The organism is Halococcus sp. PRR34 (assembly GCF_028617175.1).
GTDB classification, from domain to species: domain Archaea; phylum Halobacteriota; class Halobacteria; order Halobacteriales; family Halococcaceae; genus Halococcus; species Halococcus salifodinae.
Genome location: NZ_JAQJDA010000022.1, coordinates 1 through 55,431, shown reverse-complemented (window position 1 = coordinate 55,431; position 55,431 = coordinate 1). Strand labels below are relative to the sequence as shown.

Sequence of the window (55,431 nt, the reverse complement as noted above, 5' to 3'; positions counted from 1 at the left end):
GTATCCCCACCTAATTTTTGTGTTTGTGGTGTTCTTTGTTTATTTCCGCTGTGCCCCTTCGGCGGCCCCGCGCTGGTGGTATACTCCGGGTCCCCGGGTGGGGGGCGCCCCCACCGCGGCCGCCGACGACTACCACTTCTACATCACGAACCTGCCGCGAAAGTGGTTCTTGCCGGCGGATATAGCGACGATCTACCGCTATCGGTGGGCGGTGGAATTGCTGTTTCGGGAGCTGAAGACGCTGTACGACCTCGACGAGTTCGACACGTCCAGCCCTGCGGTTGTAGAGATTCTGTTGTATGCAGCGATTCTGACGTTGGTGGTGAGCCGTGCGCTGCTGGATTTGGTAATCGAATACGCAGAGGAGGATGCGGTGTTCCCGCCGGAACGCTGGGCGGCGACCCTTCGGTCGCACGCCCAGCGCATCCTCAAACGACTCAGCAACTACCTCGACTACTCTCCGCCTCCGTTGTTAGAGCGAATGGCAGCGGACGCCCAGAAAATTCACCAAGAGCGTCCAATCCTTCAGGAACGGCTCGCTACCGCTGCTCAATCAACCGCTGGAGTTAGCTAAAGACGGATGGTAATGACGACGAACGTGTCCTGACGTCTCCGAGCAGCACCTGCCGACGTGACTCGCGGCGGTGCCGAGCTTTTTGACCGATGACGGAACCATCCCGGACCGATGCACCCTCAGGACCGACTGATCATCGCGGAGGCGCTGGTTCGCTTCGCTGGCGACGCGCGGGATCTCGACGCACGCGAGAAACGAGCGTGGGAGCTTGCCGAGGCGATCACGGCTGAGGAGGGCCTCGCGTTCACCGAGTTCGTCTTCCAGATCGACGATGACTGGCAGGCCTCCGTCGAGTCAGAGTGATTCGCAGGCTTCGCCATCGCCATCACTATCCAGTCCCAAGACGTCGCTGTCGGGATCGAAGACGGCCTCAACCTGAGCGCGCGTGTCGAAATCGGAGCAGTCGTAGGGATCCGACGCCGGGCCGCTCGGGGTCGGCGTCACAACACCGCCGCCGTTCCCGCTCACGGTTTCCCCGTCGGAGCGAGGGGTTGCGGTGGCTGTCGCCGCCGCTCCGTCGAAGTCCCAGAGACCGACGTTACTCGACTGGGCTTGTGCCTCAGTGCTGGCGAACTCGTCGCGGCGGACGAATTCGCTGTCGTACATGCGAGCGTAGCCCTGTCGGAGGAGTTCGAGGTTGAAGTTCGTGCCGCCGTCGTAGACGACGTACGCGAGCAATCGGCCATAGCTGCCGCGCTCGTCGGACTCGGGATCCATCACGACGCGGACCTGCTGGCCGGCGAGTTGATCGCTGGCGAACTGGCTGGCTTGCTGCCCCCAGTTGTAGAGGTGGTCGCGCCCCGCAGCCGTATCAGGAATGCCCTCGAACTCCGGCGGGTCGGTCCGCGAGAGCGTTGTCTCGGGGGTATCGACGCCGAGCAGGCGGATCGTGTCGGTGGTGCCGTCAGCGAATTCAACTTCGACCGTATCGCCATCGACGACGCGAGTGACCGTCGCCCGTCGTCCCTGACCGTCGCTGGGAGCGGGTTGCGTCGAGGCGGCTGGTAATGTCGTCTGGCCCGACGTTGAGAGTGCGGTCGTGGCTGCGCTTTCGGTGGCGGTTGCTGTCGAGGTCGGTGTTCGGGTTCGTGTGGCTGTCCGTCTCTCTGAGGGTGTTTCCGACGTGGTCGTCGCGGCCGCAGTGGGTGTTGTGGCGTCCCCTGAGAGCGTGCTTGTCCCAGGATCGCCGATCAGAGTGTCCATGCTGGTGGCTGGAGTGGTGTTCGTGGTTCCCTCGCTACAGCCGGCGAGGACCAGGAGAGCGATGAGCGCGACGAGAAGCAGCGACCGTTTCACGCCTCGAAGTGTTTCCCGCCGTTCGTTTAAGTCTACGGAGGCCTTGGTAGTAGATATGGCCAGAGGGGATCAGACCATCGATCGCACTCCCGAGAAACCGCCGCGGAGAGAGGGCGGGACTGGCGACGAGCCCGGATCCGTCTGGCTGGATCGGCTCCTCACTCGCCTCGTACTGGGTACGTCGACCACGAACGAAGACCGCGACGGTTCGCCGCCCGATGGTGCTATCGATCGCGATCCGGAGAAACCACCACCCGAGGAAAGCGGTGCGTGGAACAAACGTGGCTTCCGGAGCGTGGATCGGTTGGTCAACTGGCTCGTCACGGGCGATCCGGACATGCCATAGCGTCCGTTTCTGCATCTGTCATCGCAGAGTAGTAAATCAGATCACCGTCTCGTTCCCGGCGGACACCTACACGAATTCGCACTGATTTTCAGAGTTCTCACATCCCAGGTTGTTGTTCTGTTGAAATCGACGTGCGAGATACAGAGGTTGGATTCAGCAACAGGTGCGGTGAGACTCACTGCCTACACGCCGCGCTGCTCCGGTACGGCATTCGACGTTATGAAGAGACGATTCCTCTCAACGACGATTGAAGATACTGGCTTCTCGGCGGGTGTCACAATGAGCTAGTAGTGGATTTACGTCTTTCACTCGCCATTTGTGCTGAGTGGCGTGAGATATTTCTAATACGAAGCGTCTATTGCTGATTGGATGACTAAGCGGAGTAGCAATCAGGAAGTCGATGAGGTAGGCGAAGGACAGCTCGCTGTCCAACTACGTCCATACGCTGTCGAGAAATACAACAACGACTATGGCATCGACTTCATCATTAATCTCACCGACGAACCAGACGATGGAGAGGACGAGAAGTCCCAGAGTGTTCTCAGCGAGCATTTTTTCATCCAGCTAAAATCGACCACCCGGTTCGATCCGGAGATTGACACCGTACACGAAGATATGGAAGTTCGTCATCTTGAGCAATATATTGACCAGCCAATCCCAGTCTTACTGGCTATCTATGACGATAACACCGAAGAAATCTACTGGCGTGTTATCCAAGAGTACATCTGGGACGATCTTAACACGGAAAAGCCCAACTGGCGCAGTCAACAAACCGTTCGGATCAAGATTTCACGAAACCAGGTCATCACCGACTACGAGCGTCTTGAGCAGGCCGTTAATCGCACACAGAGCCGGATCACACGTCGACAGCAACAAGGACTGAATATTGGGGAAGGAATTGCTTTCACGCCCGACGATTTCGTGGAGCTCCGAGAACACGCCAAACACGAGCGACTTAGCTACCGTGGTCACACCCTTCTCATTGCACAGCAGAACCTGAAAAAAGGCGATGAGGAAGAAGCCCGAGAATCAATCGGCGAGATTTTAGATGTTGGTTACGATGATGAAGCTACTGTTAAGGCACTCTTCGTTCAGTACTTCCTGCGCAACCCACAAAAAGGTGAAGAAGCCGTTGAAATGGCCGAATTCGCGCACAAAGCTGCTGAACTTGCTTCTGAGCTCGATTTGGAAGTGGACCGACGCTTGGCTACCATCTTTCAGCATGTTGCTGGGCTTTTCGTCTTTGCTGAAAAGCGACGCGAAAAGCTCGCTACCGACCGAATACAATCAGTTGACGGGTTCGGAGCGCCAGAATTCGACTATGCGAGAAACGAAGCTTTTGCGGAGTTGTTACAAAACGAATTGGGGGCGATGGCGGGGATCAGTCATGAATTAGCTTTTCTTCTCGAAAATGAAAAATACTATGCTTACGCTGTTGCACTCGCCGAAGTCATCGACTATTTAGCGGCTCGGCGGCAGCTGCAACTGCTTGGAGAACTTGATCCCACTGCTGACGGTGTGAAATTTGAAGGCGATTCAATAGATGATGGGGAATTCGAAGAAGTAGATATACACCCACTCGTCGAGCAGGCCGAACAACTCGCCGATTTCGTCCCAGAGCTCGAGACCGAAGCCAACCTCCGGAAAGGTATCGGCCTTTATTACTATTACAACCGCAACCCGGATACTGCAGTTGAATATCTCTCTGAAGCACGGGATGTAGCCGCTGATAACGGTGATACAGCTTTTGAAGCCCATTTGAGTGACGACATTCAACGTGTGCACGAGGTTTCGGATCCATACGACAATTCTCAGTACCCTGATAAAGAGGAAGAACAGGACCGACAAGAAATGACCAAGACAATCCTTGATATGCAGGGGATCGATGTCGACCTTGAGAACCCGCCTGATCCAAGAGAGAGTGATTCTATGACTGTCATGGCGCACCGCGCAGTGGAAGACGCTGACGCAGAAACATATTATAAACATTGTGAGCACTTACACGTAGGATACAAGCCAAGTCCGGTAGGGAGAATGATTGGAGTAGGATCATTTGGGATGAAGCATTTGTGGTGTCAATATGGAGGATTCATGTCTGGCGTGAGTTTGACTAATACTTTTGAGCGGTTCAAAACAGACTATTGTGAGGGTTGCGAGCACCATTGCCCTCGGCCAGACGATTGGGAACTGACTGAAGAATATGCTCAGAAGCACGCTGAAGACCCAGATTTCAAAGAAGCAGTCAAGACCTATGAATCTGCGTTGGGAGGACAGTCGGTCCCTCCTTTTGATGAGAGAAACGAATAGGGTGAGTCGGAGATCTCAACGCCGTCATCGACGACGATAATCGGAGCGATGTCGTTCATCGGCTCTCCTCCGTGTTCGGACAGGTGACATCATGTAGGATGCAGAACCTACCGTCCGGGTTTTACCCGCCCCTCGGGGTCGTGCGCAGAGAAAAGCGCTATCCTAATTTGCACATCAGATCTCGCAATTACGCAGGCGATGTGCAAAATCAGCACTGAACTTCCGACTTCGCATCTACAAACCGAAACCAGCCAGACTAACGCATGACGAACGGCGAACAGACGCCGATTTAGTCACCCGAGAAAACACCTTTCCGACCCAATATGCAAGATACGCGCCCTGTATCTTGCACGCTGTATCTCCCAACTGCTGGGAAGCACTCGCACAAAATTACGGATTGTTCCAATGATCCCTATTAGTGAAATCGGCGCTCTCCTTGATCTCCAAAGGCTTCTGATCTGCACGTAGAACGGTTGTGCTACCGAATTGTGGTGTGTGATGGGCGTAAGGATGATACAGCGCCAGCCCTCATATGCCATATGCGAACACACGTGACCTTCGTTCTCGACTCGTCGGGGTCGATGGATACGATCAGGGACGACACCATCGGGGGGTTCAACACGTTTCTGGAGGACCAGCATGGCGAACCCGGCGAGGCGACCGTCACGCTCTACGATTTCAACGATAGCGTCGAGTGCATCTATGAGGGTAAGTCACTCGACAGTGCGCCGCAGCTCGACGAGGAGACGTACACACCGGGTGGACGGACCGCACTCCACGACGCCATTGCGACCGCGATCACCGACACCGAGCGTCGGATCGAGAAGCTGCCAGCAGGTGTGCGTCCGGAGAACGTCATCGTGGTGGCCCTGACCGACGGCAAGGAGAACGCCTCCGAGACGCCACAGGAGCGCGTCCGTGAACTCGTCGAGGACCACCGCGAAGAGCACGACTGGGAGTTTCTGTTCATCGGCGCGAACCAGGACGCAGCCCTCACTGCGACCAAGATGGGGATGGATGCCGACAGCTCGCTCGACATGGCGCATAGCGGCGAGGGCTCCCATCGAGCCCATCAGGCTACGTCAAGAAGCGTCAGTCGTGCTCGCCGCGAGGGAGACACCGGTGGGTACGACGATGAAGCCCGTCGACGGCAGGCAGACGCAGACGATTCGTGATCCGTCCCGAGCCGCCTACGTGCTATCAACCATCGAGCCGATCGAACCCAACCTGATACCGAAGCCATCCGGACGCTTGATGGTACTGACGAGATGACGATCAATATCCACCAGTGACCACCGGACCCAGCGGTCAAGAACAAACACAGGGACGCCACGAACTCGCCCGGCGTGGTCGGTGTCCCGAGTGCGACGACGAGTACGAGCGACTCGCGGGTCACTGGAAGGGGTCGTGCGGGCCGCCGACACTCGACCGTCGCCAGCGCACGCTCCTCGCAGGGCTCCTGCTCGGCGACGGCCATGTTGGTGGGAACGGCGAGACCAAGCACTTCCAACTCTCGACGCGGTGGCGGCCGTTCGCGCGATGGGTATTTGCGGAACTCGACTGGCTCGCGGCAAGGGTGGTCCGGATCACGGACGCTCGGGACGAACGCCGCTCACCAGCACAGCGGTACGTCGTCCGCACGCACGCCCATCCCGGCCTCTCGCACCTTCGTGAGTGGTATCACTCCTCCGAGGCTGGAAGTGACGCAGCTGCTGGCGAATCATCCGATACGAAGCGGTTGCCTGCCCCCGCCGATCTTCCCGGCGGCGGGCTCACGTCTCGAATAGGGCGAGCGTGGCACGCCACCGCCGGGTCGCTGGCGTGGTCGGCCCCGGAGTACGCGACGACGCGTCAAGCATCGTTCTCCGCTGAAGCTGACGCTCGTGCCGAGCGGGTCATGGCGTTGCTCGAAAGCGTGGGTTTAGAGCCGACGCGTGCCGGCAAGCGTGTACAACTCCCGCCGAAACAGACGACGGGGTGGCTCGAGTGGATCGGCACCGACCCGGTGCCGGGTGTTGCGTACAAGTGGGCCGCCGACCACGAGGAGTATCAGACCGCGAAGCGCGATGCCGAAGCGCTCCGAGCGCGACTCTGGTACGAGCGAGCGATGGGGACGGGTGGGAGTGATGGCTCGTAGTCCATGACTGACAGTCCGCTCCCTCCACGCGCGAGCCGGTACATCGTCGAGCATCACGACGCAACACCCGACGAGTTACTCCGAGAGACCGGCCTCCCCGAGTCCCGTCGCGATCAGGTCGAACACCTGTGTGCGGTCTCGCGCTATGCCTATTTCGGTGATCGTGAGGAGAACGACGACGAGGGACTCCAGTTCAACGATGTCGAGTGGAATGATGTCGCCGACTGGAACGTGTCTTCGGAGGAGTAAGCCGAGAGCGATCTCTAATCCCGGTAGTGTGGCCCGTCTACGAACTCGTGGGCTCGTTTTCCGTCTCTGTGAACCTTATGTAACGCGTTCCATCGTCTGGGCGGAGAGTCGTTACATAAGGTAGATAGAGCACTGCGAACGCAGAACGGCGAGGAGCGAAAACAGGGCCCGCCTTGAATTCGAGATGGGTGTCGTAGCTACACTGGAGCGTCGTTAACGAGTTGTTCGAGACGATCTCGGTACGGACCGTCGCCTTCGACTACCTCGTCGGTGGAGAGTCGATACGTCTCACCCAGTTTTTCGACGATAACCGTCCTGTCATCGATTTCGGATCGGACGCCGTTGTCTCTGAGATAGTCTCGGAGTTCGTGCAAGTCGGGTTCGGCACCGTTGTCTGTCGCGTTGGATTCCTCGTTGTCTTCGCGAGTGGTTGCAGGTTCGCCGTCGTCAAGCTCATCGGTGTCGCCGGCGGTTTCGCCCTCGCTGTTGGTCCCGGTCGTCTCCTGATCCTCTCCCGCGTGGCGTTCGGCCAGTGAGGTGTCTTCGGCAGGTTGGAGTCGATCGACCGGAAACGCATAGTCCTTGACGTCGTACTCGTGGAGTTCGCTCAACGGGATAGGCGATTCAGGCCAGAGCAACTCCTCGGCGCGTTCAGCGAGATCATCGTAGAAGGCGACGACAACGATGGGTGACTCGTCGGGATACTCGGGGTTGTCCTCGGCAACGGTGGTGTCGGTGTAGGCCGTCCACTCGTTGGCGTGCTTGGGTGGCAGGTTCACCACCACTGCTGGACTGGGCGACTCCTGATGGGTATCGAGGGCGACGTCGCCGACGGTGAACTGGTGATCGCGGCTCATGGTGTGGAGGAGATCCTCTCCGGGATCTGCTGGTTTTCTGTACGCCTCGGTATAAACGTTCACCGTGTCGGGCTGAATGGGTTTACGGCGATATCAGAGGCCGTGTGTTTTCATGCGTCCACACGAGAGGGATGGATATGGCTGCGCCGTTCGGTGCGACGTGGGGGACGCTGATCGAGCGCTGTGAGGACCTCCCAGAGGATGCCACACTGATCACACCACTGTCGACCAGGCGCTTCCGGGTTACTGACGTCCAACAGCAGCGGATCATCATCGGGGATACGGATACTGGTCACTCTCAACCGCTCCAGCGCGAGCAGTTCGAAGCGCTCGTCGAGCACACCCGTGATTCGGCTGGCGAGGGTTATGATCTCGAACGGCTGCCAGCGAAGGCCGAACCCTACGCAGCGGTCCTCGCGCTCCATCCACGGTACGTGCTTGATCAAGAAGACGGGCGGATCATCGAACTCGAGGAGGCTGACGAGAGCGCGGTCCTCAACGAGACGCCGCATCTCTCGACCACGACTGACGACGAGCAGGCCGACGAGCGTGCGGAACCGGACGTCTCGGTGTATTCAGACGCGTTACTGTTGATTGACGCGCTCGAACGCGAGGACCTGACCGAGCTCGAGGAAGTCGACACACCCGAGCTCGTTAATCTCTATACGCTCCTCTCGGATGTTCAGCGCAACGCGAACGACCTGCGGAAGGATGTGACCGATGTCCTGCTCGACCGGGTGCAACACGACCGCCCGGCCCACGGCCAGTACGGCTCGGTCCAGCGGACGACGCGCCACCAGCGCTCGCTCAAAGACGACGAGGCGGTGCTCGACGTGTTCGAGGAGACTGGGATCAACCGCGAGCAGGTGCTGGGTGTCGACCGCGAGAAGGTCGACGAGGCACTCGATGTGGTGTCCGTCCCTGAGTCAGCAGTCTACGACATCACCGAAAGTGAGTATGTGCGGAAGGCCGACGTCGATGAGGAACGCAAAGAAACCCGGCTCCAAGGGCTCAAAGACCGGCTGGCGGTGAGCGACGATCCAGAGGCCGAGGTACTGCGTCAGGAGGTCGACCGCTTGGAAGAGGAGATTGAGGAGCTGACGGAGTTCTCGCCGGGGAGTGCGTTCGCCGCCGGAGACGAAGAATCGTAGTCCCGTGGAAGAGAGCGAGCGGGAGCTCGGAGATTACTGGTCCGAGTCTTCTCCGGAGTTCGCTGTCGTTCCGAGGTGGAGATGCTCTTTGAGCCATCGTCCGAATTGGCGAAAGCCCTCAACGGCGGAGCCACCTGTAGTGCCCGAGTCGTCGCGGGGGAACGTGTCGGTGTCGGTGTCGGTGGAATCGTCCATGAAGTACTGGATGATCGCCCGTTAGCTGAGGGGATTGTTCTCAGGATGGCCGCGGCATCGCCTCGATCTCACGGATCTCCGGCGTGCGTTCCATCTGCTCGTACACTTCGCGCCACGTCTCGACCTCTTCGTAGAGATTCGCTTGCTTCAGGAGTCGCTCGCCCTTCTCGGTGACTCGGAAGAACGTCGAAGGGAGGTCGCGCGTCCGCTCGCCTTTGGGCAGTTTCACTTTCTCGATGATGTCCGCGTCCCCGAGCTTTCGGAGATGATACTGGACCGTACTCGTTTCCATGCTCGGGTTCCGATAGTCGAGTTCGGGAGCGCTCGGCATCCGCTGTGGATGGGCGAGTATCTGCAGGAGCAACTTCGCGCGCGAGTTTTGGAGTATCAGTCGAAGCGACTCCCACTCGTCGCTCCCTTCGGTGTCGATCTCACCAACCGTCTCGCCCCTGTTGCTCATCGAGGACTCCTCCTATCTCCCACTACGGGCCGCACGCGCATTAACCATTTCGGGAAATACTGATTCAGTTGCTATAACTACTGTCGCTATATCAGTAACTACATCAGTAAGCTCTTGTACGAGCCTGCTGTAGCGACGAGCAACCGATGGCTGGTCGTGAAACCGATCCGAAGCGCCTCATCGAGGACTCCGAAGCGTATCTCGACGACGAACTCACGCCCGAGGCGATCGAGCGCCTCATGGACGCCGCTCTGACCGATGGGTTGCTCCGCGACTTCGGCTATAGCGACGTCGCGTACCTCGTGATCGGGAATTTTGACGAGCCACAGAAGGCCCGCCTCCGCTCGGTGCGAAACGAACTGGCCGATCGAGGGGCGTCGCATTTCGCGTTTCTCCTTGACGAGATCGGCGAGCAGGTCTGGGAGAACTTCGTGGTGAAGTTCAAGATTTTCGCCGACCGCGCCGATTTCGTCGTCGGAGTCTTCGAGGACAACGAGGGCGGCCACGAACTCGAACTCGCGGAACTCGACCGGGAGCGATACCAGCGGAAGACGCGCGTGTTCAAGCAGGACTACCTGACGATAGAGGAAGAACGCGACGCCTACGATGCAATGCTTGCCCACCTTTTCGAGATCATGGACAACCGAGGACAGCTGCATCGATGGGAGACCGAAGAGGAACTTCTCGAACTGGTTGCCGAGCACGTCCCGTCATCTCGGCCCACGTAGCCAGTCAGTTGTGCTCGGGTTTGATATGGCGCACCAGAACCTCAGTCGTGAGAGGACTGGGACGAGTGGGTCGCGTCCGAGCCGTCGAGCGTCTCCATCGCGGCGTCGTAGAACGGGTGCTCCTCGTCGAACGCATCGATGATGTCCTCGGCGTACTTTCGCTCGGTCATTTCGAACTCGTCGGTCGGTCGCCAGACGAACGTCCGATCGCGCCGCTCGAACTGCTGGGTGCGCCACGTCTCGAAGCCCTTCTGCTGGATGAGCAGTGCTGCAGCCTGCGCTGACGACGCCTGAACGGTCGAGAGGCCGAGTCCGTCCGCTCGTCGGAGCAACGCTTCTCGATGACCACTCTCGAATGCAGCGGCTGAGTCGTAGCTGTCAGCGTCGATGCTGTCGGTGTTCTCGCGGAGATACTGCCAGATCCGGACCACGTATACGAGGACGCAATCCCGGTAGTGGTAGCCACCCAGGCCGATGAAATCCGGGAGTTCGATTTCCTCGCGGCGGAGGAGATCGGACGGCGTCTCGATTGGGTCCGACATGGCCCCAATACGAGGTGCCAGTAGATAATAACGTGGGCTGGTGAGCCTTATGCTGGGAGGCTGGTGTCGCGTGCTTCGGCGTAGGCGCGGTCCGGCGGAGCCGGCACCGTATCGTAGCCGCAGTCGTCGCAGCTCCACCATGTAGAGCCGGCTGGGCCGGAGAGCTCGACGTTGACATCGCCACTGCCACAGCCCGGACAATGGAACCACTCGGAATGCATCTCTGTGCGGTCAGTCTCGGCCTGTGCTCGCTCGTCGCAGGCCCGACACGCCAGCGTCAGATTGGTATCGTCAAGATCACTGACGAGGACGAGTTCCTCACTACTGCATGCTGGACACGTCGCCCAGTGACCGGCGTCGCTCCAGTGATGGGGTCGTAATGTGACGATCTCCTCAGCAATCGGGAGGTCCTCGTCGCGGGCGAGGGCACTCGCTTGCGACAGCGCGTTCTCGCGCCCATATGGCCCCTCCAACACGGAAACGGCGCTTTTCGGCGAGTGGTCGACGATTTCGACGGGCTCTCGAACGAGAACTTCGTGCGCCTCGCCCGCCGCCAGTGCCTCGTTATCGACGATATCCCGTTCATGGCGGTCGTCCGGAACGTGGACGATCTGTATTCGTCGGACATCGTTGGTGCCCGTGAGGGATACATTTGACAGGTCGGCGTCATAGACCTCAGTGTAGTCTCTCACTGGGACGCGTCGTGTGCGTTTGTATCCCATAGTTCCGTGAGAGGGTTGCTGCGGGATGACTGTTGTGCCGGTTCTCACGTCGGGTGATGAGTACTCGGAGTCGTCGAGCACCCACCATTGCGGAATCGGAGAACGGAGGCACCCAGTCGTCGTCGGACGCCTATCCATCGATGACGGTGACGGACACGCGGCGGGTTTGCGGGCCGTCACACTCGACGAACAGCACAGACTGCCACCTCCCGAGATCCAGCTCTCCCTCGACAACAGGAACAGTTACGCTCTCGCCGAGGACCGTCGCCTGTAGATGTGCGACGGCGTTGTCATCGATAGCGTCGTGTTCGTAGTCCTCGTCGGCTGGGACGAGGCTTTCGACTGCTCGGGTGATATCGTTCAGTAACCCGCGTTCGTTCTCGTTGAGGACCACACCCGCCGTCGTGTGCTGGACGAACACCAGACACATTCCATCATCGATGTCTGCGGGGACCGCTTCGGCAACCTCGCTGGTGATATCCACGATATCGATACGTTCGGTGGTCGATACCTCGATGGCCATGTGAGAGGTGCTCGGGGAGAGCGCTAAGTCTTTCCGGGCTCTGTCACTATTCGATTAGCGTGCAATCGGTCGTTGCTGTTGCGCCTCGGGTTCTGAAGGGGCTTATTCGGCGTTTTCAGGCATCGAGCGCGTGTACCACCACGCCCAGAGCATCAGAACGCCTTGGAGCGGGAGTCGGAGCCACAGCACCGCTCGAGTGATGCTCTCGGCCCAGTCGGGGGCTGCATCAGTTGCTACGTTGTTGGTCGCCATGTGGACGTTCGTCGGGAACACGGCGATCAAGAGCGCGATGATTCCCCACGCGGACTGCTGACGCGTCCGCCGGATCAAGACGCCAATCCCCAGAACGATTTCCGCGATGCCGGAGAGATACACGAGTGCAACCGGCCGGGGAAACTGTGGTGGTACGACCCGAGCGTAGACCTTCGGCGCGACGAAATGCATCACCCCTGCGGCGGCGTAGAAGACTCCCATCACGTAGAGCAGTGGTCGTTTGAGCCGGCTCAGGGTACCGTCGGTATCGGTGCGCATATGCTTTGCTAAGAGAACGCTGGATGAAGACAGTATCCCATTCGCGCGATACGACATATTCTCAGCTACGTGCTGTCGAGCAGTCGGTCCAACAGCATGGTGGCGAGGTCCTTGTCGAGTGGGTCGTTTGCGTTCCCGCAGTGCGGTGACTGAACGCAGGCCGGACATCCTCCAGTACACGAGCAGTTCTCGATTATCTCCTGCGTCCGGCGCATCAGCGTCTCGACGTCGTCGTAGCCCGCTTTCGTAAGCCCGACACCGCCAGGATAGCCATCGTAGATGAAGATCGTGCTCTGATTCGTGTGTGGGTGTAGCGGCGTCGAGAGCCCGCCGATGTCGCGGCGATCACACAGCAATTCGAACGGGAACATGGCGATCATGGCGTGCTCGGCGGCGTGGATCCCGCCGTTGAAGTCGCCCTCGGCTTCGCGCATGGCGGTCTCGACCGGTTCGGGCACCGTGAAGTACAGCGCTCGCGTCCGAAGCGAGGTCTCGGGCAGATCCAGCGAAAAGCGCCCGAGTGAGTCACCGGTGGCCCGGTCGCGGCGTTCGTAGCCCGTGATCTGCTTGCGCATCGTCACCTCGGCGAACCGGACCGTGACGTCCTCGCGTGTTGGGAGTGTGACCGCATCGAGATCCTCCTCGACGGTGATCTGCTTGTCGTGGAGCACCTGAGTATAGTAGTCCGCCCACGAGGATTCGAGCCCGGCGATGTCGTGGGAGAGGTCGAGCTCCGCGACTTCGTAGGTCCGGCCCTGGTGGTGATAGATCGCGCCGGGATGCGCGTCGCGAAGACCGTCGCCAAAGGGGAGTTGCCCGACCGTCTCGTCGCGTTGGCGATCCCGGAGCTGGATGGTCCGGTCGTCGATGGTCCGCAGACTCATCTCGTGCTGTGGGCTGCCGTCACCGTCGTAGGTCCATCGGACGCCGCCGTTAGTGGTACGGCGGTCGAGATCGCCTCGATCTTCGAGGTCGGCGACCAGCGGCGGGAACTCCTCGCCGAAGTGCTCGCGGTCGTCGGGCGCAAGCCACGACTCTCGGGCGGCACTCAGCACGTGATCGGGCATGAGTTGGTCGTTCGCGGGGTTGACGACCGCTTGCTCTGGATCGCCGTCGAAGAAGTCTGCAGGGTTGTCCATCAGGTACTGGTCGAGCTGGTCCTCGCCGGCGACGAGCACGACCAGACTCGGATCGTCGCCCCGCCCCGCTCGCCCTGCACGCTGGTGAGTCGCCATCCGCGTGCCCGGATACCCGTCGAGCAAGACTACATCGAGTTCGCCGATGTCGACACCGAGTTCGAGCGCGTTCGTACTCCAGACACCGCGGATCGACCCATCGTGGAGACCGTCCTCGATGACGTTACGGCGGGACTGCGGGAGCGCCGCTTGGTAGGCGGTAACGCTGCTGGCGAGGTCACCGTGTCCGCGATCACGGAGGGCGTCGGCGCTCTCGGAGGCGTAGCGTTCGGCAGCTTGACGGGCGCTCGTGAACGCTACGGTCTGGAAGCCGCGACTCACGAGATCGGCGAACAGACGCTTGGTTTCGGTGTGGCTCGATCGTCGTCGTCCGCTGCTGTCGGATTGGCCCTGCTGGGAGTCGTCGTCGTACTCGGGCGGGTTCCAGAACAGCCAGTGGGTCGGGCCGGTCGTACTCGTGTCCTCGTCCACCAGTGCGAACGACTCCCTGGGCTGGCCGGTAACGGCACTCGCGTGTTCGGTCGGATTGCCGATGGTGGCCGAACAGCATACAAATTGAGGATCGGCGTCGAACTCCTCACAAACGCGTGCGAGGCGACGGAGTACGAGCGAAACATGGCTGCCGAACACGCCGCGATACTCGTGGACCTCGTCAATCACCACGGTGTCGAGGCGCTCGACGAACCAGTCCCAGAGCCGGCGAGCGTGCGGCAGGATGCCGTAATGGAGCATATCCGGCGTCGTGAGAAGGACGGTTGGCTGGCGGTCGCGAACGTCGCGTTTCTCGGATTTGGAGAGGCGGCCGGTGTACTGGTCGACACGAACACGGCTGCCGAAGCCGAGGCCATGAGCGAGGTCGGAGAGGGTATCGGCCTGATCGTTGATGAGCGCGACCTGTGGCGCGATGTAGAGCGTACAGCGGTTGTCGGCGAGTGCGCGCTCAAGGGCAGGAATGGTGTAGGCGAGGCTCTTGCCGCTCGCGGTTCGGGTCGCGAGGACGGTGTTCCGGCCGTCGCGGACGGCCTCGATCGCGGCGGCTTGGTGGTCATAGAACTGCTCGATTCCGTCATCGGCGAGGACGCTCGCCAGTCGAGACTCGACATCGACATCTTGGAAAGTAGCGGACCGGCCGGAGAGTTGCTGGTGGAGTTGCACCTGTCCATCGTAATACGGCCGGTCCCGGAGCCATGCGACGGTATCCTCCACAGAAGCAGTACTCAGTCCGCAAGGCTAACGGTTCCGATACCGGCCTTACTCCTCTGCCTGATCCGGTGGGATCTCTAGTCGCGGGCCCGTCTCAGGGTTCCCGACGAAGATGGTCCGACTCAGTTCAACCATCTTGTCGAGTGCCTCACTCGTTTCGGTGTCGCGTTGGTACACTGATACAACATCGTCGTCATAATCGATGAGGTACTCACCACCGCGGTTCCCACGCAGGTAGAGGTGGTGTGAGTCCGCGCCGATGTACGTGCCGTCGCCTGTCACGGGCAGTGGCCGATCCTCGGGAGCTCGCTCACCGGTAGGACATACGTGGACCACTTCGACAGGTGTTCGCCAGCGATAGATCTTCATGTAATCACCACGCTGAAACCACAACGGGTCACGATCCCAGCCGTAGACACGCAATCGTCCTTGCCCGCGATCAGGGTCAGCATAGGCTTCGGTGACGAAATCGCGGGCTTCCAAGCCGTCTTCGAGTGTCGTGCGCGCACCTGAAACGAGCTTGAAATACCGCTCTTCGCCGCCCCGGGTCTCTTTGATATCTGCCTCTGCCTTTGTTGGGACTTGGATGGTTGCGTCGGCCGCAGTTTCGTGGACAAACAGAGTGTCCTGTCGGAACAGTAGGTCCGGATACCAGTTATCTTGCCCGATCTCCACGACGCGGGTATCCTCGATGAGTTGATCGATGACGGAGGTGCTTGCCTCCACCAAGTCGGTGTGGACCGTCTCTTTGTCACTGGTCATGGGTCTTCGATGGACTGTGCGTATGTTCTTGCATATTTCTTATCGCTGGGGAGTAGACGTAACGGTTGCTCCATTCTCATCGCGGGTCTCGATCTGCCACGAGCCACAGTCTCGACACCATGTTTCTCCCCGAACCACCCGTCGAACGGTTTTGCACATCTGCCTGCGGCCTCCGATGAGCCCACAGTTGGCACAATAGAAGCGATAGCGAAGATTGTCTTCATCGATGCTCGAATCAGTTCGCCACTTGGGTACCTCGTCAAGGGAGCCGCGTGGTCCCTCAACACGAAGTTCTCCATCGCACTCCCCGCAGACCTGTGTACCACGGATAGCGCGGCGGACGGCCACACTCCAGCGATGGCGTCCACCAATGAAACCGCAGCCCTGGGTACAGTAGAACTGATACTTGTAGTCTTCAGGCTGGGTTTCGTAGTGCGTACTACACCGTCCCGAGAGGGCTAACGGATCGACCCATTGCTTGAATGATTCGCCGTGTCCTGGTTCAACACCGTCGGTCTGGTGTTGATAGCAGTGGACGAGTTCGTGTCGGATCGTCTGTTTCATCGCCGCGAAGCCCGCTCGGTCGTGGGTCTGCTCGGAGAGTCGGATCGTGCAGTGGCCGTCTCCGTCGGAGGAGCACACGCCATGCTGTCGTTTCATCCGGGTGCTGGTTTCGAAGGTTACACAGTCGAGATCGACAAGAGGGGACGCTAGGGGCCACTCCCCGCCGTCGATGACGGTGTTTGCATACTGTCGCGCGCGCTCTGAGAGTTCGTGAGAATCGCCGAGGTCGCCAGCCACCGCCATACGCCACCCAAAGCGGTCAGGAATCAAAGTCGCCTCGGTTATGTCGCGTATACCTGTCTGACAGCAACCGAGTCAGTGGGAAAATCTAAGCTGACCATTCTGCATCGAGCAGGGTCTGCTGGACGGCTTCCTCGCCGACGGCGTCGGCGAGTGCTTCGAAACCGGCGCGCTCGCTCCGATCGCTTGCGTTCGCTACCAACCGAGAGACGATGAACTCCGGCGTCGACCGGCCGACGGTCCCGAACTGCGGCTGGTAATCCACGTCCAGCGTCAGGTCGTCGCGTAACCCCCGCGCAAAGATGCCGTCAGTCCGTGCCCGGTCGGGCAGGGGTTCGAGATCGTCCGCGAGGTGGGTCACGTAGACACCGACAGCGCCCGCATCGACGGCGAGACGCACTAACCCGTACAGCAGGTCAGCGGCACTCCCCGGTTCGGTGATGGCTTCGAATTCGTCGACCAGCATCAGCGTCCGGTTGCTTTCCGTCAGCGGCGGAACGATCGTCTGGAGGGTGGATTCGAGCACGCCCGCGTTGAAACTCGCGTGCCGGCGGTGGAACACGATCGCATCGACCCGACTCACCTCTGCGGCCTCTGCGGGGACGGGCAGACCCATGTGAGCGAGGACGACCACCTGACAGAGGGTCTCCAAGAGGGTCGTCTTTCCCCCGCTGTTCGCCCCGGTGAGCACCGTGACCTGATCCCCAGTCGGCACCTCCTCCGCACACTCGTGGTCGCCGACGGCGTACGTGACTGGCTGCACCTCGTCGTCAGCCGCCGCCACGAGTGAGAGGTTGCGCGCGTTCACAGCCGCCACACAGCCCGATTCGACGAACGTGGGACGGGTCAGATCGTAGGCGTGAACGAACCGAGCGAGTGAGAGCTGGAAGGCTGTCTCGCTCACCGCGGTCACAGCAGCTTCAATCTCATCGCGGCTGTCGTTGAGCGCGGCCTCCAGTTCGTTCGCGACCGCTTCCTCACGCGTCTCGACTGATTCACGGAGTGCAGCGAGCAGATCGCGGAGGCCCTGCGTCACGAAGTCCGCAGCATCGGCGGCTTCGGTCGGGGTTGCTTCCCGGACACGCGGTGCCGGGAGTGGCGTCTCGTTCGCCACATGGCTGATGAACGCTTCACGGAACTCCTCGGATGAGCGAACGCCGTCGGATTGGATGGCCTCGATAACGTCGATGCCCTGCGCCTCGAGGTGTTCAATCGCCGCGAGTTGGTCGCGGGCCGTATCGAGTTCGTCGTCAACGTCCTCACGGACGGTGATTTCCTCCCCCTCGGTGTCGAGTGAACCGAGTGCTTCGCGGGCGTCGTCGAGCGCGTCGGGATCAATCGCGTCGATCGAGGCGAACACACCGGTGTCCACACCGACGTCTTGGAGCGCGAGCACGGTCTCGACCGCGGCTCGATCGCCACCACCCATTTCATCGAAGCTGGTGAAGACATCGAGCACCGCCTCGCGGGTGGAGTCGTCGAGATCGGCCCAGGTGTCCGTTGCGAGGGTCACCTCGTCGAGACGCTCGTCCATCGCGTCGACCGACGTCAGTGGGGTCAGTACGCGGATCCGATCGCCAGCGTGGTCAGTGACAGCGTACGCTTGTGCTCGTGCGAGGAGATCCTTGTAGACGGTGCGGGCGTCCGGTGTTGTGAGAATGCCCATCCCCTGTTCGCCGTGGGCGTGTCGGAGGATTCGAGTGGCTCGCCCGCGGGCGAGTCCAGTATCGACGAGGGCACCGATGTCCATCGATTCGACCGCCCGAATCGCCCGTTCAGTGCCGAGTCCATCTTCGAGTTGGGAAGCTGTCTTCGGGCCGATTCCCCAGTAGTCTTGGAGGCGCATAGGCATCCGTTCCACGGCGAGCATCCAAATAGGTGAACCACTCACCGAGACAGCTTTAGAACCAGCCAGCTGGCAGGTGAACGTCCCGGCCACCACTGATGAGCCTCAGTTGATGTCGACGTGTCGCCACCGGCTCGAACCGGGATTCGGCCCAGCGGCGGTTGCGGCCTCTCGAACGCGCTCGACGCGCTCGTCAGTCGGTGGATGGCTCGCGAACGCTCGCTCCAACCGTGTGCGTTCAGTACGCTGGCGATTCGGGAGCAACCACGAGAACAGCCCCCAGCCGGGCTCGTTCGCGCGCTGGATTTTCTCGAGCGCACGCGCCAGCGCAAGTGGGTCGTCCAAGACTGCTACGGCCCGGTCGTCAGCCGCGTACTCCCGACGGCGAGCGTAGGCTTGAAGCGCCAGCGTTGGCGCGACGAGTAGGCTCATCACCAGCCGGTGCAGCCCGCGTCGCAGGCTACTGCCAACACTGTCGGGACCCCGCACCGGGCGGCCCACAACCAGCGAGAGTCCCCAACAGGCCATCGAGACGACTACTACGAACGGGACGAGCACGACCAGGAGGAGAGCGGTCACGGTCCGTAGCAGGCTCGTCGCCAGCGTCCGCAGGAGGCTATCGTAGCCTTCGAGATGCGCGAGTTCGTGTGCGAGCACTCCCTCGAGTTCCGCTGGCGTGAGCAACCGGGTGAGCGATTGATCGATTACGAGCGTCCCGCTACCGAGCGCGAACGCGTTGGGCTGGCCGATCCGCGCGGTATAGACGTCAGGACGGTCGATGCTCATGCGGTTGGTCAGGCGATCGACGCCCGCGTGAATCCCTGGAGCACGGGCTTGCGAGAGCGGGGCCACGTCGAGATGCGAGAGGAGACGCTTGGTGTTGAACCGATAGCTCAGGTAGCCGAAGACGAGCGCAAGCACGCCCGTGAAGAGCAACACTGACCAGAGGCTCCTCCCTTTAAGGATCGTCCCGACCACTTGAGAGCCAACGAGGAGACCGATCCCAGCGAGAGCGAGTAACCACACGCCAGTCAGAATGGCGAGGCCGCGTGGACGACGAGATGAGACTGTCATACCCTCTTGTAGGGGTTGCGAACGCAAAACGGTTGTTGCGAGTCATTTCGATGGGATCGACCCCCGGTCGACTGACTGGGTGAATCTTCGTCGACCAGCGAGCAGCACAGCCATAGCGGGAGGTGGATTCGAACCACCGATCTGCGGGATATGAACCCGCTGGAATGTCTGGCTATCCCATCCCGCTACCGCTTCGTCGGTCTCGAACGCCAGTAAGAGTAGCGAAACTCACCCTACGATCTGATGGAGCGGGCACTCCGCCTCATCGCTCCGTGGCCTTCGGTTCTTTAAGTGGTTCTGGCGACAAGGTGAAGATACGAGAGAGGCCTGCCGGGTTCTGCGGAGGACAGAATTCTGCACAGACGCATCTTTCAACACCCAGCGCCAAGTACCACCTGAGTCATGACCGACGGTGGGAGTCCTCCACGTCCGGTTTCCTCGCCACCCGAGGAAGAGGAGTTCGTCCAGCTGAGTCGGCGTCCTGGCGATAGTACTGTCGCACGGGCCGATCTGCAGCGCGACGAAACCGTCCGCCGGTGGGGGCTGGTCACGCCGAGTGCGACGCGTATCGGCCGGGCGGATTCGCCCGATGGCGACCTCAACGAGAACGTGCGTCGGCTTCACGAGGAGCGTCACCCCGCGATGGAGGGCTACAGCGAGCGGGCGCACCGTCTTGAGAAACTCCGCCTCACACATGCGCTGTGCAGCAATCTCGGCCTAACGCCGTGGCAGCGTGACCGCGCGATCGGTACCATGGTTGATCTCGATCTCACCGCGTTCGGCAGCCAGCGCGCCATCCCGAAGGTCGCACTGGTCGTGATCCGCCACGTCGTCGACCGCGAGCGCGAACACCACCTCGGGCTTCACGATGAGGAGTGGATCGCCGAGCAACCGCCCGACCGCCTCGCGGACCTCTACGAGCAGTTTCACTCGATCACCGACGACGATCAGTTCACGGCGCTCTGCGAGCAGTACGACCTCGACGTGACGAACCTCAATCGACTCCGCCGAACCCTGATCAACCAACTCGATGAGCAGGACCTCCACGATGCGGTCTACGGCCGGAATCCCTACCGCGATCCGAGTCTGCCGGATCTCGGTGTCGGTTCCTCGGCCTGACTGACGGTGCGTAGTCGCCGATCGTTCTTTAAGTGGTTCTGGCGACAAGATGAAGATACGAGAGAGGTTCGCTGGCTTCTGCGCAGAATAACATTCGACAGCGACGCGTCCTTCAACTCCCAACTTCCAGGACGGTCCGAGTCGTGACCCCCAGTGAAATCTCGGGACTGAAGCCTTCGATGAGCGTGTTGCCCGCTCCCGAGGCCATCCCTAGCAGGTATCTGGCTGGAAAATGGGCCGGCCGGTTTGACCCCCGGCCCATGGTTCGCGTATACTCCTACGCACGGTGTTCCCGTGTTGACCGCACGTAGCACAGGCAAACACGCCTGCACGTCACGATATGGGTAGCTATGGCTTAGATCTTGTTGCCATTTGGCATGATTTTCCTCATACACATCGGCTTCCCGATTACGGCTGTGACCGAGACGTACTCGATTCGCCGAACGAGAGTGACGGCCTATTCGCTGCCCTATCCCAGCCAAATCGGTTAGTGACTCCGCGTCAGTTCTCTTCGTGTATGCCACCGACCTATGAGCCGGTCGAGTCACCGGACGAGACGACGATCTTCCCGTATCACGATCTCACACCGCCGACCACTGCGGATATCTACCGCGCCCGGCAGATCGTCAGCCAGCACCTTCCACGGACGCCGCTTGTCCGGAGCGACGCCCTCTCCGCCGAGTTCGATGCTGACGTCTATCTGAAACGCGAGGACACACTCCCAACGGGCGCATTCAAAGTCCGCGGCGGGATGACGCTCGTCTCTCGATTGGATGCCGAGTTTCACGATCCAGGACTGGTTGCCGCCAGTACGGGCAATCATGGCCAGTCAATCGCGTATGCTGGCCGCACGTTCGACGTGCCGGTCACAATTGTCGTTCCCAAAGAAGCGAATCCGTCGAAAGTGACGGCGATGGAACGGCTCGGTGCAGAGGTGCTCTCTCACGGCTCGACCTTCGATGACGCCCGCGAGCACGCCGAGTCGTTGGCTGCTGAAGACGGCTATCGGTACGTCCACTCGGCGAACGAATCCGCTCTCGTTGCTGGCGTCGGCACGGCTGGTCTCGAAATCATTGAAGACTTGCCCGAGATCGACTACCTGTTCTGTCCGATCGGCGGCGGTTCAAGCGCCGCCGGATACTGTCTCACAGCCGGCACATTCGCGGATGCAGCGGTGGTCGGAGCGCAGTCCGAGGCCGCGCCAGCGATGTATCGTGCGTGGTCGGAGGGGCATCTCGACCCGGACGAGCGGATGGAAACGTTCGCTGAAGGAGTAGCAACACAGGTTCCGTTCGCACTCACGATGGACGTGCTTCGGGACCACCTCGACGACTTCCGGCTGGTGAGCGAGGAGGCGATCAAACATGGGGTACAGGACCTCTTCACAGATGAGCGAATCACTGCGGAGGGAGCCTGTACGACGAGTCTCGCGGCCATGCGACAACATCGCGATGAACTCCAGGGTCAGACGGTAGTCCTTCCAATCTCGGGGCGAAACATCTCTTCTGAGGCTCTGGAGCAGATTCTCAGCGATGCGAGCGTCGAGCGATAGCTTCGCAGCCTCCCCCTGAACCGATCACCGGCCCGCACCTCGGATCGAACGCTGAAATCACACGCTACTTCGCTCTGCAGCAGCGATCCTCAGCATGGACCGGATCTGTGTCTACTGTGGATCGAGTGAGGGCGCTCGCCCGGCCTATCGGGATGCGGCCGAGCGCCTCGGACGGACGCTCGCTGACCGGGACCTCGGACTCGTCTATGGCGGTGGCGATGTCGGGTTGATGGGGTCGGTTGCGGACGCGACGCTTGCGGCGGGCGGCGAAGCCTACGGCATCATTCCTGACGCACTCCGCGAACGCGAGATCGCTCACGATGGACTCACCGACCTCGAAATCGTCGACTCGATGCACGACCGCAAACAGCGCATGGTCGATCAGTCCGACGGATTCATCGCACTCCCCGGCGGGTTCGGCACGCTCGAAGAGTTCATGGAAGTGCTCACGTGGACCCAGCTCGGCCTCCACAAGCGTCCCTGTGGACTCCTGAACGTCGCGGACTACTACGCGGACCTCGCCGCGTTTTTCGACCACCAACGCGATGAAGCGTTCGTGAGTGCTCACCATCGAGAGATCATCGTGATTGAGGACGATCCTGACGATTTGCTCGACCAGTTTGCCGACTACGACGCCCCTCCATTGAAGAACGTCCTGCAAAGTGCAGACGAGACGTAGCTCTGTCTCTTTAAGTGGTTCTGGCGACAAGGTGAAGATACGAGAGAGGTCCGCCGGGTTCTGCGTGGAATAGAATTCTATACAGACGCATCTCTCAACTTCCAGCGGCCAGTATCGCCCCCTCATTTGAGATTCGGGTTGTTCGTTCGAGGACGTTCTGCCCGCCGGTGGCGATGACAGTCTCGCCGAGCATCGCCATGCTGGCGGCACCACCGTCTTGTTCGACGCGCTGTACTTCCTCGATGACTCGATCGGTTGCGAAGCCACTTCGTTGCACGAACTTCCAGGACAGGTCGAGGAGCTCTCGGAGCGATATCTCAGGGGAGAAGCGTGACAGGCTTTCCTGTCCGCACTCACGCACTCGTTCAACTGTCTGCTCGTCGTCGAGGACGGTACTGGTAGCGATCCCATCGACCGCGGTGTACTCGAGATCGGCCGACAACTCCGAGCGCTGGAGACCGTCACCAGTGTTCCAGACGAGGCCACCGCGATCCTGGATGAAGACATCGCCAAGACCGGTCCCGGCTTCGACCTCGGCGCGGTGGGCCGCTTCGAGGAGTTCCTCGCGGCTCCGCCCGAGGTCGAACGCTTCGTTGGCAGCAAGCGCAGTCGCAAGGGTCGCAGCACCGCTGGCACCGAACCCATACCCAACCGGAACCGACGCAGTCAGCGACACTGCTGCTGAGACATCAAGTTGCCGAAGGACACCCTCGACGGGTTCGAAGGTAGTGGGCTCTTCATCGAGACTGACGGATGTGTCGGTACTGGGCTCAACTACAGCGTCGACGCCGTCCTCAATGGCGAAACTCACCCCAAGCGAGCCGTCTTGTGGAGATTGCGGTGGGACGAAGATCGGCGTCACACTACCAGGGGCAGATGCAGTTATCGACGAGGGGCCTCTCGTAGCCATTAGTTGCCACCAGTAGTCGATCGTATACAAGACCTTGGTGAGGACCCTGTCGGAGTGCAGAGCCCTCGAGATTTCGATGGTGGGCTCTACGAGTCGAAGAACCGGTTGATTCGGTGGAGATCGACGGCGTGGTCGGTATCGCCAGCAGTAACGAAATCTGCGAGAATCTCGCCGACAACGGCGGTGAACTTGAACCCGTGGCCGGTGAATCCAGCTGCGATGTGGACGCTGTTGTAGTCGGGATGGCTGCCGAGCACGAAGTGGCCGTCGGATGATTCGGTGATCACGCAGGTGCGCAGCCGCATCGTCGATCCCGCTCCATTTGGAAAGTACGCCTCGGCGAACTCGCGGTGGCGTTCCTCCTCAATGGTCGTCGGCTCTCGGGGCATTTCGTCGGGATCGACGACGTTCGGCAGCGACGGCTCGCGACCGAATTTGAACCCCGGTACGTCGTGGATCGGAAAGCCGTATCCGTCGCCGTGCTCGCCGGTGAGACTGAACACCGGGAACGTCTCCGGCTGGAACTGCTCGGGCTCGTCGGGCTGGAGCCACGCCATGATCCGACGACATGGGGTGAGTTCCGACGCGAGATCGGGAAAGAACTCGCTGGCCCACGCGCCAGCGGTCACCACCAGGTTGTCTGACTCATAGCGACCCTTGTCGGTTTTCACTCGGACGCCGTCGCCGGTTTCGCGCCAGTCGAGGACGCACTCGCGGGCCCTGACGGTGGCTCCCTCGGCATGTGCTGCTTCGACGTGGGCGATCACGGCCTGCTCGCAGTCGACGAAGCCGCCGTCAGGCTGGTAGATCGCTCGATGGTCCGGCGGGAGGTCGTATCCCGGAAAGCGCTCGTTGACCTCCGTCCCGGTGAGCACCTCGTGGTCGACATCGTGGGCTTCGACCGAGCGGCGGGCGTCGGCGAACAGGTCCGCGTCGGCGGGGCTGGCGTGAATCGAGCCGGTGGTGGTGAGGAGGTCGCGGCCAGTCTTGGCTTCGAGGTCGCGCCAGTTTTCGAAGGTCGCGCGTGCGAGCGGGACGTAGGAGGGGTCTTCGGGCTGTGTGAGCCGGACGATACGGGTACTCCCGTGGCTCGACCCGCGGGCGTGCGGGACGTCGAAGCGCTCGATGCCGAGAACGTCGAGACCGCGTTCGGCGAGTCGATAGACAGCAGCGCTGCCCATCCCGCCGACACCGACGACGATCGCATCGTGCTGCTCGCGGGAGGCGTTCATACCCCAACGCCAGCGGGGCAGGGAGAAGTGTATTGCTGCGGCCGTGGTGATCGCTAGCAAAAGGCTTTACGCTCGGGATGAGTACCGCTGCCCAACCAGCACAGAACGCCGAGAATCCTCGGAATCAGAGTGCCGTTCAACTCATGCCCACGTTCGATGCCGACACAACGGCGATCAACGCGTTCAAGGTCGAAGACGCCGACTTGTACGTCTTCAGCCAGTACTTCGACCAGGAGGAGATCTTCGAGGAGTTGCGCGAGTGGTATGACAGCGAGGAGTATCGCTTCGAAGTGCCCACCGACGAGATGGACCGGATAGAGTCGTTCCTGGACGAGTATTTCTATGAGGTCACTCGCGTGGCACCTAACGATATTGAGCCGTTCTGCGTGGTGAAGAAGAAGTACACCGACCACGCGGACATCCTCCGGAACTCGGTGTATCACACGAGCCAAGGGAGCAGTACCGTCTTCGTGATGCAGGACCGGTTGTCGGCCGAGCAGGCGGTCGAACAGGGCGCGGCACCGCTTGCCGACTCAGACACGAACTTTCGATTGTAGCTGGACGGTGCCAGAGTGGATCGAGCGAACCATTCGGCCGTCCTACTGCTGTGTTCAGAAATCATATCATCGTTACTCGGGCTTAGAGAGCAAAGCACGAGTAAAGCAGTGATCTCCTCTGCTACTACCACTGTGTCAAGCAGATATATGGGTACTGAGAGCGCGTTCGACATCCCAACGCGTGGAACGAAACGCCTCAATGGACTATCTAGTTGCCAGCCTTTATCGCCCTCATCCTTGTTCCATACTCCAGAGATTAGCAGGCATGCACACCATCAGTACCCAACTGTCAAAATCTCTGCCATGAATCACAAAAATAACGCCTCTCAGGATCGAATACCGCTGTCGCGATTATTCTGTGAGTCCGACACCTCCTGCGATGATCTGGTCCGCGGCGGTGATGGATACCGATGAGATGTCAGGTGACACCAGCGCTCGCTGCGTCGTGTTCGATGCGTTGACCGACAGCGGATGCGTCGCGATCTCCTGGAGACTCGACACCGAGTACTGGTACTCACCTGACGCGTCGTCCGCGACACTGTAGGTGAACGTCAGCGTCTGGCTCTCTCCGCCCGCAAGCGTCACCGGCTGGGGGGCGGCTGCGGGATGGAAGAGGTTGAGCATCTGTTCGGTGCCGAACTCGCCGATGTCGTAGGTCGTCATCCTCGTACTGTCTTCGAGGAACGGATAGATCGTCTGTGTCGCCTGTTCGTCGCCGGTGTTGGTGACGGTGACCTCGGCCGTGAACTCCTCACCCGGTGCGGCCTCCGAAGGCCCGGTCACGTTCGACAGCGCGAAGTACGCTGGCTGAGGTTCACTCGATTCGACCGTGATGGTCGTCGAGACCACGTTGTCCGCCGACACTCCGTGCTGGTGTTCACCCGGCGTTCGGTTCGCTTCGACCGTGTAGGTGAACGTCACGGTGGTGCTCTCGCCACCATCGAGCGTGACCTCCTTGAACAGGTTCGAGTCCAGACTCCGCATGTCGGAGCCGAAATCGGTTCCCGGTGGGAGGTAGAACACGGTTCGGGTGGCCTGCTGGTTGCCGTTGTTGGTCACCGTTGCGCTCACGTTGATCGTCTCACCTTGATCCGCGTTCGCCGGCGCACTCAGGTTCGAGGCCTCGAAGAACGATCCCAGCGTGAAGTTCTGAGTGGTCGTCTCGTTGGCCTTGACGTCCACGAACCGGATGTCCGAGGTGCCGTAGTCGTCCGTCTTCGCCCGGAGTGCGTAGGTGCTCTCTGTGAGGTTCCCGATCTCGTAGTGGCCCGCCTCGTCGGTCGAGACGTTGAACGCGTCACCGTCGGCATCGACCACGTGAGCGCCCTCGATCGGAGTGCCCGCACCGTTGGTGATCGTGCCTTCGATGGATCCCGTTGGCGGGTTCGTCGGCTCGACCGTGAAGTCGATGCCCGTCACGGCTTCGCCCGGACCGACCGTGATGATGGTTTGGGCCTCGTAGCCCGCGGGCGTGTCCGCGACGTTGACCGAGTACGTTCCCGGTGGAACGTCGATCGTGTAGGTGCCGTTGTCGTCAGTGGTGGCGTTGTAGACGGTGCCGTCACCGTCTTCGGCGGCCACCGTGACGTTGGCGACGGGGTCGCCGGCGTCGCTCGCGGTCACCGTCCCCGAGATCGATCCGTTCTCCGGCGCGAGCGTGAAGTCCGCGGTCGCAGTGCCGTTGGCGGGCACGTCCACGGTCTGCGTCGCGCTGGAATAGTTGTCCGCCGAGGCCGTGATGTCGTGGGTACCCGTGGGTACGTCCTCGATGGTGTAGGTGCCGTCGTCGCCGGTCGTCGCGGTGTAGTTGCCGTCCGAGGCGTTTGCGGTCACGGTGGCACCTGCGATGGGCGCACCACTCTCGTCAGTCACGGTTCCGGTGATCGCTCCACGTGCGATGTCGATGTCCACAGGTTGCTCGGCCTCATCGTCCTCGGAAGTGACGACGTGGAGCCAGTCCTGCGAGATATCGACATCGTCGGGCACCGTGTTGGTGAACTCGACGCTCGTGGAGTCGCCCGGATCGAGCGTGACGTTCTCGCTCGTGTCGTCCTGCGTACCCGCGTCTGCACTCACGTCACCAACCGGATCGTTTCCGCTGGCGTAGGCCACCGAGTTGGCGAGGATAGTGTTCGCCGCGTCGGTGAACGCCGGGTTTTCGGTGTATTGCTCCCGACCGAGCGAGGATGCCAGTACCGTCGAAGTGTCCGACTCAACGGCGAGTGCCGCCCCGTCCGAACTGTTCTGGATGCCAACGTTGGCGATGGTCTCGCCGCCGTAACCGCTAAACCAACTCCGGTCGGCGTCGTCATCGGTATGGATCGGCACCGTGTCGCCGGGTTCACCAACGCCGTCGAGGATCGGACTCGAGTTGGTGATGTAGTACTGGACCGGCTGCTGGTCGAAATCGAACCCACTGCCGGTGCTCGCGGGGTTGTCAGTCGCCTCTGACAACTCCGAGATGGCGTCGCTGTTCGAACTCCACTGTTCGAGCCAGACCACGCCAGTGTCCTCGTCGCTGGTCGCATTGACGAACGCCTGTACGTCGAGGTCCGCTGGATCGAGGTCCTGCATCACAAACGTATCGTAGGCATCGAGGTGGTCCATCACGCTCTGATCTTGGACCACCGTGACGTTGTATCGATCCGTCGTCGCGTTCCGGAGTGCCGCGGCGGTCTCGTCACCGTAGCCTTCGTCGGAATCCACGACTGCGACGTTCGTCACAGCGGGTTCGAGTTCGTACTCGACGGACTGCTGATCGGTGGCGTTGCCGGTGTTCTCGACCTGAGCAGTAACGTTGTAGGTTTCGCCGGGCGCGAGTTCATCGGGTGCCTCGGAGATGTTGACGTCGAAGACTCCCTCGTTGACCGTGAGGGTCGCCGTCTCCGAGTCGTCGTCCGTGGCGACGCCGTACTGGTAGCCGCCACCGCTCACGCCTGCAGTGTCGATGTCTTCGAACGTCAGTTCGGTGGACTCACCTGCATCGAGCGTGACGTTCGTCGTCCGCTGGGTCATTCCTCTGAACTGGAATTCCACGGTTTGGGTGTCGATCTGATTCCCCGTGTTCGTCACCGTGGCGTTCACGTCGAAGGAGTCACCTTGATCGACCTCTTCGGGCCCCGAGAGGTCGGACACCTCGAAGTTCGACCCGAGGATTGTGAGTTCGTCGGTTGCGGAGTCGTTCTCGCTCGCCACCTCGATCGTGTAGTCGCCCGCACTACCTATCTCCGAGGCGGCGACCTCGAAGCTCACCGTGGTCTGGTGCGGCTCGCCAACGGGATCATCGACGCCCTCGGGAGCCATGTCCACGGTTTCGGTGGCAACCGGTTCGCCGTCGCCGACCGAACTGTTGTTCGAGGCATACAATGCGATCTCCTGGATTGCCCCTTCATCGCCCGTGTTCTCGAGATCCGCGGTCACGTTCACCGCTTCAGTGTCGTTGACCGTATCCGGCGCATCGAGGTTCGATATTTCGATAGCGCCCTCATCGAGGATATCGAGTACCTTCTTCTGGAGCAATCGGAGATCGTCGGTGGTGACTTCCCCGTCGCGGTTCATGTCTGCAAGATCCTCGCTGAAGGTTTCGGGATCGTCACCGTAGATGAACTGCTGGGTGAGTTTGATATCCTGGACGGTGAGGTTGCCACTCTCGTCGACGTCACCAAGGGTGTACTCGGGCGCAGCCCCACCGAGCATCGAGCTCGCGTTGTAGACGTCGATGATCCCCATCCCGTACCGGGAGTCTTTCGGTCCGTATCGGGTGTCACGCTCGTGGTCGGCGTCCGTGGGGTTGGCGGGCCGCCACGCGGTTTTGTTCAGCGCCTGCTGGATCTCGGAGACCGACGCGTCGGGGTTCACCGAGTGGAGCAGTGCCACCGCCCCTGCGACGTGTGGCGCTGCCATCGACGTCCCCGAGAGCTGTCCGTACTCGCCGCCCGGGACCGAACTCTTGACGTCGACGCCCGGTCCGGAGACGTTGGGTTTGATATACGTGTCGGGCCAGTCGGCGGGCGGGTCGTCCCAGTTGCTCTTCTCAACGAGATCGCCCGACGAGAAGTCCGCAATCCCGCCGTCCACGTTCGACGCACCGATCGAGAACGAGTGGAAGTCGTTGCCCGGCGAGCCGACACAGTCGCCGCCATTACCGGCGGAGTTGACGAACGCCGTGCCCGAGGCTTTCGCGTTCTCGATCACAGGGATCCACGCTTGGGAGTAGACCTCGCCGCCGAAGAGGCCACATCCTGCACCGACACTCAGGCTCGTCACGTCCGCACCCTCGCCGACCGCCCACTGGACGCCCGCGATGACCTGCGTGGTGGAGCCGGAGCCACCGGGGATCACCAGCCCGTGCATCAGCTTGACGTTGGGTGCGACGCCGATGTACTCGCCGCTGGCGTCGCCACCCGAGACCGTGCCGCTGGTGTGGGTACCGTGTTCAGCCGTGTCGTGGGGCTCCGATCCGGGAACCTGGTTGCCGTTTTCGTCGAACTCCGCCCACCCACCGGGGTAGGTCTCGTTCGACGGATCCTCGGAGTACAGATCGATGTCGGGATGGCCGACATCGACGCCGGTGTCGATCACTGCGACCTTCGATTCCCCGCCCATGGTGCCGTAGTCGTCCCAGACGTCGGTAGCGTTGATTTGGTCCAGCCCGTAGGTGGTGTTGTAGCCGTCCGCTTGGGTCTGGGCTTGGGCACCCATATCACCGGACAGGTCGTTTGCAGGCTGGGATTGGCTGCCCTTGGTCGAGTTGGGGATCGACAGCGTGCGATCCTTGACGACGGTCTTCACGCCGTCGATCGTCGCGAGTTTGTTGACGGCCGCGCGATCGGTGTCGACCTTGACCGAGACGATGTTGGCGACCCAGAAGCGATTGACCACCTCCACGCCCTGGAGGCGTTTTGCGGAGGCCATCACGGATGGCTGGATGGAATCAGCCTTTTGCTTCAGGGTTTGGATCGCCGCAGCGCGACTGGCGTCGGTATCTACCGACGCCTGGTCGAGCACTAACAGCGCGCGTACCGTGCCGTTCGATGCCTTCAGTGCGGGATCAAGCGTTGCTGTCCCACTTTCGTCGGCGGTACTCTCGCCGGAATCGGACGCGGCGAGTGTTTCCGTATCGACACTTGGTTGGTCCGCGTGTGTTCCCGCGGTTGCCGTGCCCAAAACGGGCGCACCGGCCGAAATGACGAGACCGAACGCGAACGCAATCACCATGAGTTGTCTGCCTCGTTTATATGTCATGTGTGCTTTTTCGCGCACATAATACACTGAAACGATTTCCTGTTTCAATGGTTCTGTGCGTGCGCTCATCCTCAAACTCAGTAATTATAAATGTATTTCAAGAATATTAACACGCCAATGATGTGATTGGATGAATAGAAATGGTCAATGGTGGCCGAGATTCACACAAGAGCAAAGACAGTTATTGAAGAGTGAAGAAGCATGCTTGACCAGAGCCAAGTGATCGTTAGCCCTGCTGGTCGGCCTCTTCAAAGGAACTGGTCATCTGGTCAGCGAGTTCGCCGGCTTCGATATGCGAGTAGTGCTCGCGCACGACCTCCTCGGAGTTGTCGAGGGCTCGGGCGGCAGCCGCGTGGCCGGACGTGCGGACGAGAACCTCACCGGCACCGCGGCGAGCGCCGTGGGGCATCAGGTATTCCTCGTCGTCATCGAGTTCGATGCCTGCCTCCTCACAGAGACGCTTGAGGACGTGCCGTCCTGCATCGGTTGTGATCGAAGGCGGTTCAACATCGTACTCAACACAGACTTCGATCAGCGAGCAGTCAGTACGCATCTCTTCGATCTCCGTTGTGATGTACCCGCGGGCGGTCAGCTCGTCGGTCACACGCTCCGAGAGCGTCGGGCGATGAAACGAGGGGAACACCGGCCAGCTCTCGCTCGGCGGGTCGAGGATCTTCCCGTACATCTGTAGCGGATGGAGTACTGGCTCGGGAAGCCCTCGATCGTCGAGACGCTGTTTTTTCGCGAACACGGTCACATAGCGGTCGTCGAGATGGACGTCCTCCCACCGAAGCCCCTGGCGTCGCTCGTCGCTCCGGTCGCGGAGGACTTCCGCGCCCCGGACACCGGAGTACGACAGGAGATACACCAGCGCGCGGTCGCGGCAGGCTTTGATCGTTGCCTCTCGATCCTCGCCGATCTCATCGATCGCCGGGTGTGCTTGCTCGTCGACGAACGTGGTGAGCTGTTGGCGATCCTCGGCGGACCACGCCTGTTGGTCGCCACTCTTGTGACCGCCGTCGTCGGGAATGGGTTCGGTCGCGTTGCGCCGCTGGGCGACGTTCTCAGGGAGGAGACCTTCGCGAACTCCCCAGGCACAGAACGCCGAGATGTACGCGTAGTACGTGCGCACCGTCCCTGCGGTCCAGCCCTGGCGAGTAAGGTAGCGCGCGTACTCGCGGAGGTGGCCCGAGTCAAGCTCCTCGAATGTCGTCACGACATCCTCGTGCGCGGTGAGAAAGTCGACGAACCGACCGAGCTCTCGACCCGCATCCTGGCGGTAGTTCCCGCTCTCGCCGTGCTGGCCTTTCCCCTTGTCCGTCAGGAAGTCCTCGACGACGGCGTCGATGCGGACCACGCTACGAGCCTCCGGGACGTTCGTCGCGCTGATCACCTGCTTCAGGGCGAGTAACCCGGGTTCTGGGTTGTTGCATCTGGTTCGCTGTGGGAGAGGGCGGGGAGGTCCAAAAAGTTACTCGTCCTTATTCGATTAAGCACGAGTAACAACCGACCCGAGCTAATATGCCGAAATCAGGCGTTTCGCGCCTCTCAGAGCCCAAATCTTTCTAAATAAACTGCATATCGATATATCGATTAGCCGCCATGGAAGTTGAGACTACGGCGGGTTTAGCGGGGCTGTAATGCGTGGTTTCGGGCGAATTTGTGAGTGGAAACTGCTTCAGAACGCTCTCTAAACGGCCATTCTTGTTGAATTTCTTACTATCTGGACGATTTTCTGCAACTTTCGGTAGCGTTGCCACTCAGGCGACGCTCTATCACGGGTAGAGCACCGTGCTACCCGATTCCGGTCTCCTTCTTCAACAGCGTGAGCGTATTATCGGCCGTCACAATGGGGGAGTGCTCGTATTCACCGGTCAACTCGACTTGGACGAGCAAATCGACCGCTCGCCAAATCGAGTACAACAAACAGGCGAACGCGAAGTAGAAGAATCGCAGCCCGAAATCCGTCGACGTCGTCGCAGCCATGAATCGCTTGATCGACCGATAACCGCTCTCAATCTCCCAGCGATACCCATACTCGCTGAGGAATCCACCGCCACGGTTGGACATGAACACCGAGTACTGTCGATGGTCGTCATGCTCAGAATCGTCTTTCCGGCGGTAGATCAGCGTCGTCTCGTGCCACTCGTTCTTCCCGAGATGGAGTTTCCGATCGGTCTCGTACCGGTCTTGATCGCGCTGGAGGAGTCGCTTGGCCTGGGCTTTCTCGCTCGTCTGCATCCGCTTCGGGACGACGTAGGAGAGCCCACGCTGGCTGATCATCTCCAGGATATGCTGGCTGTCGAACCCCCGATCCATCAGCACGTTATCGACGTGAACGAGATCCTCGGCAGAGTTGAGCAGATCCTCGACGATCTCCTTGCGTGACTCGCCTTTCCGTACCGGGCGCGCGTCCAGCACGAGTGGAACAGCGTTGCCGACCAACTGGACTGTCGCCCACTGGTAGGCGTATTCGTCGTTTTGCTCCTTCGTCCCGATGATTTCGTCCTCATGGCCGGTGCGGTCGCCCGTAAAGGGGTCGTCCTCAGTAATGTCGATGGCAACGATTCCGGCTCGGTAGAACTCCTCTGTCTCCGCGAGCTCGTTGATGAGCTGTCGGAGTGCCTGTCGGGACATCTCGCGAATCTGCTCGATAGGGAGATCGCGAATCTGGTCGCGATGACCATGCCCAAGTGGTGTTCGATCACGCGTCGACTCGTGGATGAAACTGCGAGCGCCATCGTTAGCCGCTAGGTTCTCACGGAGTCCTAAGTAGGTCTGTAAGTCCCAGTAGGCGTTCTCAGGAATTTCACAGCCCTCGCCACGGTCCAGCGAGAACGCGGGGTATACGACGCGACTGATGTGGTCGGTGATCTTCCCAGCCTTGTCGAGGATGGCTTGGTCGTTTGGGTCCGATTCAGTAGCGTCGTCGCCTCGATCCGGAAGGTTTCGTTCTGGTTCACGTGGTACCGCGACACCTGCGTTCTGTGCTTTGATGAGGATCGTTCGAGCCGCTTTCTGGATCGTTTCCCGAATATTTCCCGTGAAACGCTTGTTCCAAGTACGCCAGAGCGTCGACTGATCAGGCACTGTTTCCAACTCTAGGCGTTCGCAGAGTCCGGGGTGGCTATTGAGGTACTCGACGAGAGATGTTTCGTGCTGCCATCCGTGGAGTTCTTTCAGTATGAACACGCGAAAGAGAATATCCATCTCGTAGCGTGTCGACCTTCCGTAGCAGTCGTGGGCCTCAAAGCGGAAGTAGGCCAGAGGGATCGAGCAGACGAACTGTTCGAGTGAGTTATGATTTGGGTGCGTGAACCAGACACTCGAGACGACTCGAACGTCCGATTCTAACCCACCGAGTGAGGAGCGATCGTACAGCGGTGTCGAGTCATATGCGGGCCACTCGACGCGCTGCTGGTGTGCGATTCGTCGAAAGACGCTGCGCCGAGACTCGCGAGTCGCAACCACTACAGAAGAATAGCCCGGAGACGCTCAAGAGTCCGTCCAACCGACCAGTATAGAGAGTTCTGTGGCTCTGTTGGATCCCTCAATCACGAATAGGAGTGATACAGCTCATCGTTAGATGTAGGTATGCATCTATTGATCTAGACCGCGTGTAGTAATATATCTGTTAGGTGTGAGCGGAAATTATTGAATAGATCAGAATAATAAGCCTCCAAAGAACAGAAGACTGGAACACAGGACTGTTATCAATATAGATTCGTTGGATTTGTACGTGGTTCGTAATGAGGTTGATCCGGAATGTGCGTACCACTGTGACGCCTTAGCAGCAGAGTTTCCCACTGCCGAAGAGATCGATGTTGGCAGGTGAGCGTATTTCCCTCGACGACGTGGGCGGCGTCGTCCTGACCGGCAGCACGGCTGCCGTCTACGAATCTGACAGTCGTTTATGGATATCCGAACAAGAGGCGCTCGTCCGCGAACTCGTCGATCGAGAGATTCCAACCCTTGGCGTCTGTTTCGGCCATCAAGTAGTCAACTCGGCGCTCGGTGGCACCGTCAAGGAAGTCGGGACGACTGCGACACTTGTCGAGGCGACTCTGGCCGACGATCCGCTGTTCGACGGCGTCGACCCAATTGTTGTTTCCCTCCACAGTGACGTCGTGACGGAACCGGGGGCAGATATGGAGGTCATCGCGTCAGCCGATCACGCTCGCGTGTTCGGGACCCGGCACAACAGCGCACCGTTGTGGACGGTTCAGTTCCATCCGGGGATTACAGCCGCACACCGTGAGAACCTCGTCACCGACTTTGGCTGGGAATCAGAGCAGTTCTCGTTCGAAGACGTCTCCGAAGGGCGAGTCTTTGAGAATTTTGTGAGGCTCGCCGCCGGGGAGACTACTTAGATTCCCAGAATGATCGGAATGAGAACAGTCGTAGCTACCGCCAGTACGAGACCGTTAATGAGTGCTGGAATCACAAACTGCTCACCGGAAACACGCTGAATCAACGGAAGCGTTACGTCCATTGTCGTTGCGCCACCCGGCGCGATACTTGTTACCCCACCGAAGTACTTGGCGACGACTGGCAGCACGAAGAAGGTGACAATCTCCCGGAGGAGGTTCGCAAGAAACGCAATCGCACCCAGTTGCACGCCCCCGAGATCAAACACGACGACCCCCGCATAACTGTACCACCCAAACCCTGCTGCGACTGCTGCGGCGTGGGTAACTGGAATATCGATCACTGCTCCAAACAGCACGCCACCGAGAATGCTCCCGACAGCCACCGCGAATGGAATCAGGAGTACACCCCACCCGAAATGCACGATCTGGCCCAAGGCCTCAGTATCGCTGCCAACTGTGACGCCGACGCCGAATAACAGCGCTAACAGGGCAAAATCAGAGAGAGCGACAACACCCGTGACGAAGTGCTCTGGAAGTCCGCTGGTTGAGAGCCCAAGCCCAACGACGAGCGAGATGAAAATGAGCAGAATGATCTTCCAATCAAAGCCATCATCGCCGACTTCCGGTGGTGGGCCTTGACGATCGATTGTGTTCTCTTCGGACGAGGCGAGTGACGGATTGACACTCGACGTGATCCTGGTGAGCAGGTAGACACACAGGATACTCCCGATGAGACTCCCCACACACAGCACGAATGCAGACCCACCAATCGTATTCACATTCTGAAGGATTTGGTCATCACCACCGAGTTGTACACCGATCGATATGAGGAGGATGCCGAGACCAGTGAAGATGATGCCATCACCGATCTCCTGGATTCGATAAAACGGGGAGTAATAGCCAAGCAGACTACCGATCAACAACGAGCCAAGTAGCGTCCCGATACTCATGCTCCACTAGGAGACGCTGCGGTATAACGCAATTCCATCATTACTATGTATCGAGATATGTACTCGCTACTCGCTACTGGTTCGCTGTTCAACGTATTCGCGCGTTTCGCCCCGCAACACGTATTCCGCCTGTTGAAGGTCTTCGATCGAACCAGAACCAGTGACAAACATGGCTGTCTGCAGCTCGGCAATTAGATCCTCAACTCGTTCGGTAACAGCGTCTGGCCCATCTGTAGCCGGTTTCAGGAACGGTTTCGCCAACCCACCGGCATGGGCACCTAACGCGATCGCTTTTGCCACGTCTAATCCCGTTCGCACTCCGCCACTCGCAATCACGCAGTTGTGTTCGGCTACACACTCGATCGTGCTTGCAGCGGTTGGGATTCCCCACTCTCGGAACAGGGTACCGATTCGTTGTTGGCGTGGTGCGTTCGCGGCGGCTGCACGGTAGGCTTCGATCCCGGACCACGTTGTGCCGCCTTTTCCAGCGACATCGACCGCATCAACCCCTGCCGCGGCCAGCTTTCTGGCAGTCTCTCCAGAAATCCCGTTACCCGTTTCTTTGACAATAATCGGAACCGAGAGATCCTTAGCTACTCGTTCGATCGCAGCTAGGCAGTTCTGTCCATTAACGTCGCCTTCAGGTTGCACGGCTTCTTGGAGGAAGTTCAAGTGAACTGCAAGCGCGTCTGCCTCGATCATCTCAACTGCGCGCTCAACCATTCCGATGTCGTACTCCCGAAGCTGTGCAGCACCAAGGTTCCCATAGATGAACGCATCGGGCGCAGCATCACGGACGACAGTATACGATTTGAGGACGCTGTCATCATCGAGTTCAAGGCCGGCGCGCTGGCTTCCGAGCCCCATAGCGATGCCCGTCTCGCCGGCAGCGCGGGCCAGTGCTCGATTGATTTCCGTGGTGTTGGCGTGACCACCAGTCATGCTCTCGATGAAGATTGGGGCAGATAACTCGTGTCCCAAGAACTCGATGGACGGATCAATAGCATCGTAATCGAGTTCCGGAAGTGCTTCGTGAACGAGCTGTACGTCTTCGAAGCCCGTGCCTGTGGTTTCAACGTCCCGCTCCTGCACGATCTGGATATGGTCGTCTTTCCGGTCTTCAGTCTCCGACGAATCCTGCTCCGTCATTAGTCGAACTTGAAATAGAGGCGGCAAAAGGGTACTGTTATTTTGCTTCACCCTGTCCTGGGTATCCCTGTAATGGAGCGTCTGTCCCCGCTATGTTCGGAGTCCTGATTACCGGACGTTTCTGGCAGTAGAACCTCGAATTATACGCAATCCTACGACACCGTTGTCAAGGAGCAAACTAAGTACAGCACGGACACGTACCGCCAAAATTAGCCGTCAGGATAGTGATCCATCCAAGGTCGCGCTCGTTCAAGCGCTGCGGCGACACTCAGTATATCAGTCTCAGCAAACCGTTTCCCGACAATCTGTAGCCCAACGGGGAGGCCGTCATCGGTGAATCCAGCAGGTACTGACGCCGCAGGATGCCCAGTAAGGTTGAATAGCCACGTCAGCATCATATCGGTCGGGACGCCCCCCACTGACTGTCCGTCGATCTCTGTCGGATAGCCGTCGGCAAGGTGCTTGCTATACGGGGGCACAGTAAGAGTGGGAGTTACAAGGACATCAGAACCTTCGAGGGCGTCTTCGATGCCGTCGTACGCAGCAGTCCGGGGGCCGTTTTGCAGTCGCTCAGCAGTCGCATCGATCCCAGCTTCTAGTTCAATAGTCGCCCGGACTGTCTCCTCAACGTCCGCCGTTTCGAAGTCGATCTGATACTCCGCTGCGATTTGCCGAGCGAACGTGCGGAAAAAGACACCAACCTGCTGGATATACGCCTTCGAAAGTTCCCCGTAGGGCGGGAGCGACACGTCCGTGGTATCGACGGTCGCACCGGCAGCCGCGAGGTCATCAACGGCGGCGGTGACTGTCTCTCGCACCGCCGGTGCGATTGGTTGGAGATCCAGATTCGGACTGTATGCTACCGATAGATCGTCTGTTGGCCGGTCAATCGCGCCCACGTAGTCCATATTAGGGGCAGGGACGCTATACGGGTCTCGGCTGTCGTGCCCCGCGAGAACGTCAAGGAACACGGCGATGTCCTCCGTAGTTCGGGCCATCGGACCGCCGACAAAAAACGGAGAATGAGGGCTGAACCCATCATTCGGGACTCGCTCTGGAACGAGACCAAATGTCGGCTTCAAGCCGATAACGTTGCAGCAGGAGGCCGGAACTCGAAGCGACCCGCCAATATCCGACCCGGTCGCTAATTGTACTGTTCCTGCCGCAAGTGCGGCTGCCGATCCACCGGAGGATCCTCCAGCGGACCGGTTGTGGTCGAACGGGGTGGGTGTTGCTCCAACGAGGCGGTTCTCCGTCTTGATGGTATGGCCGAGTGCTGGTGTATTGGTGGTACCGACGATGACTGCGCCAGCAGCCTCCAACCGTTCGACTACGATGGAGTCCTCATCAGCAATATTGTTCGCAAGCGGTGCAAGTCCCATCGTATTTCGAACGCCAGCTTTCCGACTCCGAAGATCCTTGATAGCAACCGGGACACCGTGAAGCGGACCGAGATTTTCGTCACGACTGGCTGCCTGGTCGGCCTGACGAGCGCGCTCACGGGCCGAGTCCGCGACGACCGTAATGAATGCGTTCAACGCTGCGGTCGCTTCGATTCGTTCCAGCGCCGCCTCGACGAGTTCCAAAGAGGACACTGTTCCGTGACGAACCGCTTCTGCGAGTTCGCGGGTCGACTGTCCTCTGAAATCAGACACACCTCCTTAAGACCACGTATTGGGAAATAAAGGCTTGGTCAGTGCCCGCCAGCCCAGCCGGTAGGGTACGCAACGGTTCGGACAATTCGTCCGAGCAATACGCAACTCTATCTGACAGCGGTTCCATCTTAATCAATAGCTGATAAATCAGATACCGGAAGAGACAATCGGAACTGTGTGCATTAAGACAGCCAGTCTCAACTACTGGCCGCCATCGGCGTCCCAGAGATTCGGAGGATGGATTGCTACAAACCACCTATTTGCTAACAGGTTGAGAGAGCGGGCTGGTGTCTCAGAAACCCCCCTTTCTGAGACACCGCCATTAGCACTAAGTACCGTACTGAATATAGTACGAACCACCGATGCCGACAACAGCCATCAGCAAATCCGGCGATCGCCACTACAAGACCACTGTCCCGCTCGGGTTCGTCGAAGGCTTCGACCTCGACGGCAAACGGTTCGAGTGGTCGGTCAAATCAGGCAACACCTTCGAACTCCGTGTGGTCAACGATGCCGACAGAGACTGAGACTGAAACCGAGACCGCCGTCGGCTACATCCGCCTCTCCCAGGACGGAAAATCCCTCGCTCGGCAGCGCCGGGACGTAGAGGATTACGCGACCGAGCACGGGGCCGAACTGGTCACCGTCCACGACGAGGGCAAACGGAGCTCTGGATTCGATACCGACCGGCCGGAGTACACCGCGCTTCGTGAGCACGTCGCTGACGGCAGCGTGGATTCCGTTATCGTTCCGAACCTCTCACGCCTCTCGCGCGACCGCAAGGAACGCCTCCGACTCTTGCTTGATGTCGATACCGCTGACGTCGCGGTTCACTCAGTCGAACTCGGCCGCGCGGTCGATCTCGACGACGACTGGGCGCTCGTTCACCAGTCGATCCGGGCGACCACCGACGACGTCGAGAAGCGCAAGGAGATCGCGCGCTCGAAGCGTGCGACACAGGAACGCATCGAGAATGGCTACGATCACGGCCGTCCGCCGTTCGGCCTGACCTACAACGAGGACGGCCACTACTGGGTTCCTGACCGTGACACTGCTGAATACCGAGCAGCGCTCGCGTGTATTAGACTCCGCGAGGACGGCCACTCATGGCGAGAGATCGAATGCGAAACCAGCGTAAGCAAGGACACCGCCCGGCGGATCTACACCCGCCGCGATCGGTATCTTCCCGCGAATGTGAACACAAAGGAACGCAGCCCGCCGTCACAGCCGAGACAACCGACCAGCTCGTCGCGGTAGGAGTTGATCGGACGGTCTCAGTTTATTCTTATCCCGCCAGCGCCGACGGCCCCGCAGGGGCCGTGAGGGTCGTTGCAGTGCAGGAGCGAATACCGGAGCGCTACTGTGTAGCGAGGAGAGCGGCGTACAACAGAACTATGCTTGCTTGTTACACACTATTCTTCTTGATGGCAGACTACGTCGACTTAACCCACGAGTTTCGAGACGGGATGCCGGGCTTCAGGCTCCAGAACGAGGACGGGAGTCATACTGAATTCACCGCAGAGATTCAGCCGTTTCTCACACACGAGCAGACTCGCCCGAAATTTGATGGTCGTGCTTCATTCGAGATCACCGAGATGAACTTTCAAACCTCAATTGGGACGTATCTTGATGCTCCCGGTCATCGCTTCCCTGAAGCACGCGACATTTCTGAACTCGACTTGAGCGAACTCATCGCCGATGGTGTCGTCGTCAATGCCCGCGAACGGGACCCATACGAAGCGGTCGACGAAACAGTGCTCCCGTGCGATGTCGACCTCTCTGGAAAGGCAGTATTGTTTGAGTTCGGATGGGACTCTCACTGGGGTTCTGATCAGTACCGAGAGTACCCATACATCTCGGAGTCAGTAATTGATCGCTTGGTTGCCGCGGATGTTTCGGTGGTCGGGGTCGATACCATCAATATCGACGACGATCGGAACCCTGACCGTCCTGCCCACACGACCCTTCTCAAAGAAGACATTTTCATCGTGGAGAATCTGCGTGGGCTGAAAACTCTCCGAAATCGACAGTTTCGGTTCCACGCGATTCCCATCAAAGCCGCCGAGGCCGTCGCAATGCCTGTTCGGGCATTTGCCGAAATGACGTAGCGAACAGCCAGCAGTACGGTGGCTCACCTCACCGCGAACAGTTTGTGACTCACTGTCGGATCAAAGAAATCCTTTCTCGGCCACCCTGTCAATAGCCACTTGGTTGCTGACAGGGTGGAGCAACCACTCTCCGAGCTATGAGAAAGTGTGATCGCGCACCTACTAACTAATTCTTAATCAAACGCAATGATTTCTCTAGTGAAGCACTCCCTTTGTGACAGGGCAAGCGATGCTGAGTCTTTTCAGACTATACTGACGCACAATTGGTTGATTGGTGGCCAGCGTAGAGTCCGAGGAGCGCACAGGCAGTTCCGACAATCACTCCAAGTACCCCCCACATGGCTCCATCGCTACTGCCAGCTAGCATCCAGACAGTCGAAATGCCGATGACGAATATCATCCAAGCAGTGCCTGCTGTCTGTTTCGTAGGCTTTGACACCATACTGCTAGTGGTCGTGCTAGTAGCTTATACCTACCTCTGCCCTGCAAGCAGCCACTCCCTTCATTGCAGGGTGCAACGAACCTCGAACCTTCATATAGATAGAGGGGTGCAACGAGGGGAGTGGCTATTGACAGGGGTGGCAACCCGAACATAGGTGCGTTAGCTACACTAATAATTGGGCCATAACGAACTCACGAGGCGGAAGAACCCGAGAAGCGCGACTCCAGCACCAAGAATACGTGTGACTACTATGTTCCAGTCCGTCGGTTCGACTTCAAACGAAGAACGCGTGCTGCCGATTGCGTCAATCTGTTCACCTACCCGAGTGATTCGTTGTGCATAAATGACCATACCGAGGCCGATAAGGAGAAGTGCTACACCGAGAAGGCTCACCATGTGTCTGTATTTAGCTTCTTTAGATATTAGTTTGTTCGCCGGTCCTCACTCTTACGACCGCCACCAGCGTGGCTAGCTCCAAAGAGGTGACGACCATACTGCAACGTTCCTCACGGCCCACAGGGGGCCGGAGGGCTGGCAGGATACGTATGAGCGCCTAGCACTCATGACGGGGAATGCGGATGGAATAGGTTTTAATACACTATAATACGTTGTAGTACATGACTATGCCGATCACTGTCGATGACTTCGATCACCTTCCGGAGACAGCGCTCGATCTCACCGAAGGATCGAACGCCCAGCGCGTACTGAGGTTTCTGTCTGAACACCCCGGTACGGCGTTTCGCCAGAATGAGATAATCGAGGGAACCGACGTGAAGGCTGGGAGTATCGGCCCGGTACTGTCACGACTTGAAGAGCGTGGACTGGTGAGGCACAAGGGGAAATACTGGACTCTCGGGGAAGACGACCGGCTGGCGTCATATGCAGCGATGTCGCAGACGTTCGCAACCGCTGAGGAGCGATTCCCGGAGGAGGAGATGGACGACTGGCTGGAACACGCGGAAAATCCGTATGAGGACGACCAGAGCGAGGACGCATGACCTACCAGCGCGGGGATGTGGTCTGGGCAGTTGATCCGTACCGAAGTGGATCGAATCCCCGACCGTGGGTACTCATTAGCAACACCTCGTTGCCGTACGCGGACTCGGAATACATCGGGATGATCCTCACGACGAAATCACATCCCGGTGGGCGTCAGCTGACAGCGAGTGATTGGGAGTACGGCCAACCACCGCGGATGAGCTATATCTCTCCCTGGACAGTCGGGACGATCAAACATGATCAGACGAGAAACGTTCAGGGACGGCTCAGGCCGAGCGTGGTTGACGAAGTGGTTGACGATCTCGAATCGTATATTGAGGCTGCTCAGCTTTGCACGTTAAGTAGCGCCACCATGTAGGTAGGAGTAACGGGCGATGCTGCCAATCACAGATCTCCTGTCGTGTACGGAACCAATCGACGAGTTCGAATCACTGTCGCCCGAGCAGCAGCACCACGCGAAAACCTACACCACCGGTCTTGTTGCCGCTAATGATCAAGATAACTTTTGAAGATCGAGGAACTCCTCACACCAAGATTGTGCGTATCTGTTTAGCGGAACGGCTAACTCGAAATCGTAGCTCTCAGGGAAGAGCAAGACGAACAGCCGCTAATCGTGCTTTCCGGGCCTGACGGATCGCCGAGGTCGAACGACCCGGCGATCCGTTCTGTGGGTCGGACGATCCTTCCCCAGCGAGATCTCGCTCTTCTCGCTGAGAACGCGTTTCTTCGCCAGCAAAACGCTGCCCAGAACGAACGAATCGAAGAGCTCGAAAACCGCCTCAAGAAGTACGAAAACGCCCACACACCGTCCAGCAAGAAGGGCGGTGCTGGACAACAGCCACAGAACTCCGATTCGGAGCAAGACGACGAGAACGACGAAGCTGGCGGCGACCCCGACGCCGCCAGCGACTCCTCACCCGGACGCAACCCCGGCCATGATGGAACGACCCGACCACCACCCGACCCGGACAGGACCGTCCGGGTCGGGAAGACGTACTGTCCCGAGTGCGACCGCGTTCTCACCGATCCTGACGAGTATGTCACCCGCGTCATCGTCGATATTCCGCTCCCCGTTCCAACCGAGGTCACGAAATACGAGCTCGGAAAGCAGGAGTGCTCCTGTGGCAACGAGGTCGTCGCCGAACATCCTGACTGTCCGGAAAACGGGCGGTTTGGGCCACACCTGCTGGCCCAAACCGCCCTCCTCCGCTATCACGGCCGTCTTCCGCACCGGAAACAAGCTGAACTCTTCGACTGGCAGCTCGATCATCCAGTCTCACCAGGGACGATCTACAACATGATCGAGCGGGTCGCAGACCGGCTGCGACCCGCGTACGAGGACGTTCGAACCAGCGTCCGTGACAGCGACGTGATCTACTGCGACGAAACCGGCTTTCCGGTCGATGGGGACCAGCACTGGGTCTGGACGTTCGTGACCGACGAGGACGTCTTCTATACGATCAACGAGAGCCGTGGAAGTCAGGTACTGGAGGACGTCCTCGGCGACGAACTCGCCGAGGACGCCACCCTGAGTTGTGACGGCTGGTCGGCGGATCCGAGCTATCACGGGAAACTTCAGCGTTGCTGGGCGCATCTGCTCCGGGAAGCGAAGTACGTAGCTGAACGGCACGAAGAGGCTGAGCCGGTCTCGGAGGTACTGCACGACCTCCACGAGGATTTGACCGCGTTCGACGAGGAGGACCCGCCCGCCTCCGCCCGCGAGCGGAGGCGGGCGCAGGCCTCGCTGTGTCTGGAGGAATTGATCAGAGCGGACTACGAGGCCGAGGAAGTGACGCAGTTAGCCGAGAAGATCAGGAACGGACTGGGCTGTTGGCTGACGTTCGTCACAGAACCAGACGTTGATTCAACGAACAACCGCGCAGAGCGCGCTCTGCGCGAGCAGGTCGTGATGCGGAAAATCTTCGGCGGACTCCGGTCAGAAACCGGAGTCCGCATCCACGAAATCCTCTCGACGATGGTAGCGACGTGGGAACGCCAGGGACTCGACCCACCCGATCAGCTGACGTCAGTACTGGGAGGAAAGCGGCCAGATTCGCAAGCAGAGGCATCTACGACGGAACTACGCTAAACAGGTACGATTGTGCGTAGCTAATCCGTCGAGTTATTTGCTTGAAAACATTCTTGACGAGCTCTTTGAATTCCTCTTCATTCGCGACGATTATTGGGCACATTGTCCATTTGAGATAATCCCATACTTTCTCGATTGGATTGAGATGCGGCGATCCTGATGGTAAGAAAATCAGGTCGATCCCAAGCTGATGCGCGCGCCTGCGCGTGTATTCACAGATATGAGAGCCATGCTTGTCCAAGACGAGCAGAATCCGCTTGCCCGGATTCTGCTCACGAACCATCTCTAACACCTCGCAAATCCGCTCTTTCGTCTCGTCTTCGGTGAACGTCACGAGACTTTCTCCGTTGAGCGCGTAGAACCCTACCGCAGAATCCTCCGTCTTGACTAACGGCCGTTCGACGTGTGGATCGTCGACGTACCAGACACGTCGTGAGTTATCGTACGGCTGTGGGTGTGAAGCATCAAAAAATCCGATCACGGTGCCGCCATCAGTGCAGACATCCTCGTCGACGATCCATCCTTCTTCGTCATCACCCATGCGTTTGTTGTGTGGCTGCTCATCCTCACTTTCGTCGAGCGCGTCGTCGACGCGCTCGTCGAGAACTTCGTCTGGGTTCTCCGGCTGATTGGGACGCTTTGGTCGGGGTTTCGCGTACGAGAGACCGAGGTCGCGGAGGAACGTTCCGAGATAATCTGGGTGATACTCAACATCGAACTCATCCATCAGAAGGTGTTGAACCTCCTGTGATTTCCACGGTTGACCGTCACGAAGGAGTTCGATAAGCTCGTCTTGTTCGTCCTCACCGAGCTTCGGGGGCCTTCCGCCCCCGAAGTTCGGGGTCAGACGACCGAGTCCACCTTTGTTCCATCGTCGTACCCAGCGAGTCGCGGTTGCAGAGGACCTGCCGACGTCGTCGGCAGCGTCCTCAAGCGTTGCGCCTTTGTAGAGCCGCTTGACGAACGTCAGCCGCTTGCTTATTTTGTCATCGTCAGTCTCGTCGAGCAGCCGATCGAGATCGTCTTCGCTGAGATGGCGGACGATCTCTTTGTGACGATCTCCAGCCATAACGTTCGCTGTCCTACGTCATCTTCATAACTTTTCTGGGTCATTACAGCAACAAGACCGTGGCAGGGATCGAACGTGAGGTCCTTCCCGCACAGGGCAAACGAGCAGTCAACAAGTTCCTCACCGAGTACGACTGGGACGAAGACCAGGTCAACCACGAACGGCTCGAAGAGCTACAGAAACACGGTGAGACGCGGTGGTCACAGGATGGCTACGTCATCCTCGACGACTCGGTCACCGACAAAACCGGGAAGGAACTTCCCGGTGTCGGCACGTTCTACGATCACGCCGAAGGCGAGACTGTCTGGGGACAGAACCTCGTCTACGCGTTCTACGCTGACGACAAAACCGCCTACCCGCTCGCCTTTCGCCTCTACGATGATGACAACGATCGCTCGAAGTACGATCTTGCCCGAGAGATTGTCACAGAACTCGAAGAAGAGGTAGGTGTCCCGGCGGACACCTACCTCATGGACGCGTGGTTCACGCACGATTCAAATCTCATCGAGCACATCGAATCATACGATAAGGACTGGGTCGGCCCGCTTCGCAGCAATCGGCAAGTGACCTACGGTGGCGAGGAGATCCGCGTCGATGCGCTGGAAGAGCGCATCGACAAAACTGAGCGAGAAATCGATGATGAAACCTACAAAATCTGGACGCAGAAGCGGTCTATCTCGAAGTTGGGCGAGGTCCGACTCCTCATCGCGGAGAAAGTCACCGACGAGGAGGACGAAGAGAATCCGGTGAGGTATTTCGCCTCGAACAAGATCGATGCGCCGTCTGAACATCTGATCCGGTCATACTCATTCAGGTGGCCGGTAGAGGTGTTCTTCGAGGATTCGAAGCAGGATCTGGGCTTTGGAGACTGCGAGGTCCGGGATGAAGAAGGTGCCAGTCGACACTGCCACCTGCAGATGCTGGCCTACAGTCTGCTGCGGCTTGGTCCGGAATCGAACGCCTCGGGAACGCTGTGCTCGAAAGCGTCATCGATCCAAGTCCAGCTGGAATACGCTCTGAAGGAAGTCGTGTATAACCTGTTCTCATGGGTTCGAGACCACCCAAAACAGGCGCTCGACGAGTTGATGGAGGAAATCGAGCATCTCTTCCTTCATTCGGACGGCTCAGACGGTTCTAAAGGGTGGTATCTCTGAACGTGCAAAGCTGAGGAGGATATCAGTCTCATACTGTCGGACAGAACTCTCCCGGAAACGCAGCCGGAATATCCAGTTGCTGTCCGGCGTCTCCGCCGCTCGATATTCACGTGTTTCCGTCCGACAGTATCAGTTTCGACCGATGGGATGAACCGTACACGCGTGGACCGGGGCTCTATATTGCCATCGTTTCCGGACCCTCCCTTCGTGACTACGCCGATGCAATGGGGGGACAACCATTGGCCCATCGAGAAATCACGACACGTTCTCGACGATATCACGGATTTCTACGAAATCGCGAAAGAGGTCGCCTCATCACAGGATGGTGCTGTGGTCATCAGTGTCGACGGCGTGGTTCAGCGTCAGATGGTCCGATTCAGAGACCTATCGACTGATCACTCACGCGAACAGCGAGAGAACACGTCACTGGAATACGCGGAGTGGAGGGATCACGCCATATGAGTGCGCTTGATACATCCATCCGGTCGGCCGTCGTGACGACGATTACTCTGAGTGCGGAAAATGGACGAGTAACGATCTTTCGAAACGGGAAGTTCACCACGCAGACCCGTGATGAGTTGAGCGCGGAGTGGCGTGTACACGCCGATAATTGAGAAACGGACGCCTGTATACGAGTCTATCATCAGTACCTCACGGTGATGTCTGGAACAGGAGTGAAGATCGAGATGCAGGAATCGTCCATAGTAACTCGACTTTGTACATTCATAAATATACCCGAATTATACTGTCTCAGGCTCCACAAAGCAGTATCTATCCGATAGTCTGTGACTTGACGGGCCTGCTGTGGAGGCGAGTACGGGCCAGATCGGGTCAAATTTGATGATCACCGGCTGGTTGATCACCGATCTACGAGCACTCACGGAGCGAAATGGACACATTTACGTTATTTAATCCGTGCTCATAAGATCCATTATAAACGTACAAAGCTGGGATAGTAATACAAATCCAGAGCGTCCTCCATCGCTTCTGTAGTCAAATTTGACCAGTCGAGAACAAAACATTCACCCAAGAACTCTGCACCACCCTAGCAGCGCCCCCGACACTATTATAATCCTCGCTCAAGAAAGTCTGACAGAGCGCGGGGGCTTGTACCATGGCGATCATTCTTCCGCGCTCACTTCTTGATCTAGGGACGAGGGAATCTAAGATTTCTTTAGGCTCTGGATCGCAGTCACAGACATGGCACAAGCCCAGCTCGCGCTGACGGTCCTGATGGGGCTGCTCCTCGCGGGCGTGGCAGTCTGGCTCACCCGTATCGAAGACTGGCGGTCGTACACTCCGCTGGCTGGCGGTGGTGCCGTCGGCGAGGAGACCGGCTATGCACACGAGGAGAAGCCCAGTGGGATCATCCGGTGGTTGACGACTGTGGATCACAAAGACATCGGGATGCTGTACGGAGCCTACGCGCTCATTGCGTTCTCCGTCGGCGGCATCATGGTCATGCTGATGCGCGCGGAACTCATCGCGCCGGCCACCGATGTCATCGGCGCGGAGTTCTACAACTCCCTGCTCACGAGTCACGGCATCACGATGCTGTTCTTGTTCGGGACGCCGATCCTCTCAGCATTCGGGAACTACTTCGTTCCCCTCCTGATCGGGGCCGACGACATGGCGTTCCCACGGATCAACGCCATCGCGTTCTGGCTGCTGCCGCCCGGCGCGCTTTTGGTCTGGGGCGGCTTTTTCACCGCACCGATCGCAAGCCTCGATATCGTTCCGGCACAGACTGCATGGACGATGTACACCCCGCTGTCGGCCGGTGTCGGGGCCGGCACGCAGGCGAATGTCGGCGTCGACTTCATGCTACTCGGCCTCCACCTCACGGGCGTCTCGGCGACGATCGGGGCAATCAACTTCATCGCCACAATCTTCGCCGAGCGGGGGCCCGACGTCAACTGGGCAAACCTCGATATGTTTTCGTGGACGATGCTCACGCAGTCCGGGCTGATCCTATTCGCGTTTCCGCTATTGGGGAGCGCGCTCATCATGCTGCTGCTCGACCGCAACTTCGCGACGACGTTCTTCGCGGTCGGAGAGGGCGGCGGTCCGATCCTCTGGCAGCACCTGTTCTGGTTCTTCGGCCACCCCGAGGTGTACATCCTCGTCTTGCCGCCGATGGGGCTTGTCAGCCTCATCATTCCGAAATTCTCGGATCGGAAACTGTTTGGGTATAAGTTCGTCGTCTACTCGACGCTGGCGATCGGGGTGCTTTCGTTTGGCGTCTGGGCCCACCACATGTTCGCGACCGGGATAGACCCGCGGATTCAAGCGAGCTTCATGGCGGTCTCGCTCGCGATCGCGATCCCGAGCGCGGTCAAGACGTTCAACTGGACCACTACGATGTGGGGCGGCAACGTGAAGCTGACCGCACCAATGCTGTTCTGTATCGGCTTCGTTTCGAACTTCATCATCGGCGGCGTCACCGGCGTGTTCCTTGCCTCGATCCCGGTTAACCTCGTGCTCCACGACACCTACTACGTGGTCGGTCATTTCCATTACATCGTGATGGGCGCGATCGGTTTTGCGGTGTTCGCCGGGCTGTACTACTGGTATCCGATCTTCACCGGGAAAATGTATCAGAAGAAACTGGCGAAAGCCCATTTTTGGTTGACGATGATCGGAACCAATCTCACGTTTTTCTCGATGCTGTTCCTCGGCTATCTCGGGATGCCCCGTCGGTACGCGACGTACGATTTCCCGCTCGGCCCGGTGAACATCATTACCGTCTTCCACCAGCTCGCAACCCTCGGCGCGCTGATCATCTTCGTCGGTCAGGTCATCTGGGTCTGGAACTTCGTCCAATCGTGGTACGAAGCTCCCTCGATGGAGGACGCTGACCCGTGGAGCCTGAAGGAAAGCGGCCAGTTCACCCAGGAATGGCAGTGGCACGAACGCCGGACTGAGACCGCGATCGCTGATGGTGGAGCAGGGTCAGAGAGTGAGGCAGGGGAGAGCTGATCACGATATCCGAGTCGCTGGAGAATCGGGAACACCCCTCCCTCACAGATCAAAATCGTCGACAGCACGCAGCAGACTGTTGGCAGTCTTCCCAAGAAAAAACCCAACGAGTGTCCCCAGACTGGCGGCTTCAAATCCACCAACTGCATATCCGAACACAGCTCCACAGACAGTACACAGGATGCTGAGATTGTTGCGAATCATGCCCCAAGTAGTGGGTCGTCTGTAGAGTTAATTGTGCCGAACTCTTCAGACCAGTCCGAGAAGACCCCCTACACGGACGGTGCCGATGGGCATTCATTCGCTCGCAACACGAGAGTAACACATGGACAACCACGAACACTCGACGAACCACGAAGATTCGGGTGGTGACCACTCGCATCATAATTCAGTAACTGAGGGCGGTGATGAGACGTCCACGCATGAAGAAAGAGAGAATCGAGTCGAACAATCGATACTTGAGGAGGAGGCCGAGGATGCTGACGTGGCCGAACACGAGGTCCACGAGCAATACGAACATGACATAGACCACGAGGAAGGCGGCCACGACCACGGTGGGATGCACGCCGGCCACGAACAGTTGTTCCGTCGGCGTTTCTTCGTCTCGACGCTGCTCTCGATCCCAGTTCTCCTCTACAGCGAGACACTCCAAGAGTGGCTTGGATTCTCCGTCCCGGCGTTCCCCGGCAGTGAGTGGATCAACCCAGTCTTCGCGGTAATCGTCTTCGCCTACGGTGGCGTGCCGTTCCTCCAGATGGCCGTTCCCGAACTCGAGGAGCGCTCGCCGGGGATGATGACGCTCATCTCGATGGCGATCACTGTCGCCTTCGTCTACAGTCTCGCGAGTGTCATCCTCCCCACGATGTCGGCGTTCTTCTGGGAGCTCGTGACGCTGATCGACATTATGTTGTTGGGTCACTGGATCGAGATGCGGAGTGTCCGCCGGGCGTCGAGCGCGCTCGACGAACTGGCGAAGCTCCTCCCTGACACGGCCGAGCGCATCACCGACGGGGGTGACACCGAGGAGGTTCCGGTGCGTGAACTGAAAGAAGATGACCTCGTGCTCGTGCGCCCTGGCGCGAGCGTGCCTGCCGACGGGGTCGTCGAGGAGGGTGACTCGGACGTGAACGAATCGATGATCACCGGTGAGTCCAGGGCCGTCTCGAAAGAGCCAGACAACGAGGTGATCGGGGGCACCATCAACGGGGACGGCAGCCTTCGGGTGCGGATCAGTGCGACGGGCAACGAGACGACGCTGGCGGGCATTATGCGACTCGTCGAGGAGGCCCGAGAGAGCGCATCCCGAACGCAGATGCTCGCCGACCGAGCGGCAGGCTGGCTGTTCTATGTCGCCGTCGCTGCGGCAATCGTGACCGCTATCGCGTGGACGGTCGCTCTCTCGTTCAACGCCGAAGTCATTGAGCGGGTTGTCACAGTCTTGGTGATTGCTTGTCCGCACGCGCTTGGACTCGCCATCCCACTCGTCGTCGCGATCAACACCTCACTCGCTGCGCGAAATGGAATGCTCATCAGGGACCGTATCGCCATGGAACAGGCGCGGGACCTGGATACGATCATCTTCGACAAGACGGGCACGCTGACGAAGGGAGAACAGGGCGTCGTCGATGTGGCGACCGTCGAGGGTGTCGGCGAGGACGAAGCGCTCGCGCTGGCGGCGGCCGTCGAGGGTGACTCAGAACATATGATTGCACAGGCGATCCAGGAGGCGGCCGACCAGCAGGGCGTCACGGCACGGGACGCGACCGACTTCGAGGCGCTCAAGGGCCGTGGCGTGCGCGCGACTATCGACGGGAATACGGTCTACGTCGGCGGCCCAAACCTCCTTTCGCAGCTCGATAGCGACGTTCCGTCAGGACTCACGACGTTCGTAGAGCGGGCCGGAGAGAACGCACAGACGGTCGTCTATCTGGTTCGCGAAGACGAGCTCATCGCTGCGTTCGCCCTCGCCGACGTCGTTCGAGAGGAGAGCTACCAGGTGGTCGATGCGCTCCACGAACTCGATATCGAGGTCGCGATGCTAACCGGTGACTCGGAGGATGTCGCCCATGCCGTTGCTGACGACCTCGGCATCGACACGGTCTTCGCCGAAGTCCTCCCCGAAGATAAGGATACGAAAGTGACCGAACTCCAGGATCAGGGAAAGCTCGTGGCGATGGTCGGCGACGGCGTCAACGACGCACCCGCTCTTACACGGGCTGATATCGGGATCGCGATCGGGAGCGGGACAGACGTTGCCGTCCAGTCGGCAGACATTATCCTCGTCCAGAACAATCCGATGGATGTCGTTCGCCTCGTGAAGCTGAGCCGGGCGAGTTATCGGAAGATGCAGGAGAACATCGTCTGGGCGGCCGGGTACAACGTGTTTGCACTCCCGCTCGCTGCCGGCGTGCTCGCCCCCGTTGGAATTCTCCTCTCGCCGGCGATTGGAGCGCTCCTGATGTCGCTTTCGACGGTGATCGTCGCAATCAATGCACAGTTCCTCCGCCGGGTCGACCTGAGTGTGCCGAGTCTCCCTGGCGTATCCGCTCCTACAGAAGCGCAGCCAGCGGACTGACTTCTTGTTGATTGACATACACCAGATGCCCGCAGTTCTTGGTACGTCATCTGGTGAGGCAGTGATGGTATGAAAGCCTGCTAATCCCCAGAGCATGGAACAAGGATGGGGTGGCAAAGGCTGACAACTAGACAGCGCACTGGTGAATCAATGAATGGACAATAGAGTCGCCAAGCGGAGTCACAGGAGCATAGTCCAGCTGATGTGGTTCGAAAGCCCACTATCGATGCGAAAAGACTACACTTGGACATCTACAACACTCATTCGGGGCACTTGGTTGGACTTGCTCAACTACAACCTGCCCCTTTTGACGAACCGCGATAACGAGCGTGTCGGCGGTGCCGGCAGGCTCTGTCCTCGCGGCATTCCGAAAACCGCGTAACCGACATCCACTCCCAAAACTCGTATCACAGGACAAGCTATCATAAGATCAGAAGTTGGATAGTTTAATTCAATCTATATATAGATTCTTGAGGGTTTTAGGTTGGTGATTGATTTTAACTCCCGTCCTGGATTTGAAGCTGGCTAGATTGATTTGTCATGCAGGATTTCCTTCGAAATTTGCAGTGTGGATATAGATTCGGCACATGCTGTGCATGAGAAAACTACCTACCTGACTCGATGGGGAAAATCTGCTACCTTAGCCGGGTCAAGGCAAAGCATGGGGCACAAGAGACCGAGTGAAGTCCGGCGGCTTCGACCACGCGTGCCTGACTGGTCCGAGTGCGAAGGAAGCCGAGAATGGGGCGTCCCAGCCCGGCTGCCGCCGCAGGCGACAGCCGGGAAAGCCCGAATACGTGAGTCTCATCCAACGCACTGGTGCCCCGGAGTGAGAACACATGTTCTTAGGAATCGACATCCACAAGCGGGAGGCCCAAGTGGCCGTCCGCAACGACGACGGAGAAGTGATCGAGCAGGTCCGTGTCAAAAACACGGACCTCGGAGAGATTGCCCAGCAATACGCTGGCGGTGAAGCCTTGCTGGAAGCTACAACGAATTACTTCTACATCTACGATATGCTGTCCGAGTATCTGGACGTGAGTGTCGGGCACCCGCCGAAGTTGAAAGCGATCGCTCGAACCGACAAGAAAACCGACCGAATCGACGCCAAGGAACTATCTCGACTGCTGTGGTTGGGCTCAGTTCCCGAGAGCTACGTTCCGACTGGTGAGATCCGGGAGTGCCGCGCACTCGTGCGCGGCCGGATCAGCCTGCTGGAGAAGCGGACGAGTTTCGCGAACAAAATCCACGCATTGCTGCTGGACAACGGGATCACACGAAAGATCAAGCCGTTAAGCGTGAAGGGCCGAGCGTTTCTCGATGAGCTGTCGCTACCAGCGCCCTGGGATGGGCTGTTGTCCTCATATCTGGCAGTGATCGATACGCTGACCGAAGAGATCGATCAGCTCGATGAGCGGATCGATCAGCGTGCAGAAGGGTGCAGAGAGACCCAACTCCTCATGACGATTCCGGGTATCGCCCACTACTCAGCATTGGTGATTTACGCGGAAATCGGCGAGATTGATCGATTTGATCGAGCCAAGGAAGTGGTGCGGTACGTGGGATTGAACCCGGTGATCCGCGAGTCTGGCGACTCGCGGTTCAAAGGGAGTATTTCAAAGAACGGTTCGGGAAAGGTGCGGTGGGTGCTGGTCCAGGCGGTTCATTCAGCCGTTCATACGGTCGGCGACGAGTATCTGAGTCGGTTCTATGACCGCATCAAGCGGCGGAAGAACAAACAGAAGGCAGCGGTGGCGACTGCCCGGAAGATGTTGGTGTCGATCTACCATATGCTCGACCGCGGCGAAGTGTACGATCCACCCGGCGTGACAGCCTGAGTGTAGCTGCAACCGTAATCTCGCTAGTCCTCTTCGAGCGGTACTGGGTAGAGCTGGCGTAGCTTGATTCGGGCGTCATCGGTGGTGAACTGCCAGTCGATCAGCCCATCAGCAGCGTTACGATGATCCTGCCACGCAGCGACCTCCGACCGGAGGGTCGCTGCGTGATAGATTCGCCGGTCGAGGCACTGGCGTTTGAGTGCGCCAATCTCGATTTCAGCCATATTCAGCCAACTCCCGTGCTTTGGCGTGTAATGAAACTCGAAGCGGTCGAGATACGCCTGCGCCTCGTTCGGTGGAAAGAACCGATAGAAGGCGGCAGGATTGTGCGTGTTGAGGTTATCGAGCACTATCCGGATGCAGTCCGCATCCGGGTAGTGCTCATCAGCGAGTCCAACCATTCGGTCGATCCACTCGCACGTTCGTCGCTTCTCGGTGATCTCGACGTTGACCCAGCCAGTCAACGGTTCAGTGGCGAGATGAAGGTTCTTCTTGCCGTTGCGCTTGTAGTGAGTATCGACACGTGCGACCGCTCCCGGTTGAGCCGGGAGCGGGTCGCGTTTGTGGCCGCGAAGCGCCTTGCTGGTTTCGTCGAAACAGATGACAGGGCGGTCCTCGTCGTAGGGTTCGTGGTAGAGATCGAGAACATCCTCCATGTGATAGACGAACTGGCCGTCGTCTTCAGCGGGAATCGCCCAGTAGTCGTAGAGATGCGGTTTGAGGGTGTTTTTTTAGACGCCGTCTCACGGTTTCGTGAGAGATCGACTCGAAGTCGATCTCGTCGAGGGTGACGAGTTCGTCGGCGAGAAGGTGAAGCGTCCAGCGAGCGTACCCTTCTGGCGGGTCGTTACAGGCGAGTTTGATGAGGCGTGCTTCAGCGTCTCCGTCGAGTTTTCGCTCGTATTCGCGGTCGGGCTTGCGGCGATGAATCGCCGCGAGCCCTCGTTTGCAGTAGTTTTTGCGCGCCTTGTACGGAGTCCCGATACTACAGCCGACGTGCTCACAGATCTCCGCATCTGTGAGCCCGTCGTCAGCCTTCAAGAGAATCCGCGCCCGCATGTTGTCCTCGGCCTTGCGTTCACCAGTCGAGATGAACCAGTCAAGCGTTCTCCGTTCCTCATCAGAGAGATCAACGACGTGCTTCTTCCTGCTCATCCCTCTCCATACGCGGTCAAAGACGATCGCTCTTGTGTAGCGTAGCGGAACCGAGTCACGGAGATTACGGCATCCCGCCGACAGCAGTCGTACATGACCAATG

At 59.1% G+C, this 55,431-nt stretch carries 46 protein-coding genes, 1 tRNA gene and 2 pseudogenes; 24 read left to right on the top strand and 25 right to left on the bottom strand.

What is annotated here, in order from left to right; all coding sequences use genetic code 11:
- Positions 1-574: transposase (locus tag PHA81_RS17925; RefSeq protein WP_273837946.1), on the top strand; the 574-nt coding region annotated here is incomplete at its 5' end.
- 111 nt (positions 575-685) lie between these two features.
- Positions 686-877, top strand: a complete 192-nt coding sequence (locus PHA81_RS17920; RefSeq protein WP_273837944.1) for a hypothetical protein — start codon at positions 686-688, stop codon at positions 875-877.
- On the opposite strand, the gene PHA81_RS17915 is transcribed toward PHA81_RS17920, so the two are convergent.
- Positions 869-1,870, bottom strand: a complete 1,002-nt coding sequence (locus PHA81_RS17915) for a thermonuclease family protein (RefSeq protein WP_273837941.1) — start codon at positions 1,868-1,870, stop codon at positions 869-871. The genes PHA81_RS17920 and PHA81_RS17915 overlap by 9 nt on opposite strands.
- Positions 1,871-1,925: 55 nt before the next feature.
- Here PHA81_RS17915 and PHA81_RS17910 point away from each other — a divergent pair, with 55 nt between their 5' ends.
- From PHA81_RS17910 to PHA81_RS17890, 5 genes are all read left to right on the top strand, one after another.
- Entirely contained in the window at positions 1,926-2,216 is a 291-nt protein-coding gene (locus PHA81_RS17910) for a hypothetical protein (RefSeq protein ID WP_273837939.1), read from the top strand.
- 369 nt (positions 2,217-2,585) lie between these two features.
- Entirely contained in the window at positions 2,586-4,523 is a 1,938-nt protein-coding gene (locus PHA81_RS17905; RefSeq protein ID WP_273837937.1) for a DUF4365 domain-containing protein, read from the top strand.
- A 539-nt stretch (positions 4,524-5,062) separates the two neighbouring features.
- On the top strand, positions 5,063-5,698 hold the full coding sequence (locus PHA81_RS17900; protein WP_273837935.1) for a vWA domain-containing protein: 636 nt from the start codon (positions 5,063-5,065) through the stop codon (positions 5,696-5,698).
- A 113-nt stretch (positions 5,699-5,811) separates the two neighbouring features.
- Positions 5,812-6,660: a hypothetical protein gene (locus PHA81_RS17895; protein WP_273837932.1), complete on the top strand. Its 849-nt coding sequence runs from the start codon at positions 5,812-5,814 to the stop codon at positions 6,658-6,660.
- Positions 6,661-6,663: 3 nt separating this feature from the next.
- Positions 6,664-6,909 carry a hypothetical protein gene (locus PHA81_RS17890; protein WP_273837930.1) on the top strand — a complete coding sequence of 82 codons (246 nt, stop codon included), beginning with the start codon at positions 6,664-6,666 and terminating at the stop codon, positions 6,907-6,909.
- Positions 6,910-7,106: 197 nt separating this feature from the next.
- On the opposite strand, the gene PHA81_RS17885 is transcribed toward PHA81_RS17890, so the two are convergent.
- A complete protein-coding gene (locus tag PHA81_RS17885; protein ID WP_273837927.1) occupies positions 7,107-7,766 on the bottom strand; it encodes a hypothetical protein in 660 nt (219 codons plus the stop codon).
- 137 nt (positions 7,767-7,903) lie between these two features.
- Here PHA81_RS17885 and PHA81_RS17880 point away from each other — a divergent pair, with 137 nt between their 5' ends.
- A complete protein-coding gene (locus tag PHA81_RS17880) occupies positions 7,904-8,917 on the top strand; it encodes a hypothetical protein (RefSeq protein WP_273837925.1) in 1,014 nt (337 codons plus the stop codon).
- Between the two features lie 33 nt (positions 8,918-8,950).
- Here the strand turns inward: PHA81_RS17880 and PHA81_RS17875 are convergent, their stop codons facing one another.
- Together PHA81_RS17875 and PHA81_RS17870 are read right to left on the bottom strand one after the other, a co-directional pair.
- The gene (locus PHA81_RS17875; RefSeq protein ID WP_273837923.1) at positions 8,951-9,112 is read right to left on the bottom strand and encodes a hypothetical protein; all 162 of its coding nucleotides are present in this window, start codon (positions 9,110-9,112) and stop codon (positions 8,951-8,953) included.
- A 40-nt stretch (positions 9,113-9,152) separates the two neighbouring features.
- The gene (locus PHA81_RS17870; protein ID WP_273837920.1) at positions 9,153-9,572 is read right to left on the bottom strand and encodes an ArsR family transcriptional regulator; all 420 of its coding nucleotides are present in this window, start codon (positions 9,570-9,572) and stop codon (positions 9,153-9,155) included.
- Between the two features lie 146 nt (positions 9,573-9,718).
- Between PHA81_RS17870 and PHA81_RS17865 the strand changes: the two genes are divergently transcribed.
- Positions 9,719-10,300, top strand: a complete 582-nt coding sequence (locus PHA81_RS17865) for a hypothetical protein (RefSeq protein WP_273837918.1) — start codon at positions 9,719-9,721, stop codon at positions 10,298-10,300.
- Between the two features lie 41 nt (positions 10,301-10,341).
- Here PHA81_RS17865 and PHA81_RS17860 read toward each other — a convergent pair whose 3' ends face one another.
- The 10 genes from PHA81_RS17860 to PHA81_RS17815 all read right to left on the bottom strand — a co-directional run bounded on the left by PHA81_RS17860 (position 10,342) and on the right by PHA81_RS17815 (position 19,690).
- Positions 10,342-10,842, bottom strand: a complete 501-nt coding sequence (locus PHA81_RS17860; protein WP_273837917.1) for a hypothetical protein — start codon at positions 10,840-10,842, stop codon at positions 10,342-10,344.
- Positions 10,843-10,889: 47 nt separating this feature from the next.
- Positions 10,890-11,534: a hypothetical protein gene (locus PHA81_RS17855; RefSeq protein ID WP_273837915.1), complete on the bottom strand. Its 645-nt coding sequence runs from the start codon at positions 11,532-11,534 to the stop codon at positions 10,890-10,892.
- 160 nt (positions 11,535-11,694) lie between these two features.
- Positions 11,695-12,087, bottom strand: coding sequence for a secondary thiamine-phosphate synthase enzyme YjbQ (locus PHA81_RS17850; protein WP_273837913.1), 393 nt, complete (start codon positions 12,085-12,087; stop codon positions 11,695-11,697).
- Between the two features lie 102 nt (positions 12,088-12,189).
- The gene (locus tag PHA81_RS17845) at positions 12,190-12,618 is read right to left on the bottom strand and encodes a hypothetical protein (RefSeq protein WP_273837912.1); all 429 of its coding nucleotides are present in this window, start codon (positions 12,616-12,618) and stop codon (positions 12,190-12,192) included.
- Positions 12,619-12,683: 65 nt separating this feature from the next.
- Positions 12,684-15,020 carry a DEAD/DEAH box helicase gene (locus PHA81_RS17840; protein WP_273837911.1) on the bottom strand — a complete coding sequence of 779 codons (2,337 nt, stop codon included), beginning with the start codon at positions 15,018-15,020 and terminating at the stop codon, positions 12,684-12,686.
- Positions 15,021-15,065: 45 nt separating this feature from the next.
- Positions 15,066-15,779 (bottom strand): hypothetical protein, encoded by a 714-nt coding sequence (locus tag PHA81_RS17835; protein ID WP_273837910.1) that lies wholly within the window; start codon positions 15,777-15,779, stop codon positions 15,066-15,068.
- A 39-nt stretch (positions 15,780-15,818) separates the two neighbouring features.
- Positions 15,819-16,586 (bottom strand): SprT-like domain-containing protein, encoded by a 768-nt coding sequence (locus tag PHA81_RS17830; protein WP_273837909.1) that lies wholly within the window; start codon positions 16,584-16,586, stop codon positions 15,819-15,821.
- 85 nt (positions 16,587-16,671) lie between these two features.
- Positions 16,672-18,429 (bottom strand): DNA mismatch repair protein, encoded by a 1,758-nt coding sequence (locus tag PHA81_RS17825; protein WP_273837908.1) that lies wholly within the window; start codon positions 18,427-18,429, stop codon positions 16,672-16,674.
- 105 nt (positions 18,430-18,534) lie between these two features.
- Positions 18,535-19,503 carry a M48 family metalloprotease gene (locus PHA81_RS17820; protein WP_273837905.1) on the bottom strand — a complete coding sequence of 323 codons (969 nt, stop codon included), beginning with the start codon at positions 19,501-19,503 and terminating at the stop codon, positions 18,535-18,537.
- A gap of 113 nt (positions 19,504-19,616) precedes the next feature.
- Positions 19,617-19,690 (bottom strand) — tRNA-Met (locus PHA81_RS17815).
- A gap of 215 nt (positions 19,691-19,905) precedes the next feature.
- On the opposite strand from PHA81_RS17815, the gene PHA81_RS17810 reads away from it, so the two are divergent.
- From PHA81_RS17810 to PHA81_RS17800, 3 genes are all read left to right on the top strand, one after another.
- Complete coding sequence (locus PHA81_RS17810) at positions 19,906-20,622, top strand: DNA-directed RNA polymerase subunit epsilon (protein ID WP_273837904.1); 717 nt, start codon at positions 19,906-19,908, stop codon at positions 20,620-20,622.
- Between the two features lie 517 nt (positions 20,623-21,139).
- Positions 21,140-22,174: a threonine/serine dehydratase gene (locus PHA81_RS17805; RefSeq protein WP_273837902.1), complete on the top strand. Its 1,035-nt coding sequence runs from the start codon at positions 21,140-21,142 to the stop codon at positions 22,172-22,174.
- Between the two features lie 94 nt (positions 22,175-22,268).
- On the top strand, positions 22,269-22,853 hold the full coding sequence (locus tag PHA81_RS17800; RefSeq protein WP_273837900.1) for a TIGR00730 family Rossman fold protein: 585 nt from the start codon (positions 22,269-22,271) through the stop codon (positions 22,851-22,853).
- A gap of 94 nt (positions 22,854-22,947) precedes the next feature.
- Here the strand turns inward: PHA81_RS17800 and PHA81_RS17795 are convergent, their stop codons facing one another.
- On the bottom strand, positions 22,948-23,763 hold the full coding sequence (locus PHA81_RS17795) for a GHMP kinase (RefSeq protein ID WP_273837897.1): 816 nt from the start codon (positions 23,761-23,763) through the stop codon (positions 22,948-22,950).
- 86 nt (positions 23,764-23,849) lie between these two features.
- A complete protein-coding gene (gene solA, locus PHA81_RS17790) occupies positions 23,850-24,995 on the bottom strand; it encodes an N-methyl-L-tryptophan oxidase (RefSeq protein ID WP_273837895.1) in 1,146 nt (381 codons plus the stop codon).
- Positions 24,996-25,072: 77 nt separating this feature from the next.
- Here solA and PHA81_RS17785 point away from each other — a divergent pair, with 77 nt between their 5' ends.
- Positions 25,073-25,552 (top strand): hypothetical protein, encoded by a 480-nt coding sequence (locus PHA81_RS17785; RefSeq protein WP_273837893.1) that lies wholly within the window; start codon positions 25,073-25,075, stop codon positions 25,550-25,552.
- A gap of 351 nt (positions 25,553-25,903) precedes the next feature.
- On the opposite strand, the gene PHA81_RS17780 is transcribed toward PHA81_RS17785, so the two are convergent.
- The 3 genes from PHA81_RS17780 to PHA81_RS17770 all read right to left on the bottom strand — a co-directional run bounded on the left by PHA81_RS17780 (position 25,904) and on the right by PHA81_RS17770 (position 34,267).
- On the bottom strand, positions 25,904-30,769 hold the full coding sequence (locus PHA81_RS17780) for a carboxypeptidase regulatory-like domain-containing protein (protein ID WP_273837892.1): 4,866 nt from the start codon (positions 30,767-30,769) through the stop codon (positions 25,904-25,906).
- Between the two features lie 253 nt (positions 30,770-31,022).
- A complete protein-coding gene (locus PHA81_RS17775) occupies positions 31,023-32,153 on the bottom strand; it encodes a phage integrase SAM-like domain-containing protein (protein WP_273837952.1) in 1,131 nt (376 codons plus the stop codon).
- Positions 32,154-32,590: 437 nt separating this feature from the next.
- A complete protein-coding gene (locus PHA81_RS17770; RefSeq protein ID WP_273837890.1) occupies positions 32,591-34,267 on the bottom strand; it encodes a transposase in 1,677 nt (558 codons plus the stop codon).
- Between the two features lie 350 nt (positions 34,268-34,617).
- Here PHA81_RS17770 and PHA81_RS17765 point away from each other — a divergent pair, with 350 nt between their 5' ends.
- Complete coding sequence (locus PHA81_RS17765; protein ID WP_273837888.1) at positions 34,618-35,166, top strand: gamma-glutamyl-gamma-aminobutyrate hydrolase family protein; 549 nt, start codon at positions 34,618-34,620, stop codon at positions 35,164-35,166.
- On the opposite strand, the gene PHA81_RS17760 is transcribed toward PHA81_RS17765, so the two are convergent.
- From PHA81_RS17760 to PHA81_RS17750, 3 genes are all read right to left on the bottom strand, one after another.
- Entirely contained in the window at positions 35,163-36,116 is a 954-nt protein-coding gene (locus PHA81_RS17760; protein WP_273837886.1) for a lysine exporter LysO family protein, read from the bottom strand. The genes PHA81_RS17765 and PHA81_RS17760 overlap by 4 nt on opposite strands.
- Positions 36,117-36,182: 66 nt before the next feature.
- The gene (fni, locus tag PHA81_RS17755) at positions 36,183-37,265 is read right to left on the bottom strand and encodes a type 2 isopentenyl-diphosphate Delta-isomerase (RefSeq protein WP_273837883.1); all 1,083 of its coding nucleotides are present in this window, start codon (positions 37,263-37,265) and stop codon (positions 36,183-36,185) included.
- Between the two features lie 209 nt (positions 37,266-37,474).
- Positions 37,475-38,860, bottom strand: coding sequence for an amidase (locus PHA81_RS17750; RefSeq protein ID WP_273837950.1), 1,386 nt, complete (start codon positions 38,858-38,860; stop codon positions 37,475-37,477).
- Positions 38,861-39,282: 422 nt separating this feature from the next.
- Here PHA81_RS17750 and PHA81_RS17745 point away from each other — a divergent pair, with 422 nt between their 5' ends.
- The 6 genes and pseudogenes from PHA81_RS17745 to PHA81_RS17720 all read left to right on the top strand — a co-directional run bounded on the left by PHA81_RS17745 (position 39,283) and on the right by PHA81_RS17720 (position 44,558).
- Positions 39,283-39,447, top strand: coding sequence for a hypothetical protein (locus PHA81_RS17745; RefSeq protein ID WP_273837880.1), 165 nt, complete (start codon positions 39,283-39,285; stop codon positions 39,445-39,447).
- A complete protein-coding gene (locus PHA81_RS17740) occupies positions 39,431-40,177 on the top strand; it encodes a recombinase family protein (protein WP_273837878.1) in 747 nt (248 codons plus the stop codon). Before PHA81_RS17745 ends, PHA81_RS17740 begins: the two co-directional genes overlap by 17 nt.
- Positions 40,178-40,344: 167 nt before the next feature.
- Positions 40,345-41,028, top strand: a complete 684-nt coding sequence (locus tag PHA81_RS17735) for a cyclase family protein (RefSeq protein WP_273837876.1) — start codon at positions 40,345-40,347, stop codon at positions 41,026-41,028.
- A gap of 1,059 nt (positions 41,029-42,087) precedes the next feature.
- Positions 42,088-42,468: a helix-turn-helix domain-containing protein gene (locus tag PHA81_RS17730; RefSeq protein ID WP_273837874.1), complete on the top strand. Its 381-nt coding sequence runs from the start codon at positions 42,088-42,090 to the stop codon at positions 42,466-42,468.
- A 375-nt stretch (positions 42,469-42,843) separates the two neighbouring features.
- Positions 42,844-42,966, top strand: a pseudogene (locus tag PHA81_RS17725) (IS701 family transposase); the annotation flags it as partial.
- A 116-nt stretch (positions 42,967-43,082) separates the two neighbouring features.
- A complete protein-coding gene (locus tag PHA81_RS17720; protein WP_273837872.1) occupies positions 43,083-44,558 on the top strand; it encodes an IS66 family transposase in 1,476 nt (491 codons plus the stop codon).
- Here PHA81_RS17720 and PHA81_RS17715 read toward each other — a convergent pair.
- The gene (locus tag PHA81_RS17715; RefSeq protein WP_273837869.1) at positions 44,539-45,627 is read right to left on the bottom strand and encodes an IS630 family transposase; all 1,089 of its coding nucleotides are present in this window, start codon (positions 45,625-45,627) and stop codon (positions 44,539-44,541) included. The two genes, PHA81_RS17720 and PHA81_RS17715, sit on opposite strands and share 20 nt — an antisense overlap.
- 47 nt (positions 45,628-45,674) lie before the next feature.
- Here PHA81_RS17715 and PHA81_RS17710 point away from each other — a divergent pair.
- The 4 genes and pseudogenes from PHA81_RS17710 to PHA81_RS17695 form a co-directional block, all read left to right on the top strand.
- A pseudogene (locus PHA81_RS17710) lies at positions 45,675-46,781 on the top strand (IS701 family transposase); the annotation flags it as partial.
- A 1,233-nt stretch (positions 46,782-48,014) separates the two neighbouring features.
- Positions 48,015-49,760: a cbb3-type cytochrome c oxidase subunit I gene (locus tag PHA81_RS17705; protein WP_273837948.1), complete on the top strand. Its 1,746-nt coding sequence runs from the start codon at positions 48,015-48,017 to the stop codon at positions 49,758-49,760.
- A 325-nt stretch (positions 49,761-50,085) separates the two neighbouring features.
- Positions 50,086-52,335, top strand: coding sequence for a copper-translocating P-type ATPase (locus PHA81_RS17700; RefSeq protein WP_273837867.1), 2,250 nt, complete (start codon positions 50,086-50,088; stop codon positions 52,333-52,335).
- A gap of 839 nt (positions 52,336-53,174) precedes the next feature.
- Complete coding sequence (locus PHA81_RS17695) at positions 53,175-54,173, top strand: IS110 family transposase (RefSeq protein WP_273837865.1); 999 nt, start codon at positions 53,175-53,177, stop codon at positions 54,171-54,173.
- Positions 54,174-54,196: 23 nt separating this feature from the next.
- Here the strand turns inward: PHA81_RS17695 and PHA81_RS17690 are convergent, their stop codons facing one another.
- Positions 54,197-54,865, bottom strand: a complete 669-nt coding sequence (locus tag PHA81_RS17690) for an IS630 family transposase (protein ID WP_273837947.1) — start codon at positions 54,863-54,865, stop codon at positions 54,197-54,199.
- Positions 54,855-55,328 carry a helix-turn-helix domain-containing protein gene (locus PHA81_RS17685; protein WP_273837862.1) on the bottom strand — a complete coding sequence of 158 codons (474 nt, stop codon included), beginning with the start codon at positions 55,326-55,328 and terminating at the stop codon, positions 54,855-54,857. Before PHA81_RS17685 ends, PHA81_RS17690 begins: the two co-directional genes overlap by 11 nt.
- Positions 55,329-55,431 lie beyond the last annotated feature (103 nt).

Excerpts from the sequence above, each read along its gene's own strand:
- PHA81_RS17845 (WP_273837912.1), bottom strand. The coding sequence starts at position 12,618 with ATGCGCACCGATACCGACGGTACCCTGAGCCGGCTCAAACGACCACTG.
- PHA81_RS17715 (WP_273837869.1), bottom strand. The coding sequence starts at position 45,627 with ATGGCTGGAGATCGTCACAAAGAGATCGTCCGCCATCTCAGCGAAGAC.
- PHA81_RS17765 (WP_273837888.1), top strand. The coding sequence starts at position 34,618 with ATGTTGGCAGGTGAGCGTATTTCCCTCGACGACGTGGGCGGCGTCGTC.
- PHA81_RS17705 (WP_273837948.1), top strand. The coding sequence starts at position 48,015 with ATGGGGCTGCTCCTCGCGGGCGTGGCAGTCTGGCTCACCCGTATCGAA.
- PHA81_RS17760 (WP_273837886.1), bottom strand. The coding sequence starts at position 36,116 with ATGAGTATCGGGACGCTACTTGGCTCGTTGTTGATCGGTAGTCTGCTT.
- PHA81_RS17825 (WP_273837908.1), bottom strand. The coding sequence starts at position 18,429 with ATGCGCCTCCAAGACTACTGGGGAATCGGCCCGAAGACAGCTTCCCAA.
- PHA81_RS17870 (WP_273837920.1), bottom strand. The coding sequence starts at position 9,572 with ATGAGCAACAGGGGCGAGACGGTTGGTGAGATCGACACCGAAGGGAGC.
- PHA81_RS17795 (WP_273837897.1), bottom strand. The coding sequence starts at position 23,763 with ATGGCTACGAGAGGCCCCTCGTCGATAACTGCATCTGCCCCTGGTAGT.
- PHA81_RS17850 (WP_273837913.1), bottom strand. The coding sequence starts at position 12,087 with ATGGCCATCGAGGTATCGACCACCGAACGTATCGATATCGTGGATATC.
- PHA81_RS17745 (WP_273837880.1), top strand. The coding sequence starts at position 39,283 with ATGCCGACAACAGCCATCAGCAAATCCGGCGATCGCCACTACAAGACC.
- PHA81_RS17800 (WP_273837900.1), top strand. The coding sequence starts at position 22,269 with ATGGACCGGATCTGTGTCTACTGTGGATCGAGTGAGGGCGCTCGCCCG.
- PHA81_RS17910 (WP_273837939.1), top strand. The coding sequence starts at position 1,926 with ATGGCCAGAGGGGATCAGACCATCGATCGCACTCCCGAGAAACCGCCG.
- PHA81_RS17880 (WP_273837925.1), top strand. The coding sequence starts at position 7,904 with ATGGCTGCGCCGTTCGGTGCGACGTGGGGGACGCTGATCGAGCGCTGT.
- PHA81_RS17740 (WP_273837878.1), top strand. The coding sequence starts at position 39,431 with ATGCCGACAGAGACTGAGACTGAAACCGAGACCGCCGTCGGCTACATC.
- PHA81_RS17695 (WP_273837865.1), top strand. The coding sequence starts at position 53,175 with ATGTTCTTAGGAATCGACATCCACAAGCGGGAGGCCCAAGTGGCCGTC.
- PHA81_RS17920 (WP_273837944.1), top strand. The coding sequence starts at position 686 with ATGCACCCTCAGGACCGACTGATCATCGCGGAGGCGCTGGTTCGCTTC.
- fni (WP_273837883.1), bottom strand. The coding sequence starts at position 37,265 with ATGACGGAGCAGGATTCGTCGGAGACTGAAGACCGGAAAGACGACCAT.
- PHA81_RS17885 (WP_273837927.1), bottom strand. The coding sequence starts at position 7,766 with ATGAGCCGCGATCACCAGTTCACCGTCGGCGACGTCGCCCTCGATACC.
- PHA81_RS17735 (WP_273837876.1), top strand. The coding sequence starts at position 40,345 with ATGGCAGACTACGTCGACTTAACCCACGAGTTTCGAGACGGGATGCCG.
- PHA81_RS17685 (WP_273837862.1), bottom strand. The coding sequence starts at position 55,328 with ATGAGCAGGAAGAAGCACGTCGTTGATCTCTCTGATGAGGAACGGAGA.
- PHA81_RS17780 (WP_273837892.1), bottom strand. The coding sequence starts at position 30,769 with ATGGTGATTGCGTTCGCGTTCGGTCTCGTCATTTCGGCCGGTGCGCCC.
- PHA81_RS17810 (WP_273837904.1), top strand. The coding sequence starts at position 19,906 with ATGACCGACGGTGGGAGTCCTCCACGTCCGGTTTCCTCGCCACCCGAG.
- PHA81_RS17865 (WP_273837918.1), top strand. The coding sequence starts at position 9,719 with ATGGCTGGTCGTGAAACCGATCCGAAGCGCCTCATCGAGGACTCCGAA.
- PHA81_RS17835 (WP_273837910.1), bottom strand. The coding sequence starts at position 15,779 with ATGACCAGTGACAAAGAGACGGTCCACACCGACTTGGTGGAGGCAAGC.
- PHA81_RS17820 (WP_273837905.1), bottom strand. The coding sequence starts at position 19,503 with ATGACAGTCTCATCTCGTCGTCCACGCGGCCTCGCCATTCTGACTGGC.
- PHA81_RS17905 (WP_273837937.1), top strand. The coding sequence starts at position 2,586 with ATGACTAAGCGGAGTAGCAATCAGGAAGTCGATGAGGTAGGCGAAGGA.
- PHA81_RS17900 (WP_273837935.1), top strand. The coding sequence starts at position 5,063 with ATGCGAACACACGTGACCTTCGTTCTCGACTCGTCGGGGTCGATGGAT.
- PHA81_RS17860 (WP_273837917.1), bottom strand. The coding sequence starts at position 10,842 with ATGTCGGACCCAATCGAGACGCCGTCCGATCTCCTCCGCCGCGAGGAA.
- PHA81_RS17875 (WP_273837923.1), bottom strand. The coding sequence starts at position 9,112 with ATGGACGATTCCACCGACACCGACACCGACACGTTCCCCCGCGACGAC.
- PHA81_RS17700 (WP_273837867.1), top strand. The coding sequence starts at position 50,086 with ATGGACAACCACGAACACTCGACGAACCACGAAGATTCGGGTGGTGAC.
- solA (WP_273837895.1), bottom strand. The coding sequence starts at position 24,995 with ATGAACGCCTCCCGCGAGCAGCACGATGCGATCGTCGTCGGTGTCGGC.
- PHA81_RS17785 (WP_273837893.1), top strand. The coding sequence starts at position 25,073 with ATGAGTACCGCTGCCCAACCAGCACAGAACGCCGAGAATCCTCGGAAT.
- PHA81_RS17805 (WP_273837902.1), top strand. The coding sequence starts at position 21,140 with ATGCCACCGACCTATGAGCCGGTCGAGTCACCGGACGAGACGACGATC.
- PHA81_RS17830 (WP_273837909.1), bottom strand. The coding sequence starts at position 16,586 with ATGGCGGTGGCTGGCGACCTCGGCGATTCTCACGAACTCTCAGAGCGC.
- PHA81_RS17730 (WP_273837874.1), top strand. The coding sequence starts at position 42,088 with ATGACTATGCCGATCACTGTCGATGACTTCGATCACCTTCCGGAGACA.
- PHA81_RS17890 (WP_273837930.1), top strand. The coding sequence starts at position 6,664 with ATGACTGACAGTCCGCTCCCTCCACGCGCGAGCCGGTACATCGTCGAG.